The 49,112-nt window shown below is 77.0% G+C and carries 49 protein-coding genes; 24 read left to right on the forward strand and 25 right to left on the reverse strand.

All coding sequences use genetic code 11. From position 1 onward, the window contains the following. Nucleotides 1–84: 84 nt before the first annotated feature. Together ACRYM2_RS10090 and ACRYM2_RS10095 are read right to left on the reverse strand one after the other, a co-directional pair. Nucleotides 85–1,215 (reverse strand): winged helix DNA-binding domain-containing protein, encoded by a 1,131-nt coding sequence (locus ACRYM2_RS10090; protein WP_432521945.1) that lies wholly within the window; start codon nucleotides 1,213–1,215, stop codon nucleotides 85–87. A gap of 48 nt (nucleotides 1,216–1,263) precedes the next feature. Then, nucleotides 1,264–2,016, reverse strand: a complete 753-nt coding sequence (locus ACRYM2_RS10095) for a sulfite exporter TauE/SafE family protein (protein WP_432522024.1) — start codon at nucleotides 2,014–2,016, stop codon at nucleotides 1,264–1,266. A gap of 111 nt (nucleotides 2,017–2,127) precedes the next feature. Between ACRYM2_RS10095 and ACRYM2_RS10100 the strand changes: the two genes are divergently transcribed. Together ACRYM2_RS10100 and ACRYM2_RS10105 are read left to right on the forward strand one after the other, a co-directional pair. Next, entirely contained in the window at nucleotides 2,128–3,615 is a 1,488-nt protein-coding gene (locus tag ACRYM2_RS10100) for a DNA polymerase IV (RefSeq protein ID WP_432522026.1), read from the forward strand. Then, the gene (locus tag ACRYM2_RS10105; RefSeq protein ID WP_432521947.1) at nucleotides 3,612–4,547 is read left to right on the forward strand and encodes a DNA-3-methyladenine glycosylase 2; all 936 of its coding nucleotides are present in this window, start codon (nucleotides 3,612–3,614) and stop codon (nucleotides 4,545–4,547) included. Before ACRYM2_RS10100 ends, ACRYM2_RS10105 begins: the two co-directional genes overlap by 4 nt. A 7-nt stretch (nucleotides 4,548–4,554) precedes the next feature. On the opposite strand, the gene ACRYM2_RS10110 is transcribed toward ACRYM2_RS10105, so the two are convergent. Then, entirely contained in the window at nucleotides 4,555–4,896 is a 342-nt protein-coding gene (locus tag ACRYM2_RS10110) for a metallophosphoesterase family protein (protein WP_432521948.1), read from the reverse strand. Between the two features lie 373 nt (nucleotides 4,897–5,269). Between ACRYM2_RS10110 and ACRYM2_RS10115 the strand changes: the two genes are divergently transcribed. Then, nucleotides 5,270–6,004 (forward strand): SDR family oxidoreductase, encoded by a 735-nt coding sequence (locus tag ACRYM2_RS10115; RefSeq protein ID WP_432521950.1) that lies wholly within the window; start codon nucleotides 5,270–5,272, stop codon nucleotides 6,002–6,004. Here the strand turns inward: ACRYM2_RS10115 and ACRYM2_RS10120 are convergent. After that, entirely contained in the window at nucleotides 5,988–6,938 is a 951-nt protein-coding gene (locus ACRYM2_RS10120) for a LysR family transcriptional regulator (protein ID WP_432521952.1), read from the reverse strand. The two genes, ACRYM2_RS10115 and ACRYM2_RS10120, sit on opposite strands and share 17 nt — an antisense overlap. Before the next feature lie 59 nt (nucleotides 6,939–6,997). Between ACRYM2_RS10120 and ACRYM2_RS10125 the strand changes: the two genes are divergently transcribed. The 4 genes from ACRYM2_RS10125 to ACRYM2_RS10140 all read left to right on the forward strand — a co-directional run bounded on the left by ACRYM2_RS10125 (nucleotide 6,998) and on the right by ACRYM2_RS10140 (nucleotide 12,197). After that, nucleotides 6,998–8,293, forward strand: coding sequence for an MFS transporter (locus tag ACRYM2_RS10125; RefSeq protein WP_432521954.1), 1,296 nt, complete (start codon nucleotides 6,998–7,000; stop codon nucleotides 8,291–8,293). Next, nucleotides 8,290–9,192 (forward strand): NAD-dependent protein deacetylase, encoded by a 903-nt coding sequence (locus ACRYM2_RS10130; RefSeq protein WP_432521956.1) that lies wholly within the window; start codon nucleotides 8,290–8,292, stop codon nucleotides 9,190–9,192. The genes ACRYM2_RS10125 and ACRYM2_RS10130 overlap by 4 nt, the downstream gene beginning before the upstream one ends. A 299-nt stretch (nucleotides 9,193–9,491) precedes the next feature. After that, complete coding sequence (gene rlmC, locus ACRYM2_RS10135) at nucleotides 9,492–10,628, forward strand: 23S rRNA (uracil(747)-C(5))-methyltransferase RlmC (protein ID WP_432521958.1); 1,137 nt, start codon at nucleotides 9,492–9,494, stop codon at nucleotides 10,626–10,628. A 153-nt stretch (nucleotides 10,629–10,781) separates the two neighbouring features. Further along, on the forward strand, nucleotides 10,782–12,197 hold the full coding sequence (locus ACRYM2_RS10140; protein ID WP_432521960.1) for an MFS transporter: 1,416 nt from the start codon (nucleotides 10,782–10,784) through the stop codon (nucleotides 12,195–12,197). Here the strand turns inward: ACRYM2_RS10140 and ACRYM2_RS10145 are convergent. Then, nucleotides 12,175–12,495, reverse strand: coding sequence for a DUF1905 domain-containing protein (locus ACRYM2_RS10145; protein ID WP_432521961.1), 321 nt, complete (start codon nucleotides 12,493–12,495; stop codon nucleotides 12,175–12,177). The two genes, ACRYM2_RS10140 and ACRYM2_RS10145, sit on opposite strands and share 23 nt — an antisense overlap. Nucleotides 12,496–12,546: 51 nt before the next feature. On the opposite strand from ACRYM2_RS10145, the gene ACRYM2_RS10150 reads away from it, so the two are divergent. Continuing rightward, nucleotides 12,547–13,155, forward strand: a complete 609-nt coding sequence (locus ACRYM2_RS10150) for a hypothetical protein (RefSeq protein WP_432521963.1) — start codon at nucleotides 12,547–12,549, stop codon at nucleotides 13,153–13,155. Nucleotides 13,156–13,207: 52 nt separating this feature from the next. Here the strand turns inward: ACRYM2_RS10150 and ACRYM2_RS10155 are convergent, their stop codons facing one another. After that, the gene (locus ACRYM2_RS10155; protein ID WP_432521965.1) at nucleotides 13,208–14,365 is read right to left on the reverse strand and encodes an oxygenase MpaB family protein; all 1,158 of its coding nucleotides are present in this window, start codon (nucleotides 14,363–14,365) and stop codon (nucleotides 13,208–13,210) included. Then, on the reverse strand, nucleotides 14,323–14,958 hold the full coding sequence (locus tag ACRYM2_RS10160) for an acyl-CoA-like ligand-binding transcription factor (protein ID WP_432521966.1): 636 nt from the start codon (nucleotides 14,956–14,958) through the stop codon (nucleotides 14,323–14,325). Before ACRYM2_RS10160 ends, ACRYM2_RS10155 begins: the two co-directional genes overlap by 43 nt. Nucleotides 14,959–15,059: 101 nt before the next feature. On the opposite strand from ACRYM2_RS10160, the gene ACRYM2_RS10165 reads away from it, so the two are divergent. Together ACRYM2_RS10165 and ACRYM2_RS10170 are read left to right on the forward strand one after the other, a co-directional pair. Further along, entirely contained in the window at nucleotides 15,060–17,453 is a 2,394-nt protein-coding gene (locus ACRYM2_RS10165; protein ID WP_432521967.1) for a glycoside hydrolase family 3 N-terminal domain-containing protein, read from the forward strand. Nucleotides 17,454–17,536: 83 nt separating this feature from the next. Then, nucleotides 17,537–18,121: an NYN domain-containing protein gene (locus ACRYM2_RS10170; RefSeq protein ID WP_166614032.1), complete on the forward strand. Its 585-nt coding sequence runs from the start codon at nucleotides 17,537–17,539 to the stop codon at nucleotides 18,119–18,121. A 28-nt stretch (nucleotides 18,122–18,149) separates the two neighbouring features. On the opposite strand, the gene ACRYM2_RS10175 is transcribed toward ACRYM2_RS10170, so the two are convergent. The 7 genes from ACRYM2_RS10175 to ACRYM2_RS10205 form a co-directional block, all read right to left on the reverse strand. Then, the gene (locus ACRYM2_RS10175; protein WP_432521969.1) at nucleotides 18,150–18,494 is read right to left on the reverse strand and encodes a DUF3817 domain-containing protein; all 345 of its coding nucleotides are present in this window, start codon (nucleotides 18,492–18,494) and stop codon (nucleotides 18,150–18,152) included. A gap of 127 nt (nucleotides 18,495–18,621) precedes the next feature. Next, a complete protein-coding gene (locus ACRYM2_RS10180) occupies nucleotides 18,622–20,127 on the reverse strand; it encodes an aminobutyraldehyde dehydrogenase (protein ID WP_432522028.1) in 1,506 nt (501 codons plus the stop codon). Between the two features lie 85 nt (nucleotides 20,128–20,212). Next, entirely contained in the window at nucleotides 20,213–20,653 is a 441-nt protein-coding gene (locus tag ACRYM2_RS10185) for an EAL domain-containing protein (protein ID WP_432521971.1), read from the reverse strand. Between the two features lie 291 nt (nucleotides 20,654–20,944). Then, the gene (locus ACRYM2_RS10190) at nucleotides 20,945–21,898 is read right to left on the reverse strand and encodes a cation diffusion facilitator family transporter (protein ID WP_432521973.1); all 954 of its coding nucleotides are present in this window, start codon (nucleotides 21,896–21,898) and stop codon (nucleotides 20,945–20,947) included. Further along, nucleotides 21,895–22,254 carry an ArsR/SmtB family transcription factor gene (locus ACRYM2_RS10195; protein WP_432521975.1) on the reverse strand — a complete coding sequence of 120 codons (360 nt, stop codon included), beginning with the start codon at nucleotides 22,252–22,254 and terminating at the stop codon, nucleotides 21,895–21,897. Before ACRYM2_RS10195 ends, ACRYM2_RS10190 begins: the two co-directional genes overlap by 4 nt. An 89-nt stretch (nucleotides 22,255–22,343) precedes the next feature. Beyond that, a complete protein-coding gene (locus ACRYM2_RS10200) occupies nucleotides 22,344–23,429 on the reverse strand; it encodes an arabinan endo-1,5-alpha-L-arabinosidase (protein WP_432521976.1) in 1,086 nt (361 codons plus the stop codon). Between the two features lie 99 nt (nucleotides 23,430–23,528). Then, nucleotides 23,529–25,079 (reverse strand): methyl-accepting chemotaxis protein, encoded by a 1,551-nt coding sequence (locus ACRYM2_RS10205; RefSeq protein ID WP_432521978.1) that lies wholly within the window; start codon nucleotides 25,077–25,079, stop codon nucleotides 23,529–23,531. A gap of 202 nt (nucleotides 25,080–25,281) precedes the next feature. On the opposite strand from ACRYM2_RS10205, the gene ACRYM2_RS10210 reads away from it, so the two are divergent. From ACRYM2_RS10210 to ACRYM2_RS10225, 4 genes are read left to right on the forward strand one after another with little or no spacing between them, the layout of a single operon-like run. Further along, nucleotides 25,282–25,872 carry a TetR/AcrR family transcriptional regulator gene (locus ACRYM2_RS10210; RefSeq protein ID WP_432521980.1) on the forward strand — a complete coding sequence of 197 codons (591 nt, stop codon included), beginning with the start codon at nucleotides 25,282–25,284 and terminating at the stop codon, nucleotides 25,870–25,872. Nucleotides 25,873–25,903: 31 nt separating this feature from the next. After that, nucleotides 25,904–26,503, forward strand: a complete 600-nt coding sequence (locus ACRYM2_RS10215; protein ID WP_432521982.1) for a DUF4865 family protein — start codon at nucleotides 25,904–25,906, stop codon at nucleotides 26,501–26,503. Between the two features lie 17 nt (nucleotides 26,504–26,520). Beyond that, nucleotides 26,521–26,973 carry a carboxymuconolactone decarboxylase family protein gene (locus ACRYM2_RS10220; protein ID WP_432521984.1) on the forward strand — a complete coding sequence of 151 codons (453 nt, stop codon included), beginning with the start codon at nucleotides 26,521–26,523 and terminating at the stop codon, nucleotides 26,971–26,973. Then, the gene (locus ACRYM2_RS10225; protein ID WP_432521986.1) at nucleotides 26,970–27,878 is read left to right on the forward strand and encodes a phosphotriesterase family protein; all 909 of its coding nucleotides are present in this window, start codon (nucleotides 26,970–26,972) and stop codon (nucleotides 27,876–27,878) included. Before ACRYM2_RS10220 ends, ACRYM2_RS10225 begins: the two co-directional genes overlap by 4 nt. A gap of 55 nt (nucleotides 27,879–27,933) precedes the next feature. On the opposite strand, the gene ACRYM2_RS10230 is transcribed toward ACRYM2_RS10225, so the two are convergent. Further along, nucleotides 27,934–30,081, reverse strand: coding sequence for a RecQ family ATP-dependent DNA helicase (locus tag ACRYM2_RS10230; RefSeq protein ID WP_432521988.1), 2,148 nt, complete (start codon nucleotides 30,079–30,081; stop codon nucleotides 27,934–27,936). 147 nt (nucleotides 30,082–30,228) lie between these two features. Between ACRYM2_RS10230 and ACRYM2_RS10235 the strand changes: the two genes are divergently transcribed. From ACRYM2_RS10235 to cls, 3 genes are read left to right on the forward strand one after another with little or no spacing between them, the layout of a single operon-like run. Next, on the forward strand, nucleotides 30,229–31,254 hold the full coding sequence (locus ACRYM2_RS10235) for a ketopantoate reductase family protein (protein ID WP_432521990.1): 1,026 nt from the start codon (nucleotides 30,229–30,231) through the stop codon (nucleotides 31,252–31,254). A gap of 4 nt (nucleotides 31,255–31,258) precedes the next feature. After that, nucleotides 31,259–31,909: a VOC family protein gene (locus tag ACRYM2_RS10240; protein ID WP_432521993.1), complete on the forward strand. Its 651-nt coding sequence runs from the start codon at nucleotides 31,259–31,261 to the stop codon at nucleotides 31,907–31,909. Nucleotides 31,910–31,914: 5 nt separating this feature from the next. Then, nucleotides 31,915–33,390 carry a cardiolipin synthase gene (gene cls / locus ACRYM2_RS10245; protein WP_432521994.1) on the forward strand — a complete coding sequence of 492 codons (1,476 nt, stop codon included), beginning with the start codon at nucleotides 31,915–31,917 and terminating at the stop codon, nucleotides 33,388–33,390. A 33-nt stretch (nucleotides 33,391–33,423) separates the two neighbouring features. On the opposite strand, the gene ACRYM2_RS10250 is transcribed toward cls, so the two are convergent. Genes ACRYM2_RS10250 through ACRYM2_RS10285 form a run of 8 tightly spaced genes read right to left on the reverse strand, consistent with a single transcriptional unit; the run spans nucleotide 33,424 to nucleotide 40,209 of the window. Further along, nucleotides 33,424–33,597, reverse strand: coding sequence for a hypothetical protein (locus ACRYM2_RS10250; RefSeq protein WP_432521996.1), 174 nt, complete (start codon nucleotides 33,595–33,597; stop codon nucleotides 33,424–33,426). Continuing rightward, nucleotides 33,594–35,459, reverse strand: a complete 1,866-nt coding sequence (locus tag ACRYM2_RS10255; protein ID WP_432521998.1) for a cation:proton antiporter domain-containing protein — start codon at nucleotides 35,457–35,459, stop codon at nucleotides 33,594–33,596. Before ACRYM2_RS10255 ends, ACRYM2_RS10250 begins: the two co-directional genes overlap by 4 nt. A 40-nt stretch (nucleotides 35,460–35,499) precedes the next feature. Then, nucleotides 35,500–36,015, reverse strand: coding sequence for a 2'-5' RNA ligase family protein (locus tag ACRYM2_RS10260; protein WP_432522000.1), 516 nt, complete (start codon nucleotides 36,013–36,015; stop codon nucleotides 35,500–35,502). A 10-nt stretch (nucleotides 36,016–36,025) separates the two neighbouring features. Further along, on the reverse strand, nucleotides 36,026–37,054 hold the full coding sequence (locus tag ACRYM2_RS10265) for a zinc-binding dehydrogenase (RefSeq protein WP_432522002.1): 1,029 nt from the start codon (nucleotides 37,052–37,054) through the stop codon (nucleotides 36,026–36,028). A 1-nt stretch (nucleotide 37,055) separates the two neighbouring features. Continuing rightward, complete coding sequence (purB, locus tag ACRYM2_RS10270; protein WP_432522004.1) at nucleotides 37,056–38,531, reverse strand: adenylosuccinate lyase; 1,476 nt, start codon at nucleotides 38,529–38,531, stop codon at nucleotides 37,056–37,058. 31 nt (nucleotides 38,532–38,562) lie between these two features. Next, the gene (locus ACRYM2_RS10275) at nucleotides 38,563–38,763 is read right to left on the reverse strand and encodes a hypervirulence associated TUDOR domain-containing protein (protein ID WP_432522006.1); all 201 of its coding nucleotides are present in this window, start codon (nucleotides 38,761–38,763) and stop codon (nucleotides 38,563–38,565) included. A 37-nt stretch (nucleotides 38,764–38,800) separates the two neighbouring features. Continuing rightward, nucleotides 38,801–39,394, reverse strand: a complete 594-nt coding sequence (locus ACRYM2_RS10280) for a molybdenum cofactor biosysynthesis protein (RefSeq protein WP_432522008.1) — start codon at nucleotides 39,392–39,394, stop codon at nucleotides 38,801–38,803. Beyond that, a complete protein-coding gene (locus ACRYM2_RS10285; RefSeq protein WP_432522029.1) occupies nucleotides 39,391–40,209 on the reverse strand; it encodes a fructosamine kinase family protein in 819 nt (272 codons plus the stop codon). Before ACRYM2_RS10285 ends, ACRYM2_RS10280 begins: the two co-directional genes overlap by 4 nt. Nucleotides 40,210–40,335: 126 nt before the next feature. On the opposite strand from ACRYM2_RS10285, the gene ACRYM2_RS10290 reads away from it, so the two are divergent. Then, on the forward strand, nucleotides 40,336–40,632 hold the full coding sequence (locus ACRYM2_RS10290; protein WP_432522010.1) for a hypothetical protein: 297 nt from the start codon (nucleotides 40,336–40,338) through the stop codon (nucleotides 40,630–40,632). Beyond that, nucleotides 40,629–42,224, forward strand: a complete 1,596-nt coding sequence (locus ACRYM2_RS10295; RefSeq protein WP_432522012.1) for a hypothetical protein — start codon at nucleotides 40,629–40,631, stop codon at nucleotides 42,222–42,224. The genes ACRYM2_RS10290 and ACRYM2_RS10295 overlap by 4 nt, the downstream gene beginning before the upstream one ends. Here the strand turns inward: ACRYM2_RS10295 and ACRYM2_RS10300 are convergent. After that, the gene (locus ACRYM2_RS10300; RefSeq protein ID WP_432522031.1) at nucleotides 42,200–42,739 is read right to left on the reverse strand and encodes an NAD(P)H-dependent oxidoreductase; all 540 of its coding nucleotides are present in this window, start codon (nucleotides 42,737–42,739) and stop codon (nucleotides 42,200–42,202) included. The genes ACRYM2_RS10295 and ACRYM2_RS10300 overlap by 25 nt on opposite strands. Nucleotides 42,740–42,771: 32 nt before the next feature. Next, nucleotides 42,772–43,365, reverse strand: a complete 594-nt coding sequence (locus tag ACRYM2_RS10305; RefSeq protein WP_432522014.1) for a flavin reductase family protein — start codon at nucleotides 43,363–43,365, stop codon at nucleotides 42,772–42,774. Between the two features lie 82 nt (nucleotides 43,366–43,447). Between ACRYM2_RS10305 and hisC the strand changes: the two genes are divergently transcribed. The 5 genes from hisC to ACRYM2_RS10330 all read left to right on the forward strand — a co-directional run bounded on the left by hisC (nucleotide 43,448) and on the right by ACRYM2_RS10330 (nucleotide 49,065). Then, nucleotides 43,448–44,554, forward strand: a complete 1,107-nt coding sequence (gene hisC, locus ACRYM2_RS10310; RefSeq protein ID WP_432522016.1) for a histidinol-phosphate transaminase — start codon at nucleotides 43,448–43,450, stop codon at nucleotides 44,552–44,554. A gap of 162 nt (nucleotides 44,555–44,716) precedes the next feature. Further along, nucleotides 44,717–45,895 carry a pyruvate dehydrogenase (acetyl-transferring) E1 component subunit alpha gene (pdhA, locus tag ACRYM2_RS10315; protein WP_432522017.1) on the forward strand — a complete coding sequence of 393 codons (1,179 nt, stop codon included), beginning with the start codon at nucleotides 44,717–44,719 and terminating at the stop codon, nucleotides 45,893–45,895. Beyond that, nucleotides 45,895–46,878 carry an alpha-ketoacid dehydrogenase subunit beta gene (locus tag ACRYM2_RS10320; protein WP_432522019.1) on the forward strand — a complete coding sequence of 328 codons (984 nt, stop codon included), beginning with the start codon at nucleotides 45,895–45,897 and terminating at the stop codon, nucleotides 46,876–46,878. Before pdhA ends, ACRYM2_RS10320 begins: the two co-directional genes overlap by 1 nt. A gap of 12 nt (nucleotides 46,879–46,890) precedes the next feature. Continuing rightward, entirely contained in the window at nucleotides 46,891–48,243 is a 1,353-nt protein-coding gene (locus tag ACRYM2_RS10325) for a dihydrolipoamide acetyltransferase family protein (RefSeq protein WP_432522021.1), read from the forward strand. A gap of 66 nt (nucleotides 48,244–48,309) precedes the next feature. Further along, entirely contained in the window at nucleotides 48,310–49,065 is a 756-nt protein-coding gene (locus ACRYM2_RS10330) for a ZIP family metal transporter (protein ID WP_432522023.1), read from the forward strand. The last annotated feature ends 47 nt before the right edge of the window (nucleotides 49,066–49,112 follow it).

Below are 49,112 nucleotides of genomic sequence, written 5' to 3' on the forward strand. Positions count from 1 at the left end.
AATTAAAAACCCCCAACAACCTGTACGTCCACGCGGCCCGTTGGGCCGCCGCCGGCCACCGGGGGGTGCCGGGGCGCCCGCGCGTCAGCCGAGCCGGCCGGAGGGCAGCGCCGCCGCCCGGCGCTCCAGCGCCGCGGTCTGCGCCGCGGAGGGCTCGGCGAACCAGTCGGCGGCGATCCCGTCGCCCTCGCGCACCCAGGTCCCGACGACGGTGCCCGCGCTGACGAGGGTGCCGCGGAAGACGCCGTTGCCGCCGGGCACGACCCGGGCCGCGTGCTCGGCCGCCAGCACGTGCCCGCGGTGGGCGTAGCCGAGCAGGAACTCGTCGAAGCCCGGCAGCAGGTGCAGCCCGCGCAGCGCCCGGCGGTGCGCGGCGACGAGGCCGGCGACGGCCGGGTCGACCAGGTGCTCGACCCCGTCGACCTCCACGGCCTCGAACTGCCCGCGCACGGCGGCGAACGCCCGCCGCGCCCGGCCCAGCGGCAGCTTCGTCCACCCCGCGAAGTCGGCGGCGCTCGCCGGCCCGTGCCCGCGCAGGTAGCGCGCCGCCCACCGCGCCGCGGCCTCCTCGACGTCCTCGTCGTCCTCGTCGTCCTCGTCGTCCTCGGCGCCCCCCGCGTCCCCGGCCCGCTCCGGGCCGCCCGGTGCACCGGCGGCCGGCAGCCACTCCTCGACGAGCACGAACGCCTGCTCGCGGCCCAGCAGCGGGCCCTGGCACAGCACGCCGGTCGCCGACAGGTGGAAGAGCAGGTGGTACCCGCGCCCGGCCGCCGTGCCCTGCCCGGCCCGCTCGAACGCCGCGAGCAGGTCCGCGCGGGTGGCCCCGCGCGTGCCGGTGAGCAGCTCCTGCGCGCACCGCAGCGCCACCGCGAGGTCGGCGTCGCCGATGCCCAGCTCCGCGCGCCGGCGGGCGCTCGCGGTCACCGTGCGCTGCGCGCACAGCCGCAGCACCCGGCGCAGGTCGTCCCCGCCGATCAGGTGCAGCGTTCCCCGCATCGGCCACGAGCGCACCACCTCGCCCGCCTCCAGCGCCCGCGCGAGGTCGTCGCCGCCGGCGGCCGTGCGCAGCGCGACCGCGGTGGCGGCGGCCCGCAGGTCCTGCGCCTGCACCGCGCCCAGGCGCCGCACGACCTCCGCGGCGCTGCCCGCGCGCGGGAGCACGCCCTGCGCGGCCAGCCGCCACACCCCGACCTCGCCCGCCGCCAGCCTCGTCATGCGCTCACGCTCCCACCGCCCTGCGACACCCGGTCGGGAGGGGGCCGGTCAGCGCAGCAGGTTCAGGCCGGAGACGACCGACAGGCCCAGCACCCAGCCCTCGAACTTCTTCTGGTCGATCCGCTTGGCCAGCCACCAGCCGATGAGCGCGCCCACGACGACGGCCGGTGCGAGCTTCAGGTCCAGCCACAGCGACTCGGCGCTGATGAGGCCCAGGCCCACGCTGAACGGCACCTTGAAGACGTTGACGATGAAGAAGAACCACGCGCCGGTGCCCAGGAACGACATGACGCCCAGGCCCATGGTGAACAGGTAGATCGACATCGGCGCCCCGCCGGCGTTGGCGACCATCGTGCTGAACCCGGCGAGGAAGCCGAAACCCACCGCCGCCAGCCGCCGCGCGGTGGGGGTCATCGGCACGACGTCCCCGCGCCGGCGCAGCCGGCGGCTGCGCCACAGGTGGATCACGACGAGCAGCACCAGCAGCGCGCCGATGGAGCGGCGCATCACCGTGTCGTCGACGACCCGCACGAAACCCGCGCCGGCGACCACCCCCACCGCGACGCTGGGGAACAGCCGCACCAGCAGCCCCCACTCGGCGTGCCGGCGGTAGATCGAGATGGCGAACACGTCGCCCAGGATCAGCAGCGGCAGGATGATCCCGGTCGACTCCTTGGCCGGCAGCACGAAGGCGAAGATCGCGACCGCGATCGTCCCCGCACCGCCGATGGAGGTCTTGGAGAAACCGATGACGAGGGCCGCCAGGAGCAGGGGGAGGAAGTCCGTCGTGGACACGTCCAGCACCGTCGGAGACTACTGAGCGTCCCCGCGCCCGCTGCCGCGGGTGCCGCCGCGGCCGGTGTCGGGGCGGCCGGTGTCGGTGCCGCGGTGCAGACTCGTCGGGTGGTCGAGGTGGCGGAGCGCATCGCGCGACGGGGCGGGCGCCCGGACCCGACCCGCCCCGGGGTGCTGCACCTGGACCTCGACGCCTTCTTCGCCGCCGTCGAGCAGCGCGACAAGCCCTCGCTGCGCGGCAAGCCCGTCGTCGTCGGCGGCACCGGCGGGCGGGGGGTCGTCGCCACCGCCAGCTACGAGGCCCGCGTCTTCGGCGTCGGCTCGGCCATGCCCACGCAGCGGGCCCGCCGGCTGTGCCCGAACGCCGCCTACCTCGCGGGGCGCTTCGAGGCCTACCGGGCGGTCTCCGAGCAGGTCATGGCGCTGGCGCGCGAGCTGTCGCCGCTGGTGGAGCCGCTGTCGCTGGACGAGGCCTACGTGGACCTGTCCGCCGTCCACGACGACCTCGACGTCGACGCCGTCACGCGCATCGCGCAGGAGTTCCGGGCCGCGGTGCGCGCGCGCACCGGCCTGACGGTCTCGGTGGGCGTGGGTGCCAGCAAGCTGCTGGCCAAGATCGCCTCCGACCTGCGCAAGCCCGACGCCCTCGTCGTCGTCCCCCCGAGCGGGCAGCGGGAGCTGCTGGCGCCGATGAGCGTGCGGGCGCTGCCGGGCGTGGGCGCCGTGACCGGTGACCGCCTCGTGCGGGCGGGCCTGCGCACGGTCGGGGACCTCGCCGCCGCCGACGAGGGCGAGCTGGTGCGCATGCTCGGCAAGGCCCACGGCACCGGGCTGCTGGCCTACGCCCGCGGGGTCGACCCGCGCCCCGTCGTCGCCGAGCGGGAGGCGAAGTCGGTCTCCGCGGAGGAGACGTTCGCCCTGGACCTCACCGACCGCCGCGACCTCACCGAGCGCGCCCGGCGGATGGCCACCCGCGTCGCGGCCCGGCTGCAGGCGGCCGGCGTGTCCGGGCGCACCGTGACCATCAAGGTCCGCCGCTACGACTTCACCACCCTCAACCGCTCGCGCACGCTGCCGCGCACCACGTGCGCCGCCGGCGAGATCGCCGCCCAGGCCGCCGAGCTGCTCGAGGGCGTCGACGTCGCCGACGGCGTGCGGCTGCTGGGGGTGGGGGTCTCGGGGCTGTCGGAGTTCAGCCAGGCGGACCTGCTGGCCGACCTCCTCGACGAGCAGCCCGGTGGCCGGCCCGGCGAGGAGCCCGGCGAGCGCCCCGGGGAGCAGTCCGGCCAGGAGCCCGGTGGGGGTCCCGCCGAGCCCGGGGACCCGGAGGGCGCTGAGCCGCCCGGGGAGGCGGGCGCCCTGCTGGAGGGCGGCTCGCCGCGGCCCTACGGCCCGCACGCGGCGCCGGGCTGGCGGCCGGGGCAGGACGTCGCGCACGCCGAGCACGGGCCCGGCTGGGTGCAGGGCTCCGGCGCGGGCCGCGTCACCGTCCGCTTCGAGGGACCGCACACCCCGGTGGGGCGCATCCGCACCTTCCGCGACGACGACCCCGACCTCGTCCCCGCCGGCCCGCCCGTCTTCGACCCCGGGCGGGCGGGCGCGTGAGCGGCGGCACCGCCGTCCGGGCCGAGCGGCGGCTGGCCGTCCCCGGCGCGCTGGCCGCCGCGCCGCTGCGCCGCTTCCTGCTGGCGCACGCGCTGCCCGGTGCCGAGCGCCACACCGACGGCGTGCACACCCGCACCTTCCCCACGGCCGCGGGCCCGGTGGTCGCCGACGTCGACCTGGGCACCGCGCAGCGCTGCGAGCAGGTCGTCGTGCGCCTCGCCGTCCCGGAGGGGGTGGGCGGGGACGCGGCGGACGAGCTGGTGGAGGAGGTGGCCGGGCGGGTGCGCCGCTGGCTGGACCTCGACGGCCCGCACGAGGCCGCCGAGGCCGCGCTGGCCGCCGACCCGCGGCTGGCGGGCCTCGTGGCCGCCCGCCCCGGCCTGCGGGTGCCGCGCGCCGTCGCCGGCGCCGAGACGGCGGTGTGCACGGTGCTCGGCCAGCAGGTCTCGCTGGCCGCCGCCCGCACCTTCGCCGGCCGCCTCATCGCCGCCTGGGGCGCCCCCGTCGGCGCGGGTCTGGCCGCCTTCCCGACGCCGGCCGCGCTGGCCGCCGCGGGCCCCGACGCGATCCGCGCGGCGAGCGGCGTCACGGGGGCGCGCGCCCGCACCGTCCACGCGCTCGCCGCGGCGCTGGCCGACGGCCTCGACCTCGACGCCGCCGCCGGCGACGCGCGGGCGGCGGCCGAGGCCCACGCCGCGCTGCTCGCGCTGCCCGGCATCGGGCCGTGGACGGCGGACTACGTCGCGCTGCGCGTCTTCGGCGACTCCGACGCCTTCCTGGCCGGTGACCTCGTCCTGCGCCGCGCCCTCGGCGGCGTGGGCGCGAAGGAGGCGCTGGCGCTGGCCGAGCGGTGGCGGCCCTGGCGCGGGTACGCGCTGCTGCACCTGTGGACGGCGGAGGTGTTCGCCGACGCCCCCGAGCCGGGGCGCTGAACCGCGCTCAGCGCCCGTGCAGGTCGGTGCAGCCGCGCAGCGCCTCCTCGTCCGCGACGGCCCGCGCGGCCTGCTGCCCCGTCAGCGGCACCGGGACGCCGGAGACGATGCGCGCCGGTTCCCACCGCGCGTCCGGGGCGCCGCCGCCGCCGGGCAGCCGGTGCGCGTGCGAGCCCACGACGGCCTCGGCGCCCGCGGCGAGGCCGGGGTCGAGGACCTGGGTGGCGTCGAACACCGCGAGGCGGTGCCCGGGCACGGTCGTCGTCCAGGGGGCGTGCGCGGCGTCGGCGTCCGCGCCGACCCCGACGAGCGGAACCCCCTGCGAGGCGCCTGCGGCGGAGGTGTCCACGCCTGCAGGACGCACCAGCTCCCGGCGGTGCTGCACCCGTCGCACGGGGGTTCCCGGTGGTTCCCCCAACCCCTCGGACCGGGGCGCCCCCGCGCGATCCTGGTGCGCGGGGTGGCCGGGCCGGCGGCCTCGGCGGGCAGGTCCTCGGAGCTGCCGCGGTAGACGTCCAGGACCACGTCGACGGCGACCGCCTCGCGCGCGACGACGGCGCGCACCCGCCACAGCGGGTCGGGACCCTGCGGCGCCTGCACCTGGGCGCAGGCGGTGACGGCGGCACCGGCCGGTCCCGTCGGTGGGGTCCGCGCCGCTCCCGGGGGGCCCGCACGGGCCGCGCCCCCGGACGCGCGGTCCTCCTTCCACTACGGTGCGGAGCGTGCAGGGAACGGTGGTCGTCACGGGCGGCAGTCGCGGCATCGGTGCCGCCGTGGTGCGCGCCCTCGCGGCGCGGGGGGTGCGCACCTGCTTCACCTACTCCACGCACCGCGAGGCCGCCGACGTGGTCGCCGCGCAGGCCGCCGACCTGGGCACCGAGGCGGTGCCGGTGCAGGCCGACGTGTCCGTGGAGGGCGACGTGCGGCGGCTGTTCGCCCAGGCCGAGCAGTTCGGCCCGATCACCGGGCTGGTGAACAACGCGGGCATCACCGGGCGGCAGTCCCCGTTCGTCGACATGGAGGTCGAGCGCGTCCGGCGGGTGCTCGACGTCAACGTGGTGGGCACGTTCCTGTGCGCCCGCGAGGCCGTGCGGCGCATGGCGGTCACCGGCGGCGGCACGATCGTCAACGTCTCCTCCCGCGCGGCGGTGCTCGGCGGCGCCGGCGAGTACGTCGACTACGCGGCCTCCAAGGCGGCCGTGGACGCCCTGACCGTCGGCCTGGCGCGGGAGGTCGCCGCCGACGGCATCCGGGTGGCCGGGGTGCGCCCGGGGCTCATCCGCACCGACATCCACGCCGGCGCCGGCGAGCCCGAGCGCGTCGAGCGGCTCAAGGGCACCGTGCCCATGGGGCGCGGCGGCGAGGCCGACGAGGTCGCCGAGGCCGTCGTGTGGCTGCTCTCGGACGCCGCCTCCTACGTGACCGGCACCACCCTGGACGTCAGCGGCGGTCGCTGAGCAGCAGCCCCGCGCGGGCCAGCACGCTGTCGCGGAACTGCTCGGCCACCCGCGGCAGCGGCTCGTCGCGCCAGACCAGCGCCAGCGTGCGCGAGGTCGAGGGCCCCGTCAGCGGGAGCTCGGCCAGGCCCGCGAACGCCTCGGCGGTGCCCGGCTGCGCCGCCGGCAGCAGCGCCACGCCCAGCCCGGCCGCCACGAGCCCGCGGATGGTGTGCGCGTCCTGCCCCTCGAAGGCGACCCGGGGCGCGATGCCCGCCGCGGCGAACAGCGCGTCGGCCGTCTCGCGCAGGCCGTAGCCGGGTTCGAAGAGGACGAACTCCTCGGCGGCGACGTCGGTGAGCGCGAGCGCCGGCCGGCCCGCGAGGCGGTGCTCGCCGGGCAGGGCCAGCACGAGCGGCTGCTCGGCGAGCTCGTGCGAGACCAGGCCCGCCCGCCGCGGCACGGGGGAGGTGAGGACGAGGTCGACCTCGCCGGCGGCCAGCTGGGCGAGCACGGCGCTCGCGGCGCCCTGGTGCAGCCGGAAGCGCACGCGGGGGTGGTCCTCGCGGAAGGCGCGCACCAGGGCCGGCACGGCGGCGGCGCCGAGGGTGTGCAGGAAGCCGAGGGCGACGCGGCCGGTCTCGGGGGAGTCGTCCTCGCGGACCGCGCGCACGCCGCGGTCGAGGTCGGCCAGCGCGCGGGCGGCGACGTCGGCCAGCGAGCGCCCCGCGGCCGTCAGCCGCACCCCGCGCCCGTCGGGGACCAGCAGCGGCACGCCGACGGCCTCCTGCACGCGGGCCAGCGCGCGGCTGGCGGTGGGCTGCTGCAGGCCGAGGGCGGCGGCGGCGCGCGTGACGTGCTCGTGCTCGGCGACCGCCACGAGCACCCGCAGCGGCCCGGCGAGCACGGCCAGCGGCTCGTCGCGCCCGTCCCGTCGATCCCGTCGATCGCGCATGGGTCCGCATCCTCCCATGCATTGGACGCATCGGTGCCGTGGTTCCTACGGTCGGGGGCGTGAGGATCGGGGAGGGCGCCGGGCAGGGCACCGGGGAGCGCAGCGGGGTGGGCGGCGGGCCGTGGCCGGGCCACGAGCGCGGCACCCCCGGCTACCGCCGCCTCGTCCTGGCGCTGTTCACCGCCGGCGTCGCCACGTTCGCGCAGCTGTACTCGGTGCAGGCGGTGCTGCCCTCCCTGGCCGCGGACCTGCGCGTCAGCGCCTCCCACGCCGCGCTCGGCGTCTCGGTGGCCACCGGGGCGCTGGCGGTCTCCGTCGTCGGCTGGAGCGCGCTCGCCGACCGCCTGGGCCGGGTGCCCGCGATGGTCGCCTCCGCCGTGCTCGCCACCCTGCTCGGCCTCGCCGTCCCGCTGGCGCCGGAGCTGGGGACGGTGCTGGCGCTGCGCGCGCTGCAGGGCGCGGCCCTCGGCGGGCTGCCCGCGGTGGCGGTGGCCCACCTCGCCGAGGAGGTCCACCCCCGCGAGGTCGCGCAGGCCGCGGGCGCCTACGTCTCGGGCACCTCCCTGGGCGGGCTGTCGGGGCGGGTCCTGTCCTCCCTCGTCACCGACCTCGCCGGCTGGCGCTGGGGCGTGGCGGCCGTCGCCCTGCTCGGCCTCGCGGCCACGGCGCTGTTCTGCCTCCTCGTGCCGCCCTCGCGCGGTGGCGTGCGCGGCCCGCGCCCCGCCGGGGCGGGCGCGGCAGCGGGCGCGGCCGGGGCGGGGCTGGTGCGCCGGGTGCGCGCGGCGCTGGGCGAGCGCGGGCTGCTCGCCCTGTACGCCCAGGCGCTGCTGCTCATGGGCGCCTTCGTCACGGTCTACAACTACCTCGGCTTCCGGCTGCTGCAGCCGCCGTTCTCGCTGTCGCAGGGCGTCGTCGGCCTGCTGTTCGTCGTCTACCTGGCCGGCACCGCGAGCTCCTCGCTGGCGGGCAGGCTGGCCGCCGCGGGCCGGTTGCGCGTGCTGCTCGCCGCGAGCGCGCTGCTGGCGGCCGGCTGCCTGCTGACGCTGGCCTCCTCGGTGCTCCTCGTGGTGGCCGGGCTCGCCGCGCTGACCGCGGGCTTCTTCGCCGCGCACGCCGTCGCGAGCGGGTGGGTGGGCGCCCGCGCACCGGCGGGCGCGCGGGCGCAGGCCTCGGCGCTCTACACGTTCGCCTACTACGTGGGCTCCAGCCTCGTCGGCTGGATCGGCGGGTTCGCGTTCGTCGCCGGCGGCTGGCCGCTCGTCGTGGCGCTCGTGCTCGTCCTCACCGCCCTCGCCGCCGCGCTGGCCGCCCTCGCGCTGCGCGGGCCGGCCCCGACCGGCAGCATGGCCCGGTGAGCGAGACCTCCTCCACGGCCCGCACCGACGAGCCGGCGGGCACCGGCACGGCCCCCGCCGAGGACGTCGAGCGGCTGGCGGACCTGCTGGCCGGCGGCCGGGTCGCCGTCCTGGCCGGGGCCGGCATGTCCACCGGCTCCGGCATCCCCGACTACCGCGGCCCCAACGGCTCGCTGCAGCGGCACACCCCGATGACCTACCAGGAGTTCACCGGCTCCGCGCAGGCCCGCCGCCGCTACTGGGGCCGCAGCCACGTCGGCTGGGAGCACTTCCGCCGCGCGCGGCCGAACGCCGCGCACCGCGCCGTCGCGGCGCTGGAGGCCGCGGGCATCGTCACCGGGACCATCACGCAGAACGTCGACGGCCTCGACCTGGCCGCCGGCAGCCGGGAGGTGGTGGAGCTGCACGGCAACCTCGACCGCGTGGTGTGCCTGCACTGCGGCGAGCGGACCTCCCGCGCCGAGCTGGCCGAGCGCCTGACCGCCGCGAACCCCGGTTTCGAGGCCCGCGTGGAGCAGCTGCACGCGCTCAACCCCGACGGCGACGCCGACCTCAGCGACGAGCAGCTGGCGGGTTTCCGCGCCGTGCCGTGCCGGCGCTGCGGCCAGGACGCGCTGAAGGCGGACGTGGTGTTCTTCGGCGAGAAGGTGCCCGAGGACCGCGTCGCCCGCTCGTTCGCGATCGTCGACGCCGCCCGCGCCCTGCTCGTCCTGGGGTCCTCGCTGAAGGTCATGTCGGGCTACCGGTTCGTCCTGCGCGCCGCCGAGCGGGGCACGCCCGTGGCGATCGTGAACTCCGGTCCCACCCGCGGGGACGCCAGGGCGGGCGTGCGGGTGGACGCGCCCCTGCAGGTGGTCCTGCCGCAGCTGCTGGACCGGCTCGCGGTCCCGGCGCGCTGACCCCCGCCCCCGCGGCCTCCGCGCCTGCGCCCGGATGCCGGCCACGCGCGCGCTGACCTGCTCGGTCGCGCGACCGGTCTGGTCGGCGATGGCGTCGATGACGGGACGACCTGCTGGATCCCCTCCGGGGCCCGGGTGAGGGCCTGCACGGTCAGCGACGCCTGCTCGGCCTCCGCCCGGGCTGCGGCGCTGGGTGAGGTGCTCACCCGGACGGGTGAGCACCTCTGGGAGGTGCATCGGCGCCCCCGCGCCGGACTTGAGCCCCGGGCCCCGCGGGGCGACCTAGACTGGAGGCCGCCATGCAGTGCGACTACTACGACCGCCACGCCTGCCGCTCGTGCACCCTCATCGAGGTCCCCTACGCCGACCAGGTCAGCGGCAAGGAGCAGCGCTGCCGCGACCTGCTGACCGGGCGGCTGGGCGAGCAGCCGCAGCTGCGGTGGCTGCCCAGCGTGCGCAGCCCGGAGGCCGGCTACCGCAACAAGGCGAAGATGGTCGTCGGCGGCACCGTGCGCCGGCCGACGCTCGGCATCCTCGACGCCGCCGGCCGGGGCGTGGACCTGCGCCGCTGCGGGGTGTGCACACCGGGCATCCGGGCCGCGCTGCCCGAGCTGGCCCGCTTCGTCACCACCGCCGCCCTGACGCCCTACGACGTCCCCGCCCGGCGCGGCGAGCTCAAGAACCTCCTGGTCACCGAGTCGCCCTCCGGCGAGCTCATGGTGCGCTTCGTGCTGCGCTCGGACGCCCTGCTGCCCGCGGTGCGCCGCCACCTGCCGCACCTGCTGCGCGCCCTGCCGCAGCTGGCCGTCGTCAGCGCGAACCTGCTGCCCGAGCACAAGGCCGTCCTGGAGGGCGAGACCGAGATCGCCCTCACCGAGCGGACGACGCTGCGGATGCCGCTGGGCGGGGTCGACCTCGACCTGCGCCCGCAGAGCTTCTTCCAGACGAACTCGACCGTCGCCGCCGCGCTGTACGCGCAGGTCGCGCAGTGGGTGGACGAGGTCGCGCCCGCGAGCGTGTGGGACCTGTACTGCGGGGTCGGCGGCTTCGCCCTGCACTGCGCGGCACCGGGCCGGGAGGTCACCGGCATCGAGGTCAGCGAGGAGGCCGTCGAGAGCGCCCGGGCCGGGGCGCTGGCCGCCGGGATCACCGGCGTGCGCTTCGCGGCGGGCGACGCGACCCGCTTCGCCCTGCAGGCGGGCACCGTCCCCGACCTGGTGGTGGTGAACCCGCCGCGGCGGGGGATCGGCGCCGAGCTCAGCGGGTGGCTGGAGAGCTCCGGCGTGCGCCACGTCGTCTACTCCAGCTGCAACCCGGTGACGCTGGCCGCGGACCTGGCCGCGATGCCGTCGCTGCGGCCGGTGCGCGCCCGGGTGCTGGACATGTTCCCGCAGACCCCGCACGTGGAGGTCGTCACGCTGCTCGAGCGGGCGTAGGCCGCCCCGAGGAGCCCCGGGCCCGCGGGCTGCGCGGAAACCCGGTCGACAGCCGCACCGGCGCACCGGGAACCTGTCCGTGCGCCGATGACTTCCGCGCCCGCGCCGGATCAGCAGGACGAGAACCCCTCGTCACGACGGCAGGAGCCCGCTGTGCCCGCACCCGAGGTCGCCCCGCCCCGCCTGGACCTGCGCTCGGGTCCGCAGCGGGTCTTCGCCCACCTGCTCGTCAGCAACGCCGTCGTCGGCGTCGTCAACTACACGGTCTGGTTCGCGGTGACGTTCTGGATCTTCCTGGAGACCCGCTCGGTGTTCGCCACCGGCACGGTCGCCGGCCTCTTCGTCGTGGCCACCGCGGCGACGGGCATCTGGTTCGGCAGCCTCGTCGACGAGCACTCCAAGCGGTCGGTGATGCAGGTCTCGGCGCTGGTCTCGGCGGGCGTCTACGCCGCGTGCCTCGCGGTGCACGTGCTCGCTCCCGACGGCGCCTTCTCCGACGTCGCGTCCTGGTGGCTGTGGGTCTTCGTCGTGCTCTGCATGGCCGGTGTCGTGGCCGGCAACCCGCGCGGCATCGCGCTGCCCACGCTGGTGACCCTGCTGGTGCCCGCGGACCTGCGCGACCGCGCCAACGGCCTGGTCGGCACGGTGAGCGGCACCTCGATGCTCGTCACCTCCGTCGTCAGCGGGGTGCTCGTCGCCTCCGGCGGCATGCTGCACGTCCTGCTGTTCGCGCTCGTCGTGCTCGCGGCCTCGGTGCTGCACCTGGCGCGCGTGCGCGTGCCGGAGGCGGGCGCCCTCCCCGCCGGCGGGACGGGTGCGCCCGCGGCGGCCGGGGGCGGCGTCGACCTGCGGGGCACCTGGCGGCTGGTGCGCGGCGTCCCGGGCCTGGTGCCGCTCATCGCCTTCAGCTGCTTCAACAACCTCATCGCCGGCGGGTTCATGGCGCTCATGGACGCCTACGGCCTCTCCCTGGTGCCGGTGCAGGTGTGGGGGCTGCTGTGGGGCGGGCTGAGCGCCGTCATGGTCGTCGGCGGGCTGCTCGTCGCCCGCCTCGGGCTCGGCGGCCGGCCGGTGCGGCTGCTGCTGCTGGTCAACGCCCTCGCGTGGACCGCGACGGCGCTCTTCCCGCTGGCGCACTCGATCGTGACGCTCACGGTCGCCATGGTGGTCTTCATGCTGCTCATGCCGTTCGCGGAGGCCGCCGAGCAGACCGTGCTGCAGAGCGTGGTGCCCTACGAGCGGCAGGGCCGCGTCTTCGGGTTCGCGCAGAGCGTCGAGCAGTCCGCCGCACCTCTCACGGCGTTCCTGATCGGGCCGATCACCCAGTTCCTCGTCGTCCCCTCCATGACCGACGGGGTGGCGGCGGCGGCGATCGGCGGCTGGTTCGGGACCGGGCAGACCCGGGCCATCGCCCTGGTCTTCGTGCTCACCGGGCTGGTGGGGCTCCTCGCCACGCTGCTGGCCCTGGCCAGCCCGCAGCACCGCGCCCTGGCGGCCTCCTACGCGCGCACCACCGCGGGCGCCACCCCGCCCGCCGACCCGGCGCTCAGCCCAGCACGTCGAGGGTGAAGTCGGCCTCGTCGCCGACGTCGATCCCCTCGCGCCGGCGCACCGCCGCCTTCACCGGCAGCACGTAGGCGCCGTCGGCGCTCTCCGGGAAGACCGAGGTGCGCCAGCGCGAGCTGCCGCAGACCACCGCGACCGGCACCGCGCCGAAGCCCCTGGGCGGGCGCGGGACCTCGCGCACCAGCGCGGACTCCTCCTGCGGCAGCCGCACGAAGACCCACGTGTCCGCACGCGCCTGCCAGCGCCACAGCTCGGCGCGGAACGCGCAGCTCACCCGCACCTCGTCCACGCCCGTGTCCACGCCGGCGATCCTGCCAGGGCGCCCGGACACCGGGTGGCCGATGCTGGGCCCGTGTACGCCGACACCCCCGCCGTCCGCGCGCGGCAGCTGGTCGCCGACGCCTGCTGGCTCCTCGCCGTCGTCGCGGCGGTCCTGGCCGGTCGGGCGGTGCGGGCCGCCGTGGAGGGCCTCGCCGCCCCGGCCCGCCGCTTCGCGGGCGGCGCCGACGACCTCGCCGCCCAGCTCGGGGGCGCCGCGGACGGCGTCGCGGGCGCGCCGCTGCTCGGCGACGACCTCGCCGGCCCGCTGGAGCGCGCCGCCGACGGGGCGCGCTCGCTGTCGGCCGCGGGCACCGACCAGGTCCAGGCGCTCGCGCACCTGGCGGGCGTGCTGGGCCTGACGACGGCGCTGGTGCCGATCGTGCTGGTGACGGTGCTGCGCCTGGTGCCGCGGCTGCGCTGGTGGCGCCGCGCCGCGCAGGCCCGGCGCCTGGCGGCCACCCCCGACGGCGACGACCTGCTGGCCCTGCGGGCGCTGCAGTCGCGGTCGGCGCAGGAGCTGCGCGCCGCGGTGCCGGACCCGGTGCGCGCCTGGCGCGAGCAGCGCCCCGGCGCCGTGCGGGCGCTGGCCGACCTGGAGCTGCGCGCCCTCGGCCTGCACCGCCGCCCCGACCCGCGCTGACCCGCGCCGGCCCGCGCCGGCCCGCGCTGGCCCGGCGCCCGCGCCCGTCCGCTCAGGCGGCCGCGAGCCGCAGCGCCCGCCGCACCCCGGCCAGGGGCGGTGCGGGCAGCGCGCCGTCCCGCACGAAGCGGCGGGCGGTCTCCACGTTCGCCTCGACCATCGCGTGCCAGGCCGCCGGCCGGCGCCGCAACCGCGCCCGGCGGGCCCGCACGAGCACGGCGACGGCGGGCACGAGCGCGTCGAGCACCGGGGTGCGCCCGATGCCGAGGGCGTCGGCGGTGCTCCTGTCGTGCATCGCCCGGGCCACCGCGCGCACCGCCGGCAGCGCCAGGCGGGGAGGCAGGCCGCTGACGTCGACGAGGCCGTCCGCGAGAGCCTGCAGGCCCGCGGCGGTCAGGGTGCGCGAGTCCCGGCTCGGCGGGCCGGTGAGCGCGGCGACCCGCCGGTCCAGCTCGCGGGCGCTCGCCCGGTCCACCGCGGCGGCCACGAGCGGGCGCTCGATGCCGAGCAGGGCGCCCAGGTGGTGCCAGTACCGGAACAGCTCGCGCTGCTCCTCCTGCGTCAGCGGCAGGCCGACGGCCTCCGCGCACACCGGGGCCACGAGGCTGAAGTCGAGCCAGGTGCGCACCTGGTCCAGCTGGCTGACGGGCAGGTGGCCCTCGACGCGGGGGGCGTGCCGGCGCACCAGCGCGTGGACCAGCCGCACGCGGCCGGTCTCGACGAACCCCGGCTGCCCGGGGCGCAGCCAGCCGGGGACGGAGGCGGCGTTGAGCCAGCGGCCGGTGGACAGCAGCCGCTCCGAGGCCCCCTCGACGAGCCGGCCGGTGGAGACGAGGACGGCGGCCGGTGCGGGCGGTGCGTAGGAGCGCAGCAGCGAGCCGGCGCCGATGTCGAAGACGTGCGCGGCGAACGGCGCCGTGTAGGCGATGCGCGAGGACACCTCGTGGACGACGTCGGGCACGGCCAGCGCGGTCCGCTCCATCTCCTCCACGAGGGCGCGCACGGCGGGGGTGCGCGCCGGTGCGCCCGCGAGGGCGGCGGCCAGCTCCGCGCGCACGGACGGCTCGGCGCCCACCCGCTCGGCGACGGCGTCGGCCGGCGGGTCCCCGCGCCGGCCGGCGGCCGCCAGCTCGGCCGGGGTGGGCAGCCGCACGGGTGCGGTGGCGTTCAGCGCGCCTCCTCCTCCAGCCAGGCCTGCAGCACCCGGCACAGCGGCGCCAGCTCGCGGTCCAGGTCGGGCAGCAGCGCCTCGGTGGGGTGCTCCACGGCCAGCCAGCTGCGCAGGACCGCCAGGTAGGCCGCGTGCACGGCTCCCGCGACGGCCTGCGGGACGACGGCCGCGGGGGCCATGTCGTGGCGCCGGGCCACGAACCCGGCGACCGAGGCCCGCCACAGCGCCCACTGCTCGGACTCCCCCGAGCGCAGCTCCGGGGAGCTGTCGAGGACCTGGAAGCGCTGCATCCAGCGCCCCTGCGCGTCCACGACGCGCTGCAGCGCACCGAGGACGCACTCGCGCACGAGGTCGGTCGTGGGCTCGGGGCGCTCCGCGGCGGCGTCCAGCAGCGCCACGAACCCCACGCTGTACTCGTCGAAGCGGTACCAGAAGATCGACGCCTTGGAGGGGAAGTAGCGGAAGAAGCTCGTCTTGCTGACCCCCGCCGCGGCGGTGATCTCGGCGAGCGTCGTCTCCTCGAACCCCTTGCGCAGGAACAGCTCGACGGCGACGTTCTCGATCTCCTCGCGGGAGGAGGCGGGCGGCCGGCCCCGGCGCGGCGCTGCGTCCTGCGGCGACTGTTCGCTCACGCCGCCAGCCTGCCACAGGCGGCGGGCAGCGCCCCACCGCGTCGTACGCTGACCGCGCCGCACCCGCGAGCGCACCGCCCGTTGATGCACCAGGAGGAACCGTGCCCACCGAACCGACCCTGCTGGGGCCCTGGCAGGACGCCGCGCTGCCCGTCGCCGAGCGCGTCGAGGCCCTGGTGGCCGCGATGACGCTGGAGGAGAAGGTCGCCCAGCTCGGCAGCCGGTGGATCGGCAACTCCCACGACGAGCCGGAGGCGGGTCCGGACGACGACGCCGCCGGGACCGGCAACGTCGCCCCGCTGCAGGACGTCTTCGCGGCCGGTGCGCTGGAGTTCGAGAAGGCCTCCGAGCACGGCCTGGGGCACCTGACCCGCGTCTACGGCTCCCGCCCGGTGACGGTGGAGGAGGGGCGCGCGGAGGTCGTGCGGCTGCAGCGCTCCATCGTCGAGCGCACCCGGCTGCGGATCCCCGCGATCGTGCACGAGGAGTGCCTGACGGGGTTCACCGCCTTCCAGGCGACGGTCTACCCGGCCGCGCTGGCGTGGGCGGCCACGTTCGACCCGCAGCTGGTGCAGGAGATGGCCGCCGCGATCGGCGCGGACATGGCCGCGGTCGGCGTGCACCAGGGCCTGTCGCCGGTGCTGGACGTCGTGCGCGACTACCGCTGGGGCCGCGTCGAGGAGACGATGGGCGAGGACCCGCACCTGGTCTCGATGCTCGGCGCCGCCTACGTGCGCGGGCTGGAGTCCGCGGGCGTCGTGGCCACGCTCAAGCACTTCGCGGGCTACTCGGCCTCGCGGGCGGCGCGCAACCACGGGCCGGTGTCGATGGGCCGCCGCGAGCTGGCCGACGTCGTCCTGCCCAGCTTCGAGGCGGCGCTGCGCCTGGGCGGGGCGCGCTCGGTGATGAACTCCTACTCCGACGTCGACGGGGTCCCGGCGGCCTCCGACGACTGGCTGCTCACCGAGCTGCTGCGCGAGCAGTGGGGGTTCACCGGCACGGTCGTCTCCGACTACTCGGCGATCGCGTTCCTGAAGACGATGCACCTGAGCGCCGTCGACGAGACGGACGCCGGGATCCAGGCGCTCGTGGCCGGCATCGACGTCGAGCTGCCCGACACCCTCTGCTACGGCGAGCGCCTGGTGGCGGCCGTGCGCGCGGGCCGGGTGGACGAGGCGTACGTGGACCGGGCGCTGCGGCGGCTGCTGACGCAGAAGGCGGAGCTGGGGCTGCTGGACGCGGACTGGACGCCGGAGGGGTCGGTGGCCGCCGGCGCGGGCCGCGAGCTGGACTCCGCGGCGAACCGGGACATCGCCCGCCGCATCGCGGAGGAGTCGGTCGTGCTGCTGGCCAACGGCTCCGGGACGCTGCCGCTGGAGGCGGGCGCGCTCCGGCGCATCGCCGTCGTCGGCCCGTGCGCGGACGACGCGAACACCTTCATGGGCTGCTACGCCTTCCCCAACCACGTGCTGCCGCGCTACCCCGGCCTCGGGCTGGGCGTGCGGGTGCCGACGCTGCTGGAGGCGGTGCGCGCGGAGTTCGCCGGCGCCGAGGTCGTCCACGAGGCCGGTTGCGACGTGCGCGAGCCCGGCACCGCCGGGTTCGCCGCCGCGGTGGAGGCCGCGCGCGGGGCGGACGTGGTCGTGGCCGTCGTCGGCGACCGGGCCGGCATGTTCGGCGCCGGGACCTCCGGCGAGGGCTGCGACGCGGAGACGCTGCGGCTGCCGGGCGTGCAGCAGGACCTCGTCGAGGCGCTGCTGGCCACCGGCACGCCGGTGGTGCTGGTGGTCGTCTCCGGCCGCCCGTACGCGCTGGGCGACCTCGTCGGCGCGGGTGCCGCGCAGGGCGGGGCCGCGGCCGCCGTGCAGGCGTTCATGCCCGGCGAGGAGGGCGGCGCCGCGCTGGCCGGGGTGCTCTCCGGGCGGGTCGTGCCCACCGGCAAGCTGCCGGTGCAGGTGCCCGCGACCCCTGGCGGCCAGCCGAGCACGTACCTGCAGCCGCTGCTGGGCACCAACAGCCGGGGCATCTCCAACCTCGACCCCACGCCGCTGTTCCCCTTCGGGCACGGGCTGTCGTACACCTCCTTCGCGCTGGGCGAGGTCGAGCTCGCCGACGCGCGGCTGCCCGTCGACGGCGCCACGAGCGTGTCGGTGACGGTGACCAACACCGGTGAGCGCGACGGCGCGGAGGTCGTGCAGGTCTACGCCCACGACGTCGCCGCCCGCGTCACCCGCCCGGTGCGCGAGCTCGTCGGCTTCGCCCGGGTGCCGCTGGCCGCCGGCCAGGCCCGGCGGGTCAGCTTCACCCTGCACGCCGACCGGTTCTCCTTCACCGACCGCGACGGGCAGCGGGTCGTGGACCCCGGTGCGGTGCAGCTGTTCGTGGCGACCTCCGCGGCCGGCGGCGAGCCCGTCGAGCTGGAGCTGACCGGTGAGCGCCGCGTCGTGGGCCACGAGCGCGTGCTGGACACCCCGGTCACCGTCCAGGAGGCCTGAGCGGCACCGGACGGCAGGACCGGCCGGCGGCACCGGCCTCCCGCGGCACGCCCCGCGGGAGGCCGATGCCCTAGCCTCGCGGTGTGGCGAGCGCGACGGTCGGACAGGGTGCAGGGCGCACGACGTACGTGGTGGTGGACGGGGAGAACCTCGACGCCACGCTGGGCGTGTCGATCCTCGACGGGCGCCCGGCGCCCGAGCAGCGGCCCCGCTGGGAGCGCCTGCTCGACTTCGCGCGCACGACGTTCGAGCAGCCCGCCAAGGGCCTGTTCTTCCTCAACGCCTCCTCCGGGCACCTGCCGATGTCGTTCGTGCAGGCGCTGCTGGCCCTGGGCTACCAGCCCATCCCGCTGGCGGGCGGGCCGGGGGAGAAGGTCGTCGACATCGGCATCCAGCGCACCCTGGACGCCCTCGTCGACCGCGACGGCGACGTGCTGCTCGGCAGCCACGACGTCGACTTCCTGCCGCAGATCGACCGGCTGCTCACCGGCGACCGGCTCGTGGGCCTCGTCGGCTTCCGGGAGTTCGTGAACTCCCAGTACGCGGGGCTGCGCGAGCGGGGCCTGAAGGTGTTCGACCTCGAGGACGACGTGCGCGCGTTCAACGTCGTGCTGCCGCGGGTGCGGATCATCCCGCTGGCCGACTTCGACCCGACGCGCTACCTCTGAGCGGCGCGCCGCGGCCGCCGCGCGGGGTTCAGCCCTGCGCGGCGGCGGCGGTGGTGCGCGAGGTGCGGCGGGAGAGCAGGCCCCGGCGCTGCACGTGGCGCTCGAAGACCACCGTCCCGAACGGCGGCACCCCGGCGGCCAGGCCGATCGCGGTCGTCTTCAGCGGCCACTTCAGCGTGAGCGCCACCCACAGCACCGACAGCAGGTACACGACGAACCCGACGCCGTGGACCGGGCCCACGACGGGGACCCCGCCCTCGTGCGGCGTCTGCACGTGCAGGACCCACTTGAGGAACATCGCGACGAGCAGCGCCGTCCACGAGACGGCCTCGACGAGGGCGATGACGCGGAACCAGCGGGCGGCGGCGGGCACGGGGTCCTCCAGGGCTCGGGGGTGCTGCTCCAAGTCTTACGCCCCGTAGGAGGCGGATCGCCCCCGCGGGGTGTGGGATCGCTCACTCCACCGCCCGCCGCCGGCCGGGAGCTGGCCGGGGGAGCGGTCAGGAGAAGACCGTGCGGTGCCACTCCTTGCGAGCGACCCCGGTGCGTTCGAGCATCACGTGCTTGACGGCGGTGTACTCCTCCAGCGAGTACGCCGACATGTCCTTGCCGGAGCCGGAGGCCTTCACCCCGCCGTGCGGCATCTCGCTGACGATCGGGACGTGGTCGTTGATCCACACGCACCCGGCCTGGATCTCGGCGCTCGCGCGCATCGAGCGGAACACGTCGCGCGTCCACGCCGAGGCGGCCAGCCCGTAGGGGGTGTCGTTGGCCAGCTCCAGCCCCTCGTCGTCGGTGCCGAACGGCAGCGCGACCAGGACGGGGCCGAACACCTCCTCCTGCACGACCTCGGAGTCCTGCGCGGCGTCCACGAGCAGGGTGGGGGCGTAGAACGCGCCCGCGGACAGGTCCGTGCCGTCGGCGGCGCTGGTCGGGGCGAACCCGCCGGTGACGACCCGCGCACCCGCGGCGACCGCCCGCTCCACCACCGCGGCCACCCGCTCGCGCTGGCGCACCGAGACCAGCGGGCCCAGGTCGGTGGCCGGGTCCGCGGGCGGCCCGACCCGGACGCCGGCCATGAGCTCGGCGGTGCGGGCGACGAACGCCTCGAACAGCGGGCGCTGCACGTAGGCCCGGGTCGCGGCCGTGCAGTCCTGCCCGGAGTTGATGAGCGAGGCGGCGACGGCGCCCTGGGCGGCGGCCTCGACGTCGGCGTCGTCGAAGACGACGAACGGCGCCTTGCCGCCCAGCTCCAGGTGCACGCGCTTGCCGGTGCGCGCGGCGACCTCCATGACCCGCCGGCCCACGGCGGTGGAGCCGGTGAAGGAGGTCATGACGACGCGCGGGTCGCCCACGAGCGCCTCCCCGGCCTCGGGGCCGGTCCCGGTGACGACGTTGAACACCCCGTCGGGCAGCCCGGCCGCGGTGAGGACCTCGGCGAGCAGCAGGGTGGTCAGGGGGGTGTTCTCCGCGGGCTTGAGGACGACCGCGTTGCCGGCGGCGATCGCGGGCGCCACCTTCCAGACCGCCATCTGCAGCGGGTAGTTCCACGGTGCGATCGAGCCGACGACCCCGAGCGCCTCGCGCCGCACGTAGGAGGTGTGCTCGCCGTCGTACTCGGCGGCGGCCTTGCCCTCCAGCACGCGGGCGGCGCCGGCGAAGAAGGCGACGTTGTCGATGCTGCCGGGCACGTCGAACTGCCGCGCCAGCCGCAGCGGCTTGCCGGTCTGCGCGCTCTCGGCGGCCACGAACTCCTCGGCCCGCCCGGCCATCAGGGCCGCGGCCCGGGTCAGGACCTCCGCGCGCGCGGCGGGGGTGGTGCGCGACCAGCCGCGGAAGGCGCGCTGCGCGCCGGCGACGGCGTCGGCGACGTCGTCCGCCGCGGCACCCGCCCCGGCGGCGACGACCTTGCCCGTGGCCGGGTCCAGGACGCTCAGCTCGGCGCCCCGGCCGGCCCGGCGCGCGCCGTCGATGTACTGCAACTCGTCCACGAACAGCCTCCCCAGCCACGGATCCCGTCGGCGACACCCTGCCCGATCGACGGATCGAGCGGAAGAGCACCCCTGTCGCCACGTCCCCTCCGCGGAGGGGTCACCGCAAGAGGGCGCCTTCGCCCTCCGGCTCGTCCCGGGCCGGCTGCGCGGCGCGCCGGCGCACGAAGCCGGGGACGTCCCCGGCGTCCACCGCGGCGTCGAACGGGTGGCCCTGGGCGCGGGAGACGCCCAGCGCCTGCAGCGGTCCCAGCTGCCCGGGCTCCTTCCACGCCCTCGGCCAGGATCCGCACGTCCAGCGCGCGGCACAGCGCCGCGATGCCTCCAGCAGCGAGGTGTCGCCACCGGTGACCAGCCTCGTCAGCGAGCGGTCCAGCTCCACCGTCGGGATGGGGAAGCGGCGCACGGAGGACAGCGAGGTGCAGCCGGTGCCGACGTCGTCGAGGTCGACGTGGAAGCCGGCCGCCACGACCTCGCGCAGCGACGCCGCGATCGACGGGTCGTCGGGCAGCTCCTCGTGCTCGGTGACCTCCAGGTGCACGCGGGCGGGGCCGGTGCGCGCGCACGCCGAGGCAGGCCACGAGCAGGGCGCCCGCGGGCACGAGCAGGACGGCGACGTCACCGGTCGCGGTGCCGCCGCCGGCCGGCAGCAGCGGAACGAGGCCGGTGAGGACCGCGAGCGCGCCGAGCGCCCGCTTCGACATCGTTCTCCTCGCCCCCGGGTGCCCGGACGGTCCGGTCCCTGTCCGCATCGGCGCGCGCGGGGCCGCGCTCGTTCGCCCATCGGGCGTGCCGGGCCCACCGGTGGGCGGCGCGGGCGGCGGGGGGCGCCTCAGTCGTGGGTGGCGACCTCGTGGCCGCCGTGCCCCAGGGGCTCCAGCTGGAAGGTGGCGTGCTCGACGGCCACGGGGAAGTGCTCGGCGACGCAGGCCTGCAGCTGGTCCAGGATCGCCGGGGCGTGCCCGTCGCTGAAGCAGGAGTCGTCGAGGACGACGTGCGCGGACAGCACGGGCAGGCCGGAGGTGATGCGGCTGGCGTGCAGGTCGTGCACGGCGTGCACGTGCGGCAGCTCCAGCAGGTGCCGGCGCACGTCCTCCAGGTCCAGCCCGGGCGGGGCCTCCTCCAGCAGCACCGAGGTCGTCTCGCGCAGCAGCCCCACCGTGCGCGGCACGATGAGGACGCCGATGAGCAGCGAGACGACGGCGTCCGCGCGCGTCCAGCCGGTGAGCGCGATGACCACGGCGGCCACGATCACCGCCACCGAGCCGAGGCCGTCGTTGACGACCTCCAGCACGGCGGCGCGCACGTTGATGCTGCGCTCGCCGCCGCCGCGCAGCAGCAGCAGCAGGGCGACGACGTTGCCGACCAGGCCGACGACGCCGAAGACGACCATCGCGCCCGAGGCGACCTCGGGCGGGTGCAGCAGGCGCCGCACGCCCTCGACGAGGACGAAGACGCCGACGGCGAGCAGCGCCGCCGCCTGCAGGGTGGCGGCGAGCACCTCGGCGCGCCGGTAGCCCCAGGTCCGCCGCGCGGAGGCCGGCCGGGCGGCCAGGCTCGCGGCGATCAGGGCGATCACCAGGCCCGCGACGTCGGTGAGCACGTGCCCGGCGTCGGCCAGCAGCGCGAGGCTGCCGGACAGCCACGCCCCGACGGCCTCGGCCACGAGCACGACGGAGGTGACGGCGAGGGCGCCCGCCAGCCGGCGGCGGTCCTGCCCGGGACCGCCGTGCCCGTGCCCGTGGCCGTGCCCGTGGCCGTGCCCGTGGCTCCCGCCGCGGGTCACGAGCGGGCCTCCTGCCCGGCCGCGGGCCGGGCGCAGGCCTCCTCGGCGTGGTCGTCGCCGACGGCGAGGACCACGCCGAGCAGGTCGCCGAGGGCGTGGCTCAGGCGCGCGTCGGTGATCTCGTAGCGCACCCGCCGGCCCTCGGGCACGGCGACGACGAGCCCGTGGCCGCGCAGGCAGGCGAGGTGGTTGGACAGCGACTGGCGCGAGACGCCCAGCAGGTCGGCCAGTTCCGCCGGGTAGCCCGGCGCCTCGCGCAGCGCCAGCAGCAGCCGCGAGCGCGTGGGGTCGGACAGGGCGTGGCCGAAGCGGGCGAGCACCTGCGCGGACGTCGCGATCACCCCCCGACGGTACATCGCCCGATGGATCGACGCGCCGGCCGGCGGGCGGGGTCAGGCCGGCGGGTCAGGCCGGCGGGTCAGGCCGGCGGGTCAGGCCGGCGGGGTCAGGCCGGCGGGCGGCCGTCACCCGGCCCGTAGCCGAAGGACGGCCAGCCGCCGCGCCACTCCACCTCGCGGATCTGCATGCGGATCGTGCCGCCGGTGCCCGCGTCGTAGTAGTGGTGCACCGCGTAGGTGCGGCCGCGGTCGTTGAGCACGTCGAGGGCGCCCGTGCCGACCTGGTCGCCGCGCCGACCCAGCAGCAGGTCCCCGCCGCCCTCGGTGAGCAGCCGCCCCTCGCGGTCGACGAACGGGCCGGTGGGGCTGGTGGAGCGGCCGACGTAGGTCTCGTAGGTGCTGTCCACCCCGCGGCAGCAGAAGCCGCGGGAGACGGTGAGGTACCAGTGGCCGCCGCGCTTGAAGACCTGCGGGTTCTCGACGGCGTTCGGCGGGACGACGGGGTCGCTGGCCAGGTCGGTGATCGGGCCGACGGGACGGACCATGTCCACCAGCCGCTGCACCTTCACCCCCGTCCAGAACGAGCCGAACGCGATGTACCAGGTGCCGCCGTCGGAGAACACCTGCGGGTCGATGGCGTTGAAGTCGTCGTCGGTGTCCGAGCGCAGCACCGGGCCGTGGTCGACCCAGCTGTCCAGGTCGCCGGGGGTGCGCGTCGTCGCGAGGCCGATCGCGGACTCGTTGGTGCCGAAGGAGGAGGCGGCGTAGTAGAGGTGGAACGTGCCGCCGCGCTCGACCACGTGCGGCGCCCACAGGTGGGCCACGCCGTAGGCCCGCGTCCACTCGGGCAGCGCGATGGCCCCGACCGACTCCCACGGCCCGGCGAGGCTGCCCACCGAGCGGCGCACGAAGATCCCGCCCGGGTCCTCGGCGTCCGCGCGGCCGGTGGAGAAGACGTAGTACGTCCCGCGGTCGCTGAACAGCGTCGGGTCGTGCACCGGGTCGTCGACCTCGCCGGGCACGTGGTCGCCGACGTCACCGCTCATCGGCAGCTTGCCGCTGGGCGGCGGCCCGCCCGGTGCGCCCGGCGCGGCCTGGGCGACGGCGCCCGCGCTCGTCAGGCACAGGGCCGCGAGGGCGGCGGCGAGGGACGCGCTGCGGCGTCGGGCGGTGCGTCGCGCGGTTCGGGGCACGGGGTTCCTCCTGCTCGTCGTCGAGCGCACCCGGCCGGGTGCGGAGCCGAGCATGCCCGCCCCTACAACGTTGCACAAGCTCCGCCCGGCGCGCCCGGCTCAGCCGTGCCGGAAACCGGCCGCCATCTCCTCCTGCTCGCCCAGGACGGCGGTGATGCTCGCCTGCACGGTGTCCAGCTCGCCGATGATCCGGCCGGTCTCGTCGATGCCCGCCGCGACCGAGCGGCTGCTGCTCTGGATGTCGGCGATCTGCTGACCCACGCGCTGGGTCGCCTCCGCCGTCTCGCGGGCCAGCTCCTTGACCTCGCCCGCCACCACGGCGAAGCCCTTGCCCGCCTCGCCGGCGCGCGCCGCCTCGATGGTGGCGTTGAGGGCGAGCAGGTTGGTCTGGCCGGCGATCGTCGTGATGATCCCGATGACGTCGCTGATCGAGGTCGTGACCTCCTCCAGCGCCTGCACCTCACCGGTCATGGTCGCCGCCTGCCGGCGGGCGGCGTCGGCGACGCGCCCGGAGTCCAGGGCGGCCTCGCGCAGCCGGGACACCGTCTCGAGCAGCTCGCGGGCCGAGGCCGCGTCCTCCTCGATCCGCCGCAGCGTCGCCAGGCGCTGCGAGACGAGGTGGGCCACGTTGCGCAGCGCGGCCGCGCGCGAGGGGGACAGCTCGATGGTCTCGGTGCTGAAGAAGTCCATGGTCCCGACGACCTCGCCCTCCACCAGCAGCGGGAAGCACACGCCCGAGCGGACGCCGGCGCGCTGGGCCGCGGGGGCCCGCACGCAGTCGGTGACCTCGGCGAGGTCGGGGACGAAGACCAGGTCCCGGGCCCGCCAGGCGCGCCCGGACAGCCCCACGCCCTCGGCGAAGCTCGCGCTCAGGGTCACGTCGCGGAACTCCTGGCCGGCCGAGCCGGACTCCAGCTGGAACTTCAGCGTGCGGTCGGACTCGTCGAGCGCCCAGAACGACCCGTAGGCCCAGCCGAACGCGCTGCGCACCGTCTCCAGCGCCGCCCGCAGGGCCGTCCGGGCGTCGGGAGCGGCGCCGGTCGTGGTGATGACCTCCGTCACCGAGGCCCGGTCGTCCAGGACCTCCTTCAGCTGCGCGGCTGTCACGGCGTCCTCGACCACGTGCGCCAGCACCCGGCCGATGGCCTTCCACTTGCCCTCGCGCGCACCGAAGAACGGCAGCTGCGTCGAGCCGTAGTACTCGTGCAGCGCGACCAGGCGCCCGCCGACGACGACCGGCAGGACCGCGCCCTGCGCCGCCCCCGCCGCGGCCGCCGCGCGCCAGCGCTCGTAGGTGGGGACGACGGCGGTGGACTCCTCGTCCAGCACGGCCATCGTCTGGGCCGTGGCCCACCGGACCTGCTGCGCGTCCAGGGTGATGGTCGTGATCCCCGTCGCGCTCAGCGCCGCGCTCATCGGGCCCGCCTCGCCGCGCAGCGCGAAGGTGCCCTCGCCCAGGGGCAGCCACACCGCCCCGTAGGTCAGGCCCAGCGCCGACGTCAGGGTCGACACGGCCGTCCGGTGGGCCTCCAGCTCACCGCCCCGATGCCCGTCCAGCGCCGTCAGCACGGCCTCGAGGGCCTCCACGTCGCGCGGCATCGGCTGCTGGTCCGGGGTGCGCGGCGTCCGCGCCGCGCGGCGGGTGAACATGGTCGTCGGTCCTCCGCAGGGGTGGTCGCGAGGTGGTCGCGCACGCCGGGTCTCGACGCCGCGGCGTCCCTCCGATCGGCAGCCGGGCGCCGCGGCTGAAGCGGCGGCGGGCGCCGCGGCCGCGGCACGGGGGAGGGCCCCGCCCCGATCGCGGGCGCAGAAGTCCCGACCTTCTGTACCTACTGTTGTGTACAGTGCAGCCGTGGATGCGAGGCAGCGGCTGATCGAGACCACCCGCGAACTGCTGCACGAACGGGGGTACGTGGGCACGAGCCCGCGGGCCGTCCAGGAACGCGCGGGCGTGGGGCAGGGCAGCATGTACCACCACTTCGCGGGCAAGGCCGACCTGGCCCGCACCGCGCTGGAGCGCACGGCGGCCCTCGAGCGCGAGCGCGCGGAGGCCCTGCTGGGGGACGCCTCGGTGCCCCCCGCCGACCGGGTCGTGGCCTACCTGCGGCGCGAGCGGGACGCGCTGCGCGGCTGCCCGGTCGGCCGGCACACCCAGGACCCCGACGTGCTCGCCGACGACGGCCTGCGCTCGCCGGTGGAGCAGACGTTCGCGTGGCTGCGGCAGCGGATCGCCGGCCTCCTCGCGCAGGCGCAGCAGGAGGGGAGCCTGCGCGCGGAGGCGGATCCCGCGGCCGTCGCCGCGGCCGTGGCCGCCGTCGTGCAGGGCGGGTACGTCCTGGCGCGCGCGGCCGCCTCGCCGGAACCGGCCGCCGCCGCCGCCGACGGGGCGGTGGCGATGCTCGAGGCGCTGCGGACCCCGCCCCGCGCGCCGCACCGCGCCTAGGGGTCCCGTCCGAGGTCCGAGGAGGAGTCCAGTGCTCGTCGCGCAGTACGAGATCGGCCTGCCGGCCGACTACGACATGGGGATCGTCGAGGAGCGCGTCCGCACCCGCGGCCACGCGACCGACGGCTTCCCCGACCTGGGGCTCAAGGCGTACGCGGTGCGCCGGCGCGGGCGCCACGGCTCACCGGTCAACGCCTACGCGCCGTTCTACCTGTGGGAGCGCCCGGAGGGGCTGACCACCTTCCTCGCCGGGCCGTTCCGCGCGATCGTGCAGGACTTCGGCCGCCCGGTGGTGCGGCACTGGATCGGCGTCGGCCTCACCCGCGGTCCCGCGCGCGGTGCGCCGGTGCTGGCCGTGCGGCGCACCGGGACCGTGCCGCACGGCGCCGAGCCGGCCGTCCTGGACGCCGCCGCGCGGGCTCCGCGCGATCCGGCCCTGCTCGTCGAGGCCGTCGCCCTCGACCCCGCCCGCTGGGAGCTCGTCCGCTTCTCGGTCTTCGACGCCCCGCCCACCGGCGGGACGCCCGTCGACGACGCCGCCACGACCGTCTTCGAGGTGCTGCACGCCTCCGCGCCCCGGCTGGCCGCCCTGCCGGCCGGCGTCCTCTCGCGCCCTCTCTGTACCTACTAGTACGTCTGGAGAACCCCGTGACCGACCTCCTCGGCACCGAGCTGCAGCAGGCCGTCCTCGACCGCGCGGCGGGCCGGCAGCTGCTGACCCGGCTGCAGGACGAGCGCACCTACCGCGCGACCGTCCCCGCCCTCGACGACGTCGCACCCGGCTTCGCCGACTGGATCGTCACCTGCCTGTTCGGCGGCACCTACCAGCGCGGTGTCCTCGCGCTGCGCGAGCGGCAGGTCGCCACGCTGGCGGCGCTGGCAACCCTCGGCGCGGTCGACCCCCAGCTGGAGGGCCACGTGCGCACCGCGCTGCGCCTGGGCATGACCCGTCAGGAGGTCGCCGAGGTCCTCGTCCACCTCGCGCCCTACGTCGGGACCCCGCGCACCCTCGCGGCCCTGCGCAGCGCCCGCCGCGCCTTCGACGCCCTGGACGAGCAGCCGGACGAGCAGCCCGACGAGCAGCCGGACGAGCAGCGGTGAACCCCGCGCCGGCGCACCGCGTGCGCACCGTCCTCGGCGACGTCGACCCCGCCGCCCTCGGCCGCTGCGACGCCCACGACCACCTCTTCCTGGCCTCCCGGCTGCTGCCGGGCGAGGAGCTCGGCGACGAGGGGGCCGCCCGCGCCGAGCTCCTCGCCTGGGCGGGCGCCGGCGGCGGCTCGCTCGTGCAGTGGACGCCCCGCGGCCTGCGGCGCCGCGCCGACCGGCTGCCCGCGCTCTCGCGCGCCACGGGCGTCCACCTCGTCGCCGCCACCGGCCTGCACCAGCAGGTGCACCACGACCCGCGTCAGCTGCGCACCGACCTGCCGCACCTGGCGGACCGCTTCGTCGCCGACCTCACCACCGGCACCACCGGCGGCGGCGTGCGCGCCGGCCTCGTCAAGGTCGCCGCCGAGGGCCCGGCGCCCGACGCGGTGCTGCGCCACGTCCTGCGCGCGGCGGCGCAGGCCTGCGCGGCCACCGGCGCACCGGTGGCCGTGCACCTGGAGGCGGTGAGCGACCCGCGGCGCCTGCTCGACGAGCTCGGCGGGCACGGCGTCCCGCCCGGCCGGGTCCTGTTCGGGCACCCGGCGAGGCCGGCCGACCCGGCCGCCGTCCCCGCGGTCGTCGCGGCCGGCGCGTCGGTCGTGCTGGACGCCGCCCGCCCCGGGCGGCCGGGTGCGCGCACCTGGGCCCTGCTGCGCCGCCTCCTCGACGCCGGCCACGCCGACCGCCTCCTGGTCGGCGCCGACACGACGACCGCGAGCGCCCGGCGCGACGGCTCCGCCGCGCAGGCGCTCCAGCGCTTCCACGACCGGCTGGTCCGCGAGCACGGTGCCCGCACGGCCGAGGCCGTCCTCACCCGCAACCCGGCCCGGGCCCTCGCCGCCGCCTGGGCGCCCTGAGCCCGCCGCCCGGCCGCGCCCACCCCGCCCGGCGCGCGGGCCGGGCGTGCCCGCGTCAGTCCCCGTCGCCCAGCACGAACGGGTGCACCGCGTCCGCCCCCGCCCGCCGCAGCTGGCGCGCCGCGACGGCCAGCGTCCACCCGCTGCGGGTGCGGTCGTCGACCAGCAGCACCCGCCGGCCCGCCACGGGGGCGTCCTCGGGCAGCTCGAAGCGGCGGGCGACCTGGGCCAGGCGGTGCGCGGAGTTGACGTCGCTGCGGGTGGGGCCGTCCTCCAGGAGGCGGAAGGTCGCCAGCAGCGGCAGGTCGGTGTAGCGGGCCAGGCCCTCGGCGAGGTGGGCGACCAGCCGCGGGCGCGAGGCCGAGCACATCGCCACCACGCCGTCCAGGCCCAGCTCGCGCGCCCAGTCGTCGAGGACCGCCGCGGCCGCGTGCCGCAGCGGCACCGGCGTCTCGCCGTCGGTCGCGCCGGGGGCGAACAGCTCCCGGACGGCGTTGCCCCAGCCGAGGTCGGTGGTGCGGGCCACCGCGCGGCCGGTGCCGGGCTGCTCGGCGGGGGCGATGCGCCCGGAGACCGGGACCCCCAGCGCCTTCACCCCGGCCGGCCACACCTTCTTCGGCTCCAGCGGCACGCCGGGGCGGTCCAGGTCGGCCCCGGCGGCGCTGACGGCGGACTCGTCGACCTCGCGGGGCACCTCGAAGCCGCCGCAGCCGTCGCAGCGCCCGCACGGCGCGGCCTCGGGGTCGTCGAGGGCGCGGCGCAGGAACTCCAGCCGGCAGCCCGTCGTCGCGACGTAGTCGAGCATCGCCTGCTGCTCGACCTCGCGGGCCTGGGCGACGCGCGCGTAGCGCTCGCCGTCGTAGGCCCACTCCCGCCCGGTGGACAGCCACCCGCCGCGCATCCGGCGCACCGCGCCGTCGACGTCGAGGACCTTGAGCATCGTCTCCAGCCGGTTGCGCCGCAGCGCCACCCGCGCCTCCAGCGCCGGGGTCGACAGCGGCTCACCGGCCTCGGCGAGCGCGTCCAGCGCCCGGCGCACGTCCTGCTCCTCGGGGAAGCCCAGGGAGGCGAAGTAGCGCCAGATGTCGCGGTCCTCCGCACCCGGCAGCAGGACCACCTGCGCGTCGTCGATGCCGCGCCCGGCGCGCCCGACCTGCTGGTAGTAGGCGATGGGGGAGGAGGGTGCGCCCAGGTGCACGACGAACCCCAGGTCGGGCTTGTCGAAGCCCATCCCCAGCGCGCTCGTGGCGACCAGCACCTTGATCCGGTCGTTGACGAGGTCGTCCTCGGCCTGCAGGCGCTCGCCCGGGTCGGTCTGCCCCGTGTACGGCACCGCCTCGATGCCGTGCGCGCGCAGGTGCGCGGCGACGTCGGCGGCCGCCGAGACCGTCAGCACGTAGACGATCCCCGAGCCCGGCAGCCCCGGCAGGTGCTGCACCAGCCACGCCAGCCGGTGCGCGTGCGAGGGCAGGCGCACCACGCCCAGCCGCAGCGAGCTGCGGTCCAGCGACCCCCGCAGCACCAGGACGTCCTCCAGCGTGCGGGTGCCGGTCACCGACAGCTGCTCGGCGACGTCGGCGGTCACCCGCGCGTTCGCCGTCGCCGTCGTCGCCAGCACCGGGATGCCGTCGGGCAGGTCGGCCAGCAGCGTGCGGATGCGGCGGTAGTCCGGGCGGAAGTCGTGGCCCCAGTCGGAGACGCAGTGCGCCTCGTCCACCACCAGCAGCCCCGTCGTCGCCGCCAGCGGCGGCAGCACCTCGTCGCGGAAGCCCGGGTTGTTCAGCCGCTCCGGGGAGACCAGCAGCACGTCGACGGCACCCGCGCGGACCTCGTCGAAGACCTGCCCCCACTCCTCGGCGTTGGTGGAGTTCACCGTCACCGCGCGCACCCCCGCGCGCTCGGCCGCGGCGATCTGGTTGCGCATCAGCGCCAGCAGCGGGGAGACGATGACCGTCGGCCCGGCGCCGCGGGCGCGCAGCAGGGCGGTGGCCACGAAGTACACCGCCGACTTGCCCCAGCCGGTGCGCTGGACGACCAGCGCCCGCCGGCGGTGCGCCACCAGCGCCTCGATCGCCGTCCACTGGTCCTCGCGCAGCCGGGCGGCCGGGTCGCCCACGAGGCGGCGCAGGACCTCCTCGGCCTCCGCGCGCAGCGCGGCCGGGTCGAGGTCGGGGGCTGCGGGGGCGCTGCTGGGGGTGGGCACGGGGGAATGCTGCCACCGCCCCACGACACGGCCCCACGACACGGCCCCGCGGCACGGCCCCCGCACGGCACCCGCGCCACCCCGTCCAGCGGTACCCGGTACCGGCCCGGGGCGAGCGGGAGCGCGCAGCGGTGCTTGACTGCGGTGGTGCGCTACGTCGTCATCGGGGCAGGGGCCATCGGCGGGACGATCGGCGGCCGCCTGGCCCAGCACGGCCACGAGGTCGTCCTCGTCGCCCGCGGCGCGCACGCGGACCGCCTGCGCGCGCAGGGCCTGCAGCTGCTCACCCCCGCCGGGCCGGTGGAGGTGCACGCCCCCGTGGCCAGCTCCCCGGCCGAGGTGGAGCTGACCGCCGACGACGTCCTCGTCCTCGCGGTGAAGGTGCAGGACGCGGCCGGGCTGCTCGCCGACTGGGCCGCCGCACCCGTCGACGGGCCCGGCGGCCCCACCGCCGGGCGGGTGCTGCCGGTGGTGTGCGCGCAGAACGGCGTCGAGGGCGAGCGGCTCGCGCTGCGCTGGTTCCGCCGGGTCGTGGGCGCGTGCGTGTACCTGCCGGCCAGCCACCTCGAGCCCGGGGTCGTGGTCTCCGAGGGCGCCCCGGTCTCCGGCGGCCTGGTCCTGGGCCGCTACCCCGCCGGCCGCGACGAGGTCGTCGGGCGCATCGCCGCCGACCTGGCCGGCGCCGGCTTCGCCACCGCCGTCAGCGACGACGTCATGGCCGCCAAGCGCGGCAAGCTGCTGGACAACACCGGCAACGCCGTCGACGCGGTGTGCCGCCCCGGCGCGGGCTGCGAGGAGCTGCGCGAGGCCGCGCGCGCCGAGGGGGCCGCCGTGCTCGCCGCGGCCGGCACCCCGGCGCTGGACCGCGCGCTGGCGCTGCCGCGCCTGGCCGAGCTGGGCTTCCGCACCGCCGAGGTCGCCGGCAGCGGCCGGCCGGGCTCCTCCAGCTGGCAGAGCCTGCACCGCGGGGGGTCGGTGGAGACCGACTGGCTCAACGGCGAGGTCGTGCGCCTGGGGCGCGAGCAGGGCCTGGCCACCCCCGTCAACGAGGCGCTGCAGGCGCTGGCGGACCGCTCGGTGCGCGAGGGCCTCGGTCCCCGCGCCTTCGGCGCCGAGGACGTGCTGGCGCTCGCGGACCGGCTGACCGCTCCCACCACCGGCCTGGGAGGCTGACCCCATGCGTGTCGACCACGTCGGCTTCGCCGCCGGCCCCGAGGGTCTGCAGGAGACCGCCCGGAGCCTGGCGGCCCGCCTGGGGGTGCGCGTCGTCGACGGCGGCCCGCACCCGCGCTTCGGCACCCGCAACGTCGTGCTGCCGCTGTCGGACGGCTGCTACGTCGAGGTCGTCGAGGTGCTCGACCACCCCGTCGCCGACAAGGCGCTGTTCGGGCGCGCCGTGCGCGAGCGCAGCGAGGCCGGCGGCGGCTGGTTCGCGTGGGCGGTCGTCGTCGACGACCTCGCCGGTCACGCGGCGCGGCTGGGGGAGAAGGCCGAGGAGGGGGCGCGCCGCCGCCCCGACGGCGTCGAGCTGCGCTGGCGGCAGATCGGCGCACCCGCCCTGCGCACCGACCCGCAGCTGCCGCTGCTCATCGAGTGGGACGGCCCGGCCACCCAGCACCCCTCCGCGATCGCGCTGGCCGGCGGCACCCGGCTGGCCGGGCTCACCATCGCCGGCGACCGCGAGCACGTGCGCAGCTGGCTGGGGCTGCCCCCGGACTTCTCGGTGGACCGGCTGGAGTTCACCTGGCTCGAGGTCGTCGGCGACCGCCGCGGCACGGGGCTGCGGACGGTGACGTTCCAGACGCCCCGCGGGACCGTGGAGATCTGACGGACGTGGACTGGCTCCCCGACTGGGCGCCGTCGGTGACGGCGTCCGCGCTGGCGCTGCTCGTCGTCGACCTCGTCGTGCGCCTCACGGCGATCGCGGTGGTCCCCGTCAACCGGCGGCCCAGCTCGGCGCTGGCCTGGCTGCTGGCCATCTTCTTCATCCCCTACGTGGGCGTGCTGGCGTTCCTGCTCATCGGCAACCCCAAGCTGCCGCGCTCGCGGCGGCGCAAGCAGCGCGAGATCAACCAGCTCATCGTGGACACGACCAAGGGCATGGACCTGGTCTCCACCGACCACCCCTGGCCGCCGTGGCTGACCGGGGTCGTCGAGCTCAACCGCAACCTGGGCGCCATGCCGCTGGTCGGCGGGAACTCCGCGCAGCTCGTCGGCGAGTACGACGAGGCGATCCGGGCGATGGCGCGCTCCATCGACGCCGCGCGCGAGTACGTCCACGTCGAGTTCTACATCATGACCAAGGACGCCACGAGCGAGCCGTTCTTCACCGCCCTGCAGCGGGCCGTGCAGCGCGGGGTGAAGGTGCGGCTGCTGCTGGACCACATCGGCTCGCTGCGCTACCCCGGCTACCGGCGCACCATCCGCTTCCTGCGCGACGTCGGCGTCGAGTGGCACCCCATGCTGCCCGTGCAGCTGCACCGGCTGAAGTACCAGCGCCCGGACCTGCGCAACCACCGCAAGCTGCTCGTCGTCGACGGCGAGGTGGGCTGGGTCGGCTCGCAGAACGTCCTCGACCGCAGCTACAACAAGCGCGGCAACAAGCGCCGCGGGCTGCAGTGGCAGGATCTCATGGTGCGCCTGGAGGGGCCGATCGTCTCCGGTGTCGAGGCCCTGTTCATCACCGACTGGTACTCCGAGACCGACGAGCTGCTGACGGCCGAGCGCCCGGAGCTCACCCCCCTCGACCCGCCCGGCCGGCTGGAGTGCCAGATCGTGCCCAGCGGTCCCGGATTCGACGGGGAGAACAACCTCAAGCTGTTCAACGCGCTGCTGTACTCCGCGCAGCGGCGCATCTCCATCACCAGCCCCTACTTCGTGCCCGACGAGTCGATGCTGTCGGCCATCACGACGGCCGCCGAGCGGGGCGTCGACGTGGAGCTGTTCGTCTCCGAGCTGGGCGACCAGGCCCTGGTGCACTACGCCGAGTGCTCCTACTACGAGAACCTGCTGCGCGCCGGGGTGCGCATCCACCGCTACCCGGCGCCGTACGTGCTGCACGCCAAGCACATGACCGTCGACGAGGAGGTCGCCGTCATCGGCTCCTCCAACATGGACATGCGCTCCTTCCTGCTCGACCTGGAGCTGACGCTCATGGTGTGCGGCAAGGAGTTCTCCGACGACCTGCGCCGCGTCGAGGACGACTACCGCGCCAGGTGCACCGAGCTCACCCTCGAGCAGTGGCTGGCCCGCTCGCGCGGGGCGGTCATCAAGGAGAACCTCGCCCGGCTGACGTCGGCGCTGCAGTAGCGACCGCTCGGGGGCGACCGCTCGGGGCGACGCTCAGGGCAGCCACGTCGAGGGGTCGACGCGCCCCTCGTAGACGTCGTCGGCCAGCGCCCCCAGCAGCATCCCCAGCTGCTCGGCGTCCAGCGTCGAGGCCAGGCTGAACGTCCCGTCGGCGCGGACGCTCAGCCGCACCACCTCCTGGCCCGACCGCTCCTGCTCCCCGTTCACCCCAGCTCCTCGTCCACCCAGCACCAGCGCCAGGCCTCACCCGGTTCCGCGCTGACGAGCACCGGGTGCGCGCTCTCGCCGAAGTGGCGGCGCGCGTGCCGGCGCTCGGAGGAGTCGCAGCAGCCGGTGTACCCGCACTGCAGGCAGGTGCGCAGGTGCACCCACGTCGACCCCTCCCGCCGGCAGTCGGCGCACTCGTCGGCGACCGCGACGTCGGCCCGGGTGCCCGCGGTGCGCAGGTGCGCGCAGCCGTCGGTGGCGGCGATGGCCAGCGCGCGGTCGTCCGCCAGCGGGTCGAGGTCGTCGAGGCGGTCGATGAGCGTCTCCTCGAAGTCGACGTCGGCGAGCGCCTGGCGCAGCACGTCCGGTTCCGCGCTGCCGCGGTCGCGGGCCTGCACGACGACGGCGCGCTCGGCGGCCAGCATCTCCACCCGCAGCTGCGCGTACAGCGCCGAGGGCGTCATCCGGTCCGACAGCGGCCGCCCGAGCCGCTCCCAGGCCGCGTGCGAGCGGGCCCTGGCGCGGGCGCGCAGCATGGCGACCAGGTGCTCCGGCTCCTCGCCCGTGAGCAGCTCGTCGAGGCGGCGCAGCCCCGCGGCCGTCGCGGCGTCGCCCAGGGCGGCGGCCTGCAGGGCGTCCTCGGCGGGGTCGGGGGCGGGCAGGCCGACGCGGCGCACCAGCCACGGCAGGCTCAGCCCCTGCACCAGCAGGGTGCCCACGACGACCGTGAACGCGGCCAGCAGCAGCACCTCGCGCCCCGGCACGTCCTCGGGCACCAGCTGCGCGGCGGCCAGCGTGACGACACCGCGCATCCCGGCCCACGACACCAGCAGCGACACCCCGTCCGGCCACTGCAGGTGCCGCAGCCGCGGCACCGCCCGCAGCAGGTTCGCCACGGCGAAGACGAAGACGAACCGCGCGGCGATCGTGGCCACCAGCACGCCCAGGCAGACGACCAGGATCCGGCCGCCGTCGAACCCGCCGTCGGCGGCGTCGCCGAGCAGCTGCGGCAGCTGCAACCCGATGAGCACGAACACCGCGTTCTCCAGCAGGAACGCCACCGTGCGCCAGTTCACGGCCTCCGTCACCCGGGAGGCGGCCGTCTGCACGCGCGGGGACAGGTGCGCCGTGGCCAGCCCGGTGACGACGACGGCCAGCACCCCGGAGGCGTGCAGCTCCTCCGCCGGCAGGAACGCCAGGTAGGGGGCGGTGAACGACACGGCCGTGTCGAGCACGGGGTTGCGGATGCGGGTGCGGACCACCGCCAGCGCCGCGGCCACCGCGCCGCCCACGACGAGGGCCCCGACGACGGCCACCACGAACTCCCCGGCGATGTGCACCGGCGACAGCGCCGTCGTCAGCGCCGACGTCGCCACCGACAGCGCGATGAGGGCGGAGGCGTCGTTGAGCAGGCTCTCCTCCTCCAGCAGCGTCGCCACCCGCCGGGGCAGGCCGAGCCGCCGGCCGATCGCGGTCGCGGCGACCGCGTCCGGCGGGGCGACGACCGCCCCGAGCGCCATGCACGCCGCCAGCGCGACCCCCGGCAGCAGCAGCGAGGTCGTCCAGCCCACGACGAGCGTGGTGAACACCACCAGCACCACCGACAGCAGCACCGTGGCCAGCTTGTTGCGGGTGAAGTCCACCAGCGAGGTGCGCGCCGTCGTCGCGTACAGCAGCGGCGGCAGCAGGCCGAACAGGACGAGGTCGGGTTCCAGCCCCACCTCCGGCACCCCGGGGACCAGGGAGGCGACGGCCCCCACGACGACGAGGACCAGGGGGGTGGGCCAGCCGAACCGGTCGCACGCGGCAGCGACCGCGCACACCCCGGTGGTCAGCGCCACGAGAGCGATCGCGACCTCCACGCGCGGAGCATAAGCGGGCCCGGGCCGGGAGCGGACGGCTTCAGCGCAGCGGCACCAGCCCCAGGTCGCCGCTGCCGCCGACCTCCAGCACCGCCAGCGCCTCCACCCGCCCGCTCAGCGGCAGCGCGGCCCGGACCACCTCGACGGCGGCCGCCACCGACCCCGGGCGCAGCCGGCGGGCCAGCGTGCAGTGCGGGCGCCAGCGGCCGGGCGCCGCGTTCGGGAACGCGTTGACCAGCCCGGCGCCGGCCAGCGCCGCCAGCACGTCCGCGTGCCAGGCGAGCAGCGGTGGCGCGCTCGTGCCCGCCCACAGCACGGCGCCGCGGCGGAAGGTGCCGGCCTCGTCCAGCTGCAGCGCGGTCCCCGCCAGGTCCGCCGCGGCGGCGCGCACGGCGGCCAGGACCTGCTCGGGCGGCAGGTCGCTGCCCGCCAGCGTCAGGTGCGGGCGGTGCCGCGGCGGCGGGACCCGCACCCCGGCGCCGCGCAGCCGACCGGCCACCTCCGCGAGCGAGGCGTCCAGGTCCGCGCCGAAGGCCGCGCACACGACGCGGGTCACGGCCCGCTCCTCAGGGCACCAGGACGGTGATGCCGGCGGTGCCCGCGGCCGCGACCTCCGCGAGCGCCCGCGGGCCCGCCTCCAGCGGCAGCTCGCGGGTGACGAGCTCGGCCAGCGGGAAGCGCCCGGCGCCCACGAGGTCCAGCAGCCGCGGGTAGTCGTGCGCGGCCATGCCGTGGCTGCCGAGCAGCTGCAGCTCCCCGGCGATGACGAGGTCCATCGGCACCAGCGGCCGGCCGGCCGCGGCGGGCAGCAGGCCGACCTGCACGTGGCGCCCGCGCCGGCGCAGGCAGCGCACGGAGGCCTCGCAGGTCGCGGGCAGGCCGACGGCGTCGATCGAGACGTGCGCCCCGCCGCCGGTCAGCTCGCGCACGGCGCCCACCGCGTCCTCGGGCCCGACCGCCTGCCGGGCGCCGAAGCGCACGGCGAGCTCGCGGGCGGCCGGGGAGGGGTCGACGGCGACGACGCGCGCCCCGGCGGCCGCGGCGACGGCGACGGCGGACAGCCCGACCCCGCCGGCGCCGTGGACGGCGACGTGCTCACCGGGTCGCACCCGGGCGACGTCGGTGACGGCGCGGAACGCGGTGGCCACCCGGCAGCCGAGCGCGGCGGCGCTGGACGCGGTGAACCCCTCGGGCAGCCGCACGAGGTTGACGTCGGCGTGGTCGAGGGCGACGAGCTCGGCGAAGGAGCCCCAGCCGGTGAACCCCGGCTGGGTCTGCGCGCGGCACACCTGCTGCGCACCGGCCGCGCACTCCGGGCAGGTGCCGCAGGCGGTGACGAACGGCGTCGTCACGCGGTCACCGGCCCGCCAGCCCCGCACGTCGGCGCCGACCGCGACGACGGTGCCGGCCAGCTCGTGCCCGGGCACGTGCGGCAGCCGCACGTCCTCGTCGTGGCCCTGCCAGGCGTGCCAGTCGCTGCGGCACACCCCGCTCGCCTCGACGGCGACGACGACCCCGTGCGGTGCGGGCGCGGGGTCGGCGACCTGCGCCAGCCGCGGGGGTTCGCCGAACCCCTCGACGAGGACGGCGCGCACGTCAGCTCCCGGCGGGCGGGGCCCCGCCCGGGACCTCGCCCGGGACCTCGCCCGGGGCGCCGAGCACGTCGACGAGGGCGGCGGCGTCACCGGTGTAGTCGCCGGGGGTGAGCAGCGACAGGCGTGCGGCCTCGCCGTCGGGCAGGCCCAGGCCGGCGACGAACTCGCGCAGCCCCGCCTGGTCGACCCGGCGCCCGCGGGTGAGCTCCTTGAGCCGCTCGTAGGGCTCGGGCAGCCCGTGCACGCGCATCACCGACTGCACGGCCTCGCCGAGGACCTCCCAGTTGGCGTCGAGGTCGGCGGCCAGCGCCGCCGGGACGGCGTCGAGCCCGGCGAGCCCGCGGCGGGCGTTCTCGATCGCCAGCAGCGAGTGGCCGAAGGCGACCCCGATGTTGCGCTGCATGGAGGAGTCGGTGAGGTCGCGCTGCAGCCGCGAGGTCGTCAGCGTCTCCTCCAGCACGCGAAACAACCCGCCGGAGACCTCCAGGTTCGCCTCGGCGTTCTCGAAGCGGATCGGGTTCACCTTGTGCGGCATCGTCGAGGAGCCGACGGTGCCCTGGCCGCGGACCTGGGCGAAGTAGCCCATCGAGATGTACGTCCACACGTCGGTGCAGAGGTTGTGCAGCACGCGGCCGAAGCGGGCGACGTCGGCGTACAGCTCCGCCTGCCAGTCGTGCGGCTCGATCTGGGTGGTCAGCGGGTTCCAGGTCAGCCCCAGCGAGGTGACGAACTCCCGCGAGACCGCCGGCCAGTCGGTGGCCGGCACGGCCGTGCGGTGCGCGGCGTAGGTGCCGGTGGCGCCGTTGAACTTGCCGAGGAACTCCGCGCGCCCCACCCGCGCCAGCTGCCGGCGCAGCCGGTGCGCGAGGACGGCGAGCTCCTTGCCCAGCGTGGTGGGCGTGGCGGGCTGGCCGTGGGTGCGCGCCAGCATCGGCAGCGCGCGCAGCTCCTGCGCCATCCGCACGACGTCGTCGGTGAGGGCGGTCGCGGCCGGCAGCCACACCCGCTGCACGGCGTCGCGGACCATGAGCGCGTAGGAGAGGTTGTTGATGTCCTCGCTGGTGCAGAACAGGTGGGTCAGCTCGGCGACGTCGGCCAGCGACGTCCCCTCCAGCCGGCGCTTGATCCAGTACTCCACGGCCTTGACGTCGTGGATGGTGACGCGCTCGATCTCGGCCAGCTCGGCCACGGCCGCGGCGTCGAAGCGCAGCGGCAGCTCGCGCAGGAACGCGACCTCCGCGTCGGTGAGGCGGCGCACGCCGGGCACCACGTCGCGGGTGCCCAGGTGCACCAGCCACTCGACCTCGACGTGCACGCGGCGGCGGTTCAGCGCCGCCTCGGACAGGTGCTCGGCCAGCGGTGCGACGGAGCGGCGGTAGCGGCCGTCGAGGGGGCCGAGCGCGGGCTCGCCCAGGCTGGCGGGCGCGAGGTCGACGGGGGCAGCGGTCTGGACGGCCGGGTCGGTCACGTGCCTCATGCTCCCACGGGGCCGACCCGGCCCGGACGCCTCAGGCCTCCTCGACCGAGGACTCCTTGTGCGCGGCCTCCTTGCCGGACTTGTCGCTCTCGACGATCACCTGCGGGTCGTCCTCCGACGCCTTGCGGTGCTGGCCGTACAGCTCGAAGTCCTCGGTCTTCTTCTCCGTGACCTTCCCCTCGGTCTCGCCCTGGGAGGTGTTCCAGCTGACGTGGTCGCCCTTCTTCACCATGGCTCCCACGCTGCCCCGGCCCGCCGTGCCGCGCACCTCAGGGCAGCGGCGTGCGGCGCAGCACGGCCTCGCCGGCGCGGGCGGGGTCCAGGGGGACCGGCGAGCGCAGCACCCCCGGCCCCCGGGCGACCCTGCCGTCGGTCAGCGGGGTGCAGCGCAGCCCGCCGCGCCCGCGCATGGCCCGGTGCGCGCCCTGCGCGACGACGCGGTCCATCCACGCGCACGGGTTCGCCGGGCGCCCGCCGTGGAAGAGCACCGCACCGGCGGCGGTGACCAGCTCGAAGTCGACGCCGCGCAGCGGGTCCAGCTCGACGCCGCGCACGACGAGGTTGCGCCGCGCCAGCAGCGGGTCGGGCGGCTGCGGCAGGGCGAGGTCGGCCGCGACGCCCTCCCACGCCTCGATCGCCAGGAACGTCACCGCCGCGTCCATGTGGGCGGCCTTGCCGAAGAACCGGTCCCCGCGGATGCCCTTGCCGGCGACCACCTCGACCTCGTCGCGGTCCTCGGTGGGCACGTCGGCGGCGCCGTCGCGGGGCCGGCCGAAGTAGGCGTGCCCGGGCGAGACGAGCAGGTGCAGCACCTGCACCGCGTAGGCGTGCGGGCGCTCCGCCCCGCCCGCGTCCGCGCTCACAGCGCCAGCGCCCGCTCGGCCGCGCGCACGGCCTGCTCGCCGTAGCCGCCGCCGAAGAGGACGGCGTGCACGAGCAGCGGGTGCAGCTGGTGCAGCGGCACCCGCTGCCGCCACCCGTCCGCGGTGCCGGCCGCCTCCGCGTACGCGGCCAGCGCGCGCTCCAGGTGCGGCAGGCCGAACAGCGCCAGCATCGCCAGGTCGGTCTCCGGGTGCCCGCCGTGCGCGGCGGGGTCGACGAGCACCGCCCCGTGCGCCGACCACAGCACGTTGCCCGACCACAGGTCCCCGTGCAGCCGGGCGGGCCGCTGCCCGCCGGCGACCAGGGCGGGGTCGCCGGCCAGCAGGCGCTCGCACACCCGCTCCACGAGCGCCGCGCCCGCCGCGTCGACGGTCCCGGCCTCCCGCGCGCGCCGCAGGTAGGGCCGCAGCCGGTGCTCGGCGTAGAAGACGCCCCACGGCAGCGGCTCGCGCGGGGCGGGCAGCGGCAGCGCGGCGATCCAGGTGTCGCCCTCCACCCCCGGCGGCGGGGCGCCGAAGCGCTCCGCGCCCGCGGCGTGGGTGGTGGCCAGGTCGCGGCCGAAGGCCTCGGCGTGCGCCGCGGAGGGGCGCACCTGCTCGACGCGGTCGAGCACCAGGGCGTCGGGCTGCACCTCGCGCACCCGGCAGACGGCGACCCCGCCGGCCTGCGCCAGCCACGCCAGCCCGGCGGCCTCGGCGCGCAGGGCGGCGGGCGGGGCGGCGCCGCGCGGCTTGCGGAAGGCGCCGGGGTCGCCGGGGGCGGTGGAGGGGGGCGGGTGGGGCGGCACGCGGACCATCGTCGCCGCGGTGCGCACACCCGGCGCACCGGGCCGCGCCCTCCACACCCGCCACCGGTGCCCGGCCGCGGCGGCCGCGTGCGCGCCTACGGTCCGCGAGCAGGTTCAGCGGACGGAGGGACGGGCGTGGTGGACGTGACGGGAGCGGGTCCCGCGGCGGCGGACCTCGCGCGGGCGCAGGTGGACGCCCTGGCGCGCAGGGTGGCCCGGGCGGCGGAGGACGTGCGCGCGGTGCGGCGGGGGATCGCGGGCGCCGGTGCGGTCGACTGGCAGGGACCGAGCGCGGTGCGCTTCCGCGGCGGGCTGGCGGCGGTGGAGCGGTCGGTCGCCGCGCTCGCCGACGGCTGCGAGGAGGCCGCGGCCCGGCTGCGGGCGCACGCGCACGCCCTGGAGGCGCTCCCGCCCGCCCCGGTGCCCGCGTGAGCGGGCAGCTGACCGTCCTCACCGGGCCGGTCGCCGCCGACCCGGACGCCCTCGACGCGGCCGCCGCGCAGCTGACCGGGGCCGCCGCGCGGCTGGCGGCGGTGGCCGCCGAGGTCGCCGCCGCCGGCGCGGACCCGGTGCTGCTGCTCAGCGCCCCGCTCGCCCCGGCCACCTCGGCGCCGGCGCTCGCGGGGCTGGCCGAGGTGCTGCTGGGCGCCGGCGGACCGGCCGCCACGGCCGCGCAGCTGCTCGCCCTCGCCGCCCGGGTGGAGGTGGCGGCGCTGCGCTACCGCGTCGGCGACGAGGTCGCGAACGCGGTGGTGCAGCTCGCCCGCCGCGCCGTCGCCCAGGCCGTCGTGGAGGCCGCTCCGCAGCTGGCCCTCGCCGCGGGCGCCGTCCTGGCCGCCGACGGCGCCTACCGCCTGCAGGAGGCGACGGTGCGGGTGCTGGCGCGCGCCGCGGAGATGTCCACGCAGCCCGGCGGCGTGGACCTGCACGCGCTGGAGGCCGCCGCGCACGCGGAGCTCTCCCGGGTCGACGACCGCGTCGCCGGGGACCTCGCCGGCGCGGGGCGCTTCCTGGCGGCCCACCCCGGGCTCGTGCAGGAGGTCGTGGCCACCACCCCGCACCTGCTGGACGCCGCCGCGGTGCGCCACCCCGAGCTGGCGGCGGGGCTGGGGGTGCTGGCCCCCGGTGCGCTGCGCGCGGCCGCCCCGGGCGGCTCCGGGGTCGCCGGGGTCGCGACGGCGCTCACCGCGCTGGGCGCGGTGGGGCCGCTGCTGCGGGAGACCGCCGTCGAGGTGCGCCCGGTGCAGCGGCCGCGGGCGCTGCCCCGCCGCCCGCCGGCCGGGATCGCCGAGGTCCTGGACGGGGTGGCGCACCAGTCCACCGGCTACGAGGCCGGCGACGGTTCGGTGGGGGACCGGCTGGCCCCCGCCGGCACGCCCGAGCCGGGCGGGGTGCGGCTGGAGCGGGTGACGCAGGCCGACGGCGCGGTCGCCTGGGTCGTCGAGGTCCCCGGCACGCAGTCCTGGACGCCGCTGCCCGCACCGGGCGGCACGCCCATGGACCTGACGACCAACCTGCGCGCGGTCGCCGGGCAGCCCACGGCCACGGCCGCCGCCGTCGTGGCGGCGATGCGGCAGGCCGGTGTGGCGGCGGGCGAGCCCGTCCTGCTCGCCGGGCACAGCCAGGGCGGGCTGACCGTCGCGGCGCTGGCGGCCGACCCGGCGGTCACGGCGGAGTTCACCGTCACCCACGTCGTCACGGCCGGCGCGCCGGTGGACGGCATCGCGGTGGGGGAGGGGGTGCGGGTGCTGAGCCTGGAGCACACCGGTGACGTGGTGCCCGCCCTCGACGGCCGGCAGGCGCAGGGCTCGGCCTCGCGCACCCTCGTGCTGCGCGACGCCGGCGGCGACCCGGGCGACCCGCTGGCCGACCACGGCTGGAGCGCCTACCTGCGCACGGCGCAGCTCGCCGACGCCGCCGACGACCCGGCGCTGGTGGCCTTCCGCGACTCCGGGCGCGCCTTCTTCGACGCGCCCGGGGCCGTGGTGGAGGCGTTCGACTACCGGGCGGTGCGGGTCTCGTGACCGGCGGCCGCGGTGGCGCGCAGGACGGGGCCCCAGCGCTGCGCGTAGGCGGCCAGGGCCGGCGTCGCCCCGCCCCCGGCCTCCACCTGCCGGTCGAGCAGGTACAGCCCCGGCGCCGGGCAGGCGGCGCCCAGCTCGGCCAGCACGGGCTTCAGCAGCAGCTCCGGCGCCAGCGCGTGGGCCGGCCCGGCGCCCAGCATCAGCGGCACCGCGACCACCCCGCGCATCCCCTCCCCGCCGGCGAACTGGTCCAGGAAGAGCTTCAGCAGCCCGGTGTAGGTGGCCTTGAAGGTGGGGCTGGCCACGACGAGCAGGTCGGCGGAGGCCACGTCGGCCACGGCCCGCTGCACGCCCGCGTCGCCCCAGCCGAGCAGCCCGGGGCCCAGCGCCACCACGTCCAGCACGAGGTCGGGTTCCCGGTCCGGGCTCCCGGACAGCAGGCGCGCCGCGGTGGTGGCGGCGGCCAGGGTGCGCGAGGCCGGCTTGGGGTTGCCGACCACGACGGCGGTGCGCAGCGGCTGCGCGGGCGGCTGCGTCGGTGCGGTCATCAGCCCTGCGCCTGCGCGGCGGGCCGGGGGGTGAGGGTGCGGAAGCCGGAGGAGTGCCAGACCAGCGGCTCGGTGTCGGGGGCGCCGCCCATGGCGTGCACCTGCAGCAGCACGACGTCGTGGTCGCCGGCGGGGACCTGCGAGTGGATGGAGCACTCCAGCCAGACGGGGGCGCCGTGCACGAAGTGCGCGCCGGAGGCCGTGGTCGTCGTCTCGATGCCCGCGAAGCGGTCGGCGGCCTTGGAGGCCAGCTGGCGGGCGGCCGCGTCGTGGGCCTCGCCGAGCACCGAGACCCCGAGCAGGGCGCCCTCGCGCTCCAGGGCGGCCCGCAGCCTCGGCCAGCTGGTGGAGGTGTGCTGCACGGCGAACAGCACCAGCGGCGGGTCCAGGGAGATGCCGACCTGGAAGGAGGAGGCGACGAGCACGACGGGCTCGCGGCGGACCTGCCCGTCCGGGCCCCGCTCGCCGTCGACGACGGCCGAGATCGCCGCGACGCCGGAGGGGAAGAGCGCGAAGGTGCTCCGCAGCGCCAGCGGGTCGTCCGCGAAGGCGACGAGGTCGAGCGGGGCCGTTGCGGCGGGGACGTCGGACACGGGCGGTACCTCCGGGCGGGGCGGACGGGACGGGACCAGAGTCAACCGCATCGCCCCGGTCGGCGTCCGTACCCTGGCGGGCATGACGACGGCCTCCGAGCTCCCCCTCCCGCCGCGGCTGCGGGCCAACCTGGCCCGGGTGCCCGCCTACGTGGCGGGCAGGCCCGCCGTGGCGCGCGAGGGGCTGGAGGTCTTCAAGCTGTCCTCCAACGAGAACCCGCACCCGCCGCTGCCGAGCGTGCTGACGGCGATCGCGCGGGCCGCGGCCTCCGTCAACAGGTACCCGGACCCCGCCGCCACGGCGATGCTGGCGGCGGTCGCCGGGCGCTGGGGCGTGCAGGTCGACCAGCTCGCCGCGGCGACGGGCAGCGTGCGGCTGCTGGCGCAGCTGTCGGAGATCACCTGCGCGCCCGGCGACGAGGTCGTCTACGCCTGGCGCTCCTTCGAGGCCTACCCGATCACGGCCGCGATCAGCGACGCCGTGCCCGTCGAGGTGCCGCTGACCGACGAGGCGCGCCACGACCTGCCGGCGATGGCCGCCGCCGTCGGCGAGCGCACCCGCCTGGTGGTGCTGTGCTCGCCGAACAACCCCACGGGCCCGGCGATCCGGCGCGCGGAGCTGGAGGACTTCCTGGCCCGGGTGCCCGCCCACGTGCTCGTCGTCCTCGACGAGGCGTACCACGAGTTCGTCGACGACCCCGAGGTGCCCGACGGGATCGACGTCGCGCGCGCCCACCCCAACGTCGTGGTGTTGCGCACCTTCTCCAAGGCCTACGGCCTGGCGGGCCTGCGGGTCGGGGTCGCGGTGGCCCACCCCGAGGTCGCCTCGGCCCTGCGCCGGGCGGCGACCCCGTTCGGGGTGAGCGCCATCGCCCAGGCGGCGGTCGTGGCCTCGCTGCAGAGCGCCGCCGAGGCCGAGCTCATGGAGCGCGTCGCGGCGCTCGTGGCCGAGCGCCACCGCGTCGTGGACGGCCTGCGCGAGCAGGGCTGGCGGGTGCCGGACGCCCAGGGCAACTTCGTGTGGCTGCCCACGGGGGAGCGCACCCCGCAGCTCGCCGACGCCTTCGCGGCCGAGGGCCTGGTCGTGCGCGCCTTCGACCCCCACGGGCTGCGCGTGACCGTCGCCGAGACGGCCGGCAACAGCCGCTTCCTCGAGGTCGCGGCCTCCCTGGCGCCCGTGCGCGGCTGAGCCCGGCGCGGCTGAGCCCGGCGCGCCCGTGCACCGGGACGGGTGGTCGGCGCGGTGCGCCCATTGGCACCTACGCCTGCGTAACGTACGCTCCCGTAACGTACGGGACCGTAGGTTGGCGCCGTCCCGCGCAGATCACCCGTCCCCGGTGGAGGAACGCACGTGACCGACGCAGCGGCCGGCCCGCTCCCGGCCCCGCAGGACCCGACGACGCAGGACCCCGCGGCCGCGCAGCCGATGGTCCAGCTGCTGGACCGCCACGGCGTCCGGCGCACCCACCCCGAGCACGAGGTCCACCTGGAGCCCGAGGAGCTGCTCGCGCTGCTGCGCGACATGGTCCTGCTGCGCCGCCTGGACACCGAGAGCGAGGCGCTGCAGCGCCAGGGGCAGCTGGGGCTGTGGCCCGGCAGCCGTGGCCAGGAGGCCGCGCAGGTCGGCGCCGGGCAGGCCACCCGCCGCCAGGACCAGGTCTTCCCCAGCTACCGCGACCACGGCGCCGTGCTGGCGCGCGGCATCGACCCGCTGCACGTCCTCAGCGTCTTCCGCGGCGTCGACCACGGCGGCTGGGACCCGGCCACCACCGGGGTGCACCCCTACACCCTCGTCATCGCCGCGCAGATGCTGCCCGCGGTCGGCTACGCCATGGGCGTGCAGCGCGACGGGGCCGTGGGCACCGGGGACGCCGCCCGCGACACCGCCGTCATCACCTACTTCGGCGACGGCGCCACCAGCCAGGGCGAGGCGGCCGAGGCGCTGAACTGGGCCTCGGTCTACCAGGCGCCGGTCGTCTTCTTCTGCCAGAACAACCAGTGGGCCATCTCCGAACCCGTCGCGCGGCAGTCGCCGGTGCCGCTGCACCAGCGCGCCGCCGGATCCGGGATGCCGGCCGTCCTCGTCGACGGCAACGACGTCCTGGCCGTCCTCGCCGTCACCCGCGCGGCCATGGACCGGGCCCGCTCCGGCGGCGGCCCGACGTTCATCGAGGCGTTCACCTACCGCATGGGCGCGCACACCACCTCCGACGACCCGACCCGCTACCGGGCCGCGGCCGAGGTGGACGCCTGGCGCGAGAAGGACCCGATCGACCGCTTCCGCGCCTACCTGCGCGCCGAGGGCGTGCTCGACGACGAGCACGAGGCGGCGCTGGCCGCGGAGTCCGACGCCTTCGCCGAGCGGCTGCGCGCGGGTGTGCGCGAGATCCCCGACCCGGACCCGGTGTCGATGTTCGAGCACGCCTACGCCGAACCCCACCCGCAGGTCCTCGCCGAGCGCGACGAGTTCCTGGCGGCCTGGGAGCAGCACGACGAGGAAGCACGCGAGCTGGCGGGAGGAGCGTCCTGATGGAGCGCATGGCGATCGGCAAGGCCATCAACGCGGGGCTGCGCGCGGCCATGGAGCGCGACCCCCGCGTCCTGCTCATGGGCGAGGACATCGGCGCGCTCGGCGGCGTGTTCCGCGTCACCGACGGCCTGCAGAAGGACTTCGGCGAGGACCGCGTGCTGGACACGCCGCTGGCCGAGGCCGGCATCGTCGGCACCGCGATCGGCATGGCGCTGCGCGGGTACCGCCCGGTGTGCGAGATCCAGTTCAACGGCTTCGTCTTCCCGGCCTTCAACCAGATCACCACGCAGCTGGCCAAGCTGCGCGCGCGCTCGCGCGGGCGGCTGTCGGTGCCCGTCGTCCTGCGCATCCCCAGCGGCGGCGGCATCGGCTCGGTGGAGCACCACTCCGAGAGCCCGGAGGCGCTGTTCGCGCACACCCCCGGCCTGCGCGTGGTGACCCCCAGCTCCGCGCACGACGCCTACTGGATGGTGCAGCAGTCGATCGCCTCCGCCGACCCGGTGCTCTTCCTCGAACCCGAGCGCCGCTACTGGGAGAAGGGCGACGTCGACGTCGACCTGGCGCCGGGGCAGGTGGCGCCGCTGCACCGCGCCCGCGTCCTGCGCGAGGGCACCGACGCGACCCTCGTCGCCTACGGGCCCACCGTCCGCCTGGCCCTCGACGCGGCCGAGGCGGCCGCCGCGGACGGCACCCGGCTGGAGGTCGTCGACCTGCGCTCGATCTCCCCGCTGGACGTCGAAACCGTCGCGGAGTCGGTGCGCCGCACCGGCCGCCTCGTCGTCGTGCAGGAGGCGCCGGTGTTCTTCGGCGCCGGGGCGGAGATCGCCGCCCGCATCCAGGAGAGCTGCTTCTACTCCCTCGAGGCGCCCGTCAAGCGGGTCGGCGGGTACCACCTGCCCTACCCCGCCGCGCGCGTCGAGGAGCACTACCTGCCCACGGTCGACCGGGTCCTGGACGCGGTCGAGCAGGCTCTGGCCGCCTGAGAGAGGAACTCGTTGAACCAGCGGTTCGCCCTGCCCGACGTCGGCGAGGGACTCACCGAAGCCGAGATCGTCTCGTGGAAGGTCACGGCCGGCGACACCGTCGCGGTCAACGACGTCCTCGTCGAGATCGAGACGGCGAAGTCGCTCGTCGAGCTGCCCAGCCCGTACGCCGGGACCGTCGTGCGGCTGCTCGCCGCCGAGGGCGAGACGGTCGACGTGGGAGCCGACATCGTCGTCATCGGCGACGGTGCGGCGGAACCCGCGGAACCCGCGGAACCCGGGGAACCCGCGGCCCCCGTGGAACCCGCCCCCGCCGAGGCCACCCCCTCCGCCGCGGCGGACTCCTCGGGCGCCACCCTCGTCGGGTACGGCACCCGCGAGGCGGCGCCCCCGCGCCGCCGCCGCGGCGCCCCGGCCGCGCAGCAGCCCGCTCCGCAGCAATCCGCTCCGGCGCGACCCGCTACGCCGCAACAGGTCCCGCAGCCGCCCGCTCGCGGCGGGCACGTCCTCGCCAAGCCCCCGGTCCGCAAGCTCGCCCGCGACCTCGGCGTCGACCTGGCCACCGCGCAGCCCACCGGCCCGGGCGGCACGGTCACGCGCGCCGACGTCCTGGCCCTCGTGCCGTCCGCACCGGCCGAACCGGCCCGCCGCGTCGAGAAGCACGACCGCGAGCGGCACGTGCCGATCCGCGGGGTCCGCAAGGCCACCGCCGCGGCGATGGTGGAGAGCGCCTTCTCCGCCCCGCACGTCACCGTGTTCACGACGGTCGACGCGACCCGCACCATGAAGCTCGTGCAGCGGCTCAAGGCCGATCCGGAGTACGCCGACGTCCGCGTCTCGCCGCTGCTGCTCGTCGCGAAGGCGCTGCTGGTCGCGGTGCGCCGCAACCCCGACATCAACGCGACCTGGGACGAGGCGAACCAGGTCATCGTGGTGAAGAACTACGTGAACCTGGGCATCGCGGTCGCGACGCCGCGCGGGCTGCTCGTCCCGAACGTCAAGGACGCCGACGAGCTGTCGCTGAAGGACCTCGCCGTCCGCCTCGGCGAGCTGGCCGCCACCGCGCGCGCCGGCAAGGCGCAGCCGCGCGACCTGGCCGAGGGCACCATCACGATCACCAACGTCGGCACGTTCGGCATCGACGCGGGGACGCCGATCCTCAACCCCGGCGAGGCCGCGATCCTGGCCGTCGGCAAGATCTCCCAGCGCCCGTGGGTGCACAAGGGGAAGGTGCGGCCGCGCTACCTGGCGACGCTGAGCCTGTCCTTCGACCACCGGATGCTGGACGGGGAGAGCGGCTCGCGCGCCCTGGCCGACATCGCCGCGGTCCTGGAGGACCCGGCGCGCGCGCTCACCTGGTCCTGAGTTTCCCCCGCACCCCGCGGGGTAGGGGCCTCCCGGTGCTGTCGTCGACGGGTCGGGAGGTCCAGGGTGCCGGGATGGCTGGAAGCCGGGGCGTGGGGGTTGCTGGGCGGGGCCGCGCTGGTCGTGGGAGCCGCGATCGCCTGGTTCGTGCACGTCCCGTCGAAGGTCGTCGCCGCGGTGATGGCGTTCGGCGCCGGTGTGCTCATCTCCGCGCTGGCCTTCGACCTCGCCGAGGAGGCCGCCGACACCGGCGGGCTCGTGCCGACGACGGTCGCGTTCCTGGTCGGCGCCCTGCTGTACCTGGCGGCGAACATCGCCCTCGCCAGGCGCGGTGCCCGGCACCGCAAGCGGTCCGGGGGCCAGCAGCCCTCGGAGGCCGAGCAGGGCGGCAGCGGTGCCGCGATCGCGGTCGGCGCCCTGCTCGACGGGATCCCGGAGTCGGTGGTGCTCGGGATCGGGCTGCTCGGCGGTGGCGGGGTGAGCGTCGCGGTCGTCGCGGCCGTGGTCATCTCCAACGTTCCGGAGGGGTTGTCCAGCGTCGCCGGGATGAAGCAGGCGGGGCGCAGCGCGCGCTACGTGTTCGGCGTCTGGTCCGCCATCGCGCTGGTGAGCGCGGCCGCCGCCGCGGTCGGCCACCTCGCGCTCGGCGGCGCCTCGCCGGAGGTCGTCGCGGCCATCACCGCGCTGGCGGCCGGGGCGATCCTCACGATGATCGCCGACACGATGATCCCGGAGGCGTTCGAGCGCACCCAGGTCTACACCGGTCTCATCACCACGCTGGGCTTCCTCGTCGCGTTCACCGTCAGCCGCCTCGGCGGCTGAGCCCTGCGGCGGGGTCCCCGCTGTGCAGTCCCCCGGCCGGGGGACTG

It is taken from the genome of Kineococcus aridisoli (assembly GCF_050871885.1).
Taxonomy (GTDB): Bacteria; Actinomycetota; Actinomycetes; order Actinomycetales; family Kineococcaceae; genus Kineococcus.

Coding starts and splice junctions, on each gene's coding strand:
- ACRYM2_RS10120 (WP_432521952.1), bottom strand. CDS start 6,938: ATGCGCGATCGACGGGATCGACGGGACGGGCGCGACGAGCCGCTGGCC.
- ACRYM2_RS10090 (WP_432521945.1), bottom strand. CDS start 1,215: ATGACGAGGCTGGCGGCGGGCGAGGTCGGGGTGTGGCGGCTGGCCGCG.
- hisC (WP_432522016.1), top strand. CDS start 43,448: ATGACGACGGCCTCCGAGCTCCCCCTCCCGCCGCGGCTGCGGGCCAAC.
- rlmC (WP_432521958.1), top strand. CDS start 9,492: ATGCAGTGCGACTACTACGACCGCCACGCCTGCCGCTCGTGCACCCTC.
- ACRYM2_RS10275 (WP_432522006.1), bottom strand. CDS start 38,763: ATGGTGAAGAAGGGCGACCACGTCAGCTGGAACACCTCCCAGGGCGAG.
- ACRYM2_RS10205 (WP_432521978.1), bottom strand. CDS start 25,079: ATGTTCACCCGCCGCGCGGCGCGGACGCCGCGCACCCCGGACCAGCAG.
- ACRYM2_RS10285 (WP_432522029.1), bottom strand. CDS start 40,209: ATGGTCCGCGTGCCGCCCCACCCGCCCCCCTCCACCGCCCCCGGCGAC.
- purB (WP_432522004.1), bottom strand. CDS start 38,531: ATGAGGCACGTGACCGACCCGGCCGTCCAGACCGCTGCCCCCGTCGAC.
- ACRYM2_RS10240 (WP_432521993.1), top strand. CDS start 31,259: ATGCGTGTCGACCACGTCGGCTTCGCCGCCGGCCCCGAGGGTCTGCAG.
- ACRYM2_RS10320 (WP_432522019.1), top strand. CDS start 45,895: ATGGAGCGCATGGCGATCGGCAAGGCCATCAACGCGGGGCTGCGCGCG.
- ACRYM2_RS10195 (WP_432521975.1), bottom strand. CDS start 22,254: ATGTACCGTCGGGGGGTGATCGCGACGTCCGCGCAGGTGCTCGCCCGC.